The 53,325-nt window shown below is 56.9% G+C and carries 38 protein-coding genes and 1 tRNA gene (1 of these 39 running past the window's edge); 16 read left to right on the forward strand and 23 right to left on the reverse strand.

From position 1 onward, the window contains the following. From BUA44_RS09735 to BUA44_RS09755, 6 genes are all read right to left on the reverse strand, one after another. Positions 1-2,344 carry the 5' portion of a DUF3418 domain-containing protein gene (locus tag BUA44_RS09735; protein WP_072811420.1) on the reverse strand. It extends 1,721 nt beyond the left edge of the window, so only the first 2,344 of its 4,065 coding nucleotides appear in the window; its start codon is at positions 2,342-2,344; its stop codon lies beyond the left edge, outside the window. A 142-nt stretch (positions 2,345-2,486) separates the two neighbouring features. Then, positions 2,487-2,624 (reverse strand): hypothetical protein, encoded by a 138-nt coding sequence (locus BUA44_RS15700; protein WP_178348782.1) that lies wholly within the window; start codon positions 2,622-2,624, stop codon positions 2,487-2,489. A 68-nt stretch (positions 2,625-2,692) separates the two neighbouring features. Next, positions 2,693-3,607: a dTDP-4-dehydrorhamnose reductase gene (rfbD, locus tag BUA44_RS09740; RefSeq protein WP_072811424.1), complete on the reverse strand. Its 915-nt coding sequence runs from the start codon at positions 3,605-3,607 to the stop codon at positions 2,693-2,695. 36 nt (positions 3,608-3,643) lie between these two features. Further along, entirely contained in the window at positions 3,644-4,474 is an 831-nt protein-coding gene (locus BUA44_RS09745; RefSeq protein WP_072811427.1) for a Cof-type HAD-IIB family hydrolase, read from the reverse strand. A gap of 17 nt (positions 4,475-4,491) precedes the next feature. Further along, entirely contained in the window at positions 4,492-5,280 is a 789-nt protein-coding gene (locus BUA44_RS09750; protein WP_072811430.1) for a fibrobacter succinogenes major paralogous domain-containing protein, read from the reverse strand. A 138-nt stretch (positions 5,281-5,418) separates the two neighbouring features. After that, the gene (locus BUA44_RS09755; protein WP_072811434.1) at positions 5,419-7,788 is read right to left on the reverse strand and encodes a sodium-translocating pyrophosphatase; all 2,370 of its coding nucleotides are present in this window, start codon (positions 7,786-7,788) and stop codon (positions 5,419-5,421) included. A gap of 103 nt (positions 7,789-7,891) precedes the next feature. Between BUA44_RS09755 and BUA44_RS09760 the strand changes: the two genes are divergently transcribed. The 3 genes from BUA44_RS09760 (at position 7,892) to tsaA (ending at position 10,567) form a co-directional block, all read left to right on the forward strand. Beyond that, positions 7,892-8,674 (forward strand): hypothetical protein, encoded by a 783-nt coding sequence (locus BUA44_RS09760; RefSeq protein WP_072811436.1) that lies wholly within the window; start codon positions 7,892-7,894, stop codon positions 8,672-8,674. An 84-nt stretch (positions 8,675-8,758) separates the two neighbouring features. After that, positions 8,759-9,871 (forward strand): histidine phosphatase family protein, encoded by a 1,113-nt coding sequence (locus tag BUA44_RS09765; RefSeq protein WP_072811438.1) that lies wholly within the window; start codon positions 8,759-8,761, stop codon positions 9,869-9,871. Positions 9,872-9,883: 12 nt separating this feature from the next. After that, positions 9,884-10,567 carry a tRNA (N6-threonylcarbamoyladenosine(37)-N6)-methyltransferase TrmO gene (tsaA, locus tag BUA44_RS09770; RefSeq protein WP_072811440.1) on the forward strand — a complete coding sequence of 228 codons (684 nt, stop codon included), beginning with the start codon at positions 9,884-9,886 and terminating at the stop codon, positions 10,565-10,567. Positions 10,568-10,698: 131 nt separating this feature from the next. On the opposite strand, the gene BUA44_RS09775 is transcribed toward tsaA, so the two are convergent. Beyond that, positions 10,699-11,943, reverse strand: coding sequence for a sialate O-acetylesterase (locus tag BUA44_RS09775; RefSeq protein ID WP_072811443.1), 1,245 nt, complete (start codon positions 11,941-11,943; stop codon positions 10,699-10,701). Positions 11,944-12,120: 177 nt separating this feature from the next. Between BUA44_RS09775 and BUA44_RS09780 the strand changes: the two genes are divergently transcribed. After that, positions 12,121-12,627 (forward strand): lipocalin-like domain-containing protein, encoded by a 507-nt coding sequence (locus BUA44_RS09780; RefSeq protein ID WP_072811446.1) that lies wholly within the window; start codon positions 12,121-12,123, stop codon positions 12,625-12,627. 51 nt (positions 12,628-12,678) lie between these two features. Here the strand turns inward: BUA44_RS09780 and BUA44_RS09785 are convergent, their stop codons facing one another. The 15 genes from BUA44_RS09785 to BUA44_RS09855 all read right to left on the reverse strand — a co-directional run bounded on the left by BUA44_RS09785 (position 12,679) and on the right by BUA44_RS09855 (position 35,825). Beyond that, on the reverse strand, positions 12,679-14,667 hold the full coding sequence (locus BUA44_RS09785; protein ID WP_072811448.1) for a transglutaminase-like domain-containing protein: 1,989 nt from the start codon (positions 14,665-14,667) through the stop codon (positions 12,679-12,681). Continuing rightward, the gene (locus BUA44_RS09790) at positions 14,664-15,911 is read right to left on the reverse strand and encodes a DUF58 domain-containing protein (protein ID WP_083579566.1); all 1,248 of its coding nucleotides are present in this window, start codon (positions 15,909-15,911) and stop codon (positions 14,664-14,666) included. The genes BUA44_RS09785 and BUA44_RS09790 overlap by 4 nt, the downstream gene beginning before the upstream one ends. 14 nt (positions 15,912-15,925) lie before the next feature. Continuing rightward, a complete protein-coding gene (locus tag BUA44_RS09795; RefSeq protein ID WP_072811452.1) occupies positions 15,926-16,834 on the reverse strand; it encodes an AAA family ATPase in 909 nt (302 codons plus the stop codon). 44 nt (positions 16,835-16,878) lie between these two features. Next, positions 16,879-18,441, reverse strand: coding sequence for an NAD(+) synthase (gene nadE, locus BUA44_RS09800; protein WP_072811454.1), 1,563 nt, complete (start codon positions 18,439-18,441; stop codon positions 16,879-16,881). A 94-nt stretch (positions 18,442-18,535) separates the two neighbouring features. Beyond that, positions 18,536-19,717, reverse strand: a complete 1,182-nt coding sequence (locus BUA44_RS09805; protein WP_072811456.1) for a hypothetical protein — start codon at positions 19,715-19,717, stop codon at positions 18,536-18,538. A gap of 71 nt (positions 19,718-19,788) precedes the next feature. Continuing rightward, positions 19,789-20,655, reverse strand: a complete 867-nt coding sequence (locus tag BUA44_RS09810) for an NAD-dependent epimerase/dehydratase family protein (RefSeq protein ID WP_072811458.1) — start codon at positions 20,653-20,655, stop codon at positions 19,789-19,791. Further along, the gene (locus tag BUA44_RS09815; protein ID WP_255370520.1) at positions 20,655-22,094 is read right to left on the reverse strand and encodes a DnaA ATPase domain-containing protein; all 1,440 of its coding nucleotides are present in this window, start codon (positions 22,092-22,094) and stop codon (positions 20,655-20,657) included. The genes BUA44_RS09810 and BUA44_RS09815 overlap by 1 nt, the downstream gene beginning before the upstream one ends. A gap of 408 nt (positions 22,095-22,502) precedes the next feature. Beyond that, positions 22,503-24,017, reverse strand: a complete 1,515-nt coding sequence (locus BUA44_RS09820; RefSeq protein WP_072811460.1) for a hypothetical protein — start codon at positions 24,015-24,017, stop codon at positions 22,503-22,505. Further along, on the reverse strand, positions 24,014-26,806 hold the full coding sequence (locus tag BUA44_RS09825) for a TIGR02171 family lipoprotein (RefSeq protein WP_143151938.1): 2,793 nt from the start codon (positions 26,804-26,806) through the stop codon (positions 24,014-24,016). The genes BUA44_RS09820 and BUA44_RS09825 overlap by 4 nt, the downstream gene beginning before the upstream one ends. 3 nt (positions 26,807-26,809) lie before the next feature. After that, positions 26,810-29,611 (reverse strand): TIGR02171 family lipoprotein, encoded by a 2,802-nt coding sequence (locus BUA44_RS09830; RefSeq protein WP_072811464.1) that lies wholly within the window; start codon positions 29,609-29,611, stop codon positions 26,810-26,812. Positions 29,612-29,646: 35 nt separating this feature from the next. Further along, entirely contained in the window at positions 29,647-30,417 is a 771-nt protein-coding gene (locus tag BUA44_RS09835) for a transglutaminase family protein (protein ID WP_072811466.1), read from the reverse strand. A gap of 1 nt (position 30,418) precedes the next feature. After that, complete coding sequence (locus BUA44_RS09840; protein WP_255370521.1) at positions 30,419-32,410, reverse strand: alginate O-acetyltransferase AlgX-related protein; 1,992 nt, start codon at positions 32,408-32,410, stop codon at positions 30,419-30,421. Positions 32,411-32,427: 17 nt separating this feature from the next. Next, on the reverse strand, positions 32,428-32,880 hold the full coding sequence (locus tag BUA44_RS09845) for a hypothetical protein (RefSeq protein ID WP_072811468.1): 453 nt from the start codon (positions 32,878-32,880) through the stop codon (positions 32,428-32,430). 9 nt (positions 32,881-32,889) lie between these two features. Further along, positions 32,890-34,224 carry a U32 family peptidase C-terminal domain-containing protein gene (locus BUA44_RS09850; protein WP_072811470.1) on the reverse strand — a complete coding sequence of 445 codons (1,335 nt, stop codon included), beginning with the start codon at positions 34,222-34,224 and terminating at the stop codon, positions 32,890-32,892. A 5-nt stretch (positions 34,225-34,229) separates the two neighbouring features. Further along, complete coding sequence (locus BUA44_RS09855) at positions 34,230-35,825, reverse strand: hypothetical protein (protein WP_072811472.1); 1,596 nt, start codon at positions 35,823-35,825, stop codon at positions 34,230-34,232. Positions 35,826-36,042: 217 nt separating this feature from the next. Here BUA44_RS09855 and BUA44_RS09860 point away from each other — a divergent pair, with 217 nt between their 5' ends. The 4 genes from BUA44_RS09860 to rpsD all read left to right on the forward strand — a co-directional run bounded on the left by BUA44_RS09860 (position 36,043) and on the right by rpsD (position 44,025). Next, a complete protein-coding gene (locus BUA44_RS09860; RefSeq protein ID WP_255370522.1) occupies positions 36,043-38,193 on the forward strand; it encodes a carbohydrate-binding domain-containing protein in 2,151 nt (716 codons plus the stop codon). A gap of 291 nt (positions 38,194-38,484) precedes the next feature. Beyond that, positions 38,485-41,529: a glycoside hydrolase family 55 protein gene (locus BUA44_RS09865; RefSeq protein WP_178348783.1), complete on the forward strand. Its 3,045-nt coding sequence runs from the start codon at positions 38,485-38,487 to the stop codon at positions 41,527-41,529. Positions 41,530-41,541: 12 nt separating this feature from the next. Then, complete coding sequence (locus BUA44_RS09870) at positions 41,542-43,248, forward strand: hypothetical protein (protein ID WP_072811484.1); 1,707 nt, start codon at positions 41,542-41,544, stop codon at positions 43,246-43,248. Positions 43,249-43,419: 171 nt separating this feature from the next. After that, complete coding sequence (rpsD, locus tag BUA44_RS09875; protein WP_072811493.1) at positions 43,420-44,025, forward strand: 30S ribosomal protein S4; 606 nt, start codon at positions 43,420-43,422, stop codon at positions 44,023-44,025. 542 nt (positions 44,026-44,567) lie between these two features. On the opposite strand, the gene BUA44_RS09880 is transcribed toward rpsD, so the two are convergent. After that, positions 44,568-44,641 (reverse strand) — tRNA-Arg (locus BUA44_RS09880). Positions 44,642-44,731: 90 nt separating this feature from the next. Between BUA44_RS09880 and BUA44_RS09885 the strand changes: the two genes are divergently transcribed. From BUA44_RS09885 to BUA44_RS09920, 8 genes are all read left to right on the forward strand, one after another. After that, positions 44,732-47,020 (forward strand): penicillin-binding protein 1A, encoded by a 2,289-nt coding sequence (locus tag BUA44_RS09885; protein WP_083579568.1) that lies wholly within the window; start codon positions 44,732-44,734, stop codon positions 47,018-47,020. A gap of 150 nt (positions 47,021-47,170) precedes the next feature. After that, positions 47,171-48,238, forward strand: coding sequence for a dual-specificity RNA methyltransferase RlmN (gene rlmN, locus BUA44_RS09890; protein WP_072811500.1), 1,068 nt, complete (start codon positions 47,171-47,173; stop codon positions 48,236-48,238). Continuing rightward, positions 48,238-48,858: a methyltransferase gene (locus tag BUA44_RS09895; protein ID WP_072811501.1), complete on the forward strand. Its 621-nt coding sequence runs from the start codon at positions 48,238-48,240 to the stop codon at positions 48,856-48,858. Before rlmN ends, BUA44_RS09895 begins: the two co-directional genes overlap by 1 nt. Positions 48,859-49,020: 162 nt before the next feature. Beyond that, positions 49,021-49,518, forward strand: a complete 498-nt coding sequence (locus tag BUA44_RS09900) for a YchJ family protein (RefSeq protein ID WP_072811502.1) — start codon at positions 49,021-49,023, stop codon at positions 49,516-49,518. Between the two features lie 10 nt (positions 49,519-49,528). Then, positions 49,529-50,491, forward strand: a complete 963-nt coding sequence (gene argC / locus BUA44_RS09905; RefSeq protein ID WP_072811503.1) for an N-acetyl-gamma-glutamyl-phosphate reductase — start codon at positions 49,529-49,531, stop codon at positions 50,489-50,491. Continuing rightward, positions 50,491-51,543: a GTPase ObgE gene (gene obgE, locus BUA44_RS09910; protein ID WP_072811505.1), complete on the forward strand. Its 1,053-nt coding sequence runs from the start codon at positions 50,491-50,493 to the stop codon at positions 51,541-51,543. The genes argC and obgE overlap by 1 nt, the downstream gene beginning before the upstream one ends. 3 nt (positions 51,544-51,546) lie before the next feature. Next, positions 51,547-52,020, forward strand: a complete 474-nt coding sequence (gene smpB, locus BUA44_RS09915; RefSeq protein WP_072811507.1) for an SsrA-binding protein SmpB — start codon at positions 51,547-51,549, stop codon at positions 52,018-52,020. A 17-nt stretch (positions 52,021-52,037) separates the two neighbouring features. Then, positions 52,038-53,174 carry an N-acetylmuramoyl-L-alanine amidase family protein gene (locus BUA44_RS09920; RefSeq protein WP_072811509.1) on the forward strand — a complete coding sequence of 379 codons (1,137 nt, stop codon included), beginning with the start codon at positions 52,038-52,040 and terminating at the stop codon, positions 53,172-53,174. The last annotated feature ends 151 nt before the right edge of the window (positions 53,175-53,325 follow it).

Consider the following 53,325-nt stretch of genomic DNA (forward strand, 5'->3'; position numbering starts at 1 on the left):
CGTGGGCAATGCGCGTGTAGTAATCCACCAAGGCATCTTCGCTCGGGGCCAGCCCGAATTGACGCTTGCGGGCTTCCAGCGCATGCAAGTCCTCGACCACACGCTCGTTGTGCGTCATGAACGCGAACGGGCGCGCCATCTGACCAAGCACAACGGCCTCGCGCCAGAAAATCTCGGCACATTCATTAGGGTTCACGCGGGCATAATCCACGCGGTGGCCGCGGCTAATCACGAGCCCGCGGAAGCTCACCTCTTCCACCGCTTCCACGAAGCCGCGTTCCTGGTTCCACGTAGGCGCATACCAGCGGCGCGTGCAGAAGGGTTCCGCCACCTGCATAATCCATTCGGGCTTGATTTCAGCAGCCTTGTTGAGGAAGATGCGGCTCGTCTCGCGCACCTCGGCGCTAAAAAGCCATTCCACGCTCTTGCCGTAAAGGTCACTGCCCGGGAACACGTGCGTCTCGCGCCCGCTCACCAGGCGGTAACAACCGTTTTCCAAGTCGCGCAGGGCAATGCCGCCCAGGAATCCCGAAAGGAGCGCAATGTGCAGGTTGTCGCGATGGAAGCTGTCCAGCGGGCACACGCGATTCTCGAATTTCACGTCGAGGATGCGCCCGAACTGTTCGTACAAATCAATCCATTCGCGGCAACGCAAAAAGTGCAGGCTGTTCTTGTCGCAGAACTTGCGCAGCTTATTCCAGGTCTTGCCATCCCATTCGGCGCAGAAGGCATTCCACATGCAGATGAACGTGAGGAAATCGCTCTTGTGGCCCGCGAACCTGCGGTGCAGCTGGCGGATGCGGGTGCGTTCGGGTTCCTCGCTCGGCACCACCCGCGGATCCTGGATGGAAAGCGCCGAGCAGACAATCAGCGCGGGCTGCAATACGCCGGCATCCCGCGCCCGCAGGAGCACCGCCGAGAGAGCCACGTCCATCGGGAGGCGCGTCATCTCGCGGCCGAGCTTGGTTACATGCCCGCTGGCGTTGTCGGCGGTAAGCGCACCGAGTTCAAAAAGCGTCTTGTACGCGCCGCGGAACGCCGAATGCGGTGGCGACTGCAGGAACGGGAAATTCTCGAGTTCCAGCCCGAGGCTGCGCAATTGCAACACAACATTCGCGAGATTACTCCGCCGGATTTCCGGCTCCGTAAACTCGTCCCGCTTCTCGAAATCCTCGGGAGAATAGAGGCGGATGCAAACGCCGGGCTTCACGCGCCCCGCACGCCCGGTACGTTGCCGCGCAGACGCTTTCGAGATGTCCTCGACAGGCAATCCCTGGATACGCGACTGCGCGTTGTACCGCGAAATGCGGGCCGTACCCGTATCCACCACGTAGGCGATTCCCGGAATCGTGAGCGAAGTTTCCGCGATATTCGTCGCGAGCACCACGCGGGTCTTTTCCGTATGCTTAAAAATGCGTCGCTGTTCATCGGGGCTCATGCGCCCATAAAGCGGGAGGATATCGAACGTCGCGGAGTCCAGTTCGTGCGCAAGTTCGCCCGCCAAATCCTGGATGTCACGTTCCGTCGGTAAAAAACAGAGCAGGTGGTCGCGGTGGCGCGTTTCCAAGTCAAGAATCGCATCGCGCGCCTCGTCGAGCAAGCCCGAATCGCCCTTGCCGCTGGTGTCGCGCCCCGTATTGTCATCCCCGCGAAGGCGGGGATCTCCATTCCCACCACCGAAATAATACTCCACATCAACGGGGAACGTTCGTCCCTCGGCTTCCATCACGCAGCTGTTGTCGTAAAATTCCTCGAAGAGCTTGGCATCGAGCGTCGCGGAGGCCACAATCAGTTTGAATTCCGTGCGTTCATGCAGAACCGTCTTGAAAATGCCGAGCAAAATGTCAATATTCAGCGAGCGTTCGTGCGCCTCGTCAATCACGATGGCCGAATACTGCCTAAAGAGCCTGTCGCGGCGGAATTCCTGCAACAAAATGCCGTCCGTCATCACCTTGATGGGGGCGTCACTCTGGCCCTGTTCCCAAAAGCGGATCTTCGTGGAGACAAGCGTTTCGTCCTTGAGTTCTTCGCGCAGGCGGTCCGCAATGGAAATCGCCGCTAGCCGGCGGGGTTCTGTCACACCGATTTTGAAACCTCTCTTGTCATCCCCGCCTTCGCGGGGATCTCTTTCTCGAACAGCATCATTAAGATTCTCGCCTTCGCGAGAATGACGAACTGCAGCATACCACTCTAGCAAAAACTTCGGCAACTGCGTGGATTTACCAGAGCCCGTATCCGCTTTGACAATCACTACCTGGTGTTTTTCGAGCAAATCGAAAAACTCTTCCCGATGTTCGACAACGGGAAGTTCCGGGTAGGTAATTTTCAAGTTCTCGTAAGACATTCTAGCTATGAGTTATCCATTCAAGCAGATTCTCGCCTCCGCGAGAATGACGAAAAAAGGACTACTCTATCATTACTCATTATCAAGGATCCAGATCCTTCGACTACGTGCTACGCACTCCGCTCAGGATGACACATTAGTGTCATTCCTTAATGTGTCCGCACTTGTCGCAGGTAAGCTTGTAGCTGTTGTCGGGGTCGACAACCATCACGCCGTCGCATCCCGGCACTTCGCACGGGAGTTCTCCCGGCATCACTTCGCGGTAAGTTTCCTTATCCATTTTACAATTCCTCACTAGATTCTTCGACTTCACGCCTGCGGCGTTTCGCTCAGAATGACACAACAAACCTACGCTTCAATTTCCTTCAGGTAACGAGCGAGGGCATCTTGCCACGTGGGGAGCGGTTTGAATCCGGCTTCCACGAGTTTACTCTTGTCCAAGCGGCTGTTGAACGGGCGCGCCGCCTTGCTGAGGCCGTATTCGGCTGTAGTCACCGGAACAACCTTCGTCGCAAGCCCAGCCTGCCTGTAGATTTCGCAGGTAAAGTCGTACCAGCTGATGAACCCGCCCTCGTTCGTGGCATGGTAATAGCCGTACTTTTCGGTCTCGTTCATGTCGATAAGCAGGCGCGAAAGGTCGAGCGTGTAGGTAGGCGTGCCAATTTGGTCGTTCACCACGCGCACGGTATCGTGGGTCTTACCCACGTTGAGCATCGTCTTGATGAAGTTCTTGCCATTGAGACCGAACACCCAGGCGATACGCACAATAAAGTACTTCTCCAAGGTTCCGCTCACGGCAAGTTCGCCCTCGAGCTTTGTCTGGCCGTAAACGTTCAGGGGCTTGTAATCCTTGCAGTCGGGCTTCCAAGGTTCCGTTCCCTGGCCATCAAACACGTAGTCCGTGCTGATGTAGGTCATCTTGCAGCCGAGTTTCTTGCAGACATTCGCGATGTTCTGCGTACCGCCAGCGTTCACCGCACGGACCTTCGCCACGTTCGCATCGTCCTCGGCCATGTCCACAGCCGTCCATGCGGCACAGTGAATCACCGCATCCGGGTTCACTTCCGAAATTGCCTTCTCGACAGCCGCAGCATCCGTAATGTCGAGCTGCACGTAAGGCATCGTCGTCACGGCAGAACCGTCGGCAACTCCGCTATAGGCCGGAGCCATGTCAGAGCCCACGCCCGTATGGCCACGCTTCGCAAGTTCATTCATCACGTCGTGGCCCAGCTGGCCACCCACACCTGTCACAAAGAATTTCATAGTAAAACCTCTAGGGAGAATATAGAAAATCTATCCCTAGCCAAGCACGAACTTCTCGATAACCTCGGTGATTCCCGAATGGTTGTTGTCGTTAACCGTCACGTAGTCGGCAACGTCTTTAGCCACCTGCGAGGCGTTCGCCATCGCGACACCGGTACCTGCCGCCTCTATCATCGGGCAATCGTTTTCTTCGTCGCCCACCGCAATCGTATCGGCAACCGGCACCTTGTAGAAGTCGGCCATAAAGCGTACCGCGGCTCCCTTGTTGCTTAGCATGTGCGAAAACTCGAGCATCTCGGGCTTGCTGAACACGTCGAAGAGCTTGCCCTCGGTGGTCTTGCGCATCTCGGTGCGGAAATCCACGAGGCCAGAATGTTCGAAGGGCGTAATGATGTTCACCTTGATGGGCGGTTTCACCACGACGTTCACAAACTCGCCGTAATAATCGCGGATATCCTTTACGACAACGTAATCCATCTTCATCAGGCGGCAATACGTCTTGAGCTGTTCCGTCTCGTATTCCGAAACAACAAGGTCGCCCGAGTAGGTGTGTGCGTGCATCCCGCGGGCGTGAGCGGCATCCATGATGGCCTTGACCTCGTCGACGGGAATGTACCGCGTGAGAATCGGTTTCTTTTCGCCGCAATCGTAAATGAGCCCGCCGTTGAAACTCACGAGGAAAAATCCAGGTTCCAGGAACCCGTACTGCTCCGCCAATTGCTTCACGCTCGTGAGCGGCCGGCCCGTAGTCATCACGAACTTGTGGCCCGCATCGATCATCGCGCGGATAGAGCGCATATCGGTTTCCGAGATGCGCTTGTCGTCGGTCAGGAGCGTACCGTCAAGGTCCGTGAACAGGATTTTCATCGCGGGCAAATATAGAATTAGTCCTTCACGCAACGGACGGAGAACCCGATATCTTTATAGTGAAAATACGGATGCACATACTCATAAGCATAGCCCAAGTAAATCGAGTACGCATTTTTTTCAGCATATTCTATAGAAGTCCAGAAGTGCAACTCCTTACCCTTTGCTTGAAATTTTCCAAATTCGTGGGAACGACTTCCTGCAGGAATAGCCGTGAAGCCGAATTCATCCGTTCCGTTGCCACTCTCATACCACCCGGACGTAGACTTGAGTTTTGTGCAGGCGGTCGATATACCCCCGACTGCAGCGGCCAATGTTTCCCATTCCGCTTTGCTCGGCAAGTGCCATCCCTCGGGGCATATACCACGCACAGGGTCAGTCGGCGAGCATGTCGAGCCATAACCACAACCCTTGCCGCTCGAACTCCAGGTGCCTACGCTGTCCATGGCAGCCGCCCAAGTATATAAGCGACCGTAATCGGAGCAATTCTTTGCAGCATTATCGTAGCACCAGCTAGTTGAATCAGAGCGGTTGAAGCCAAAGTCATAGGGAACGTCAGTGTACGCATAGTTGAGGTTCTCCGCCATCCATACCTGGTCACCAATTTTCACTATCCTGTAGGTCTGGCCGTCACGGTCATCCTTAATGCAGTTCTTGTCTGTTTCGACATTACACTGATTCTTTTTATCTTCAGAACCCGACGATTTCGCCGAGCTGCTGGACTTGACTGAAGAAGACGAATCTCCCGAAGGCTTCGTCGCGAAATCGCTGTCATCGTCGCTACAGGCGACAAAGAAAAACGCCAAGAAAAGTGCAAATGCAAAATGTATGGATCCTCGCCTTCGCGAGGATGACAACAGTCCAGGATGACACCATAAATTTGTCATATTTCCTCCTATTATATTTCAAAAATATAATAAAGAGGAATTTAGAGTCAAGAGCAATCAGAAAAACATATCTCCAAAGCGGACGATGACGCCGGCAAACACGACGCTCACCATGGTCATGAGCTTGATGAGGATGTTGAGCGAGGGACCCGCGGTATCCTTGAACGGGTCGCCCACGGTATCGCCCACCACGGCAGCCTTGTGCGTATCGGAGCCCTTGCCGCCGTAGTTGCCCTTCTCGACAAACTTCTTCGCGTTATCCCAGGCGCCACCCGAGTTGTTAAGCATGGTGGCAAGCGCAAACCCGCTCGCAAGCCCGCCGGCCAACAGCCCGAACACGCCCGCTACACCCATGAATAGGCCCACCAGCACGGGCACGATCACCGCAAGAATAGACGGCACGATCATCTCGTGCTGGGCACCCGTCGTCGAGATATCCACGCAGCGCGCGTAGTTCGGCTCGGCGGTGCCCTCCATGATTCCCGGAATCTCGCGGAACTGGCGGCGTACCTCCTCCACCATAGCACTTGCAGCACGCCCCACCGCCTTGATGGTGAGCGCACAGAACACGAACGTCATCATCGCGCCGATAAACAGTCCGCCGAGCAGCATGGGGTTCATCAGGTTCAGGTTGTATATCTGCATGAAGTCCGCGTAATTTACCTTGCTCGCGACCATACCGAGCAGGTCGCCGTTCTCGGCAATCGCACGCGTGCCGCCATCCAGGAACTTGACGCCAGCGACACCCGAAAGCGCATTCGCAAGGTCGCTCGCGCCGTTCGCAAACGCGACGGAACCTACCTTCCACACGCCCTCCGCAGAGGTCGCGAGGTGCCCGAGCCAAATCTTCACTTCTTCCACATACGAGGCGAGCAAAGCCATTGCGGTAAGGGCGGCAGAACCAATCGCGAATCCCTTGCCCGTCGCGGCGGTAGTGTTCCCGAGCATATCGAGTTCGTCGGTACGGGCGCGCACTTCGGGGTCGAGGCCCGCCATCTCGGCGTTGCCGCCCGCGTTGTCGGCAATCGGCCCGAAGGCATCGGTCGCAAGCGTAATGCCGAGCGTGCTGAGCATACCCACCGCGGCAAAGCCCACGCCGTAGAGGCCCATCGCCATGTTGTCAAAACCACCGGAGCAGCCAAACGAGAAGATGATACCCACCACAATCGTTACCACCGGGAGCCCCGTGGAGAACATGCCCACAGATATGCCGTCGATAATCGTGGTCGCAGCCCCGAGCTTCGCCTGGCCCGCAATGCCACGCGTGGGCTTGTACGCATCGGAGGTGTAGTACTCGGTAAACTGCCCGATCAGGATTCCCGCGGCAAGGCCCGAAAGCACGGAGCCGAATATGCCCATCGAGATGAAGTCGAGTTTCACGAGCACGAGGAGCGCCACGAGGATAAGCACCGAGGAGCCGAGCGTACCCGTAAGGAGCGAACGCAACAGCGACTTCGTGTCGGCGGTTTCCTTCGTGCGCACCGCAAAAATCCCCACGAGGGAAAGGACAATCCCGATTGCCGCCACCACCATCGGGGCGATTACGAGCTTCATACCGCCCATCGGGAGGGCCGCCCCGAGGGCAGCCGTCGAGAGTATGGACCCGCAGTAAGATTCGTAGAGGTCGGCGCCCATCCCGGCGACATCCCCCACGTTGTCACCGACGTTATCCGCAATGGTCGCCGGGTTGCGCGGGTCATCCTCGGGGATGCCCGCCTCGACCTTGCCCACAAGGTCGGCGCCGACATCGGCCGCCTTCGTGTAAATGCCTCCACCCACGCGGGCGAACAGCGCCTGCAGGGAAGCGCCCATCCCGAAGGTGAGCATGGTTGTGGTGATTTCCACCATCTTCGCATGCGCCCATTCTGCGTTATTCACCATATCGGCGCTCCAGGCCCCGAGCGAGAGCTTTGTGGCCACATCGGCGCCGAAATTCCACACGTTGTTGTCGTAGATGTAGTTGAGCGCAAAGAACCAGGCCGAAATATCGAGCAGGCCGAAACCCACCACCACGAGCCCCATCACAGCACCGCTCCGGAAGGCGATGACAAGCCCGCGGTTCAGGCTGCTGATGGCGCCATTCGCCGTACGGGAACTCGCGTATGTCGCGGTCTTCATGCCCAAAAAGCCACAAAGCCCGCTGAAGAAGCCGCCCGTAAGGAAGGCCACCGGCACGAACGGGTTCTGGATGCCCATGACGGCAAGCACCACGAATACCACGAAAAGCACGGCAAATACGATGGAGACCGTCTTGTATTGCCGCCGCAGGTAGGCGAATGCACCCACGCGCACGAAATGCGCAATCGCCTTCATCTTGCGGGTGCCGTCGGGTTGCCGCTTCATGAAGCGGTAGAAGAATAACGCCATGGCGAGCGCAATCAACGCTGCAACCGGAACCAAATACCAATAGCATGGAATAGTAAGCATAGAGACCTCTTTTTTACTAGACCTGGCCGGCATCCGACGACCTTATAAAGAAATCTATACCCAAAAGAGCCGAAAAGGACTATTTTTTTTAAATTTTCCCTCCATGTTGGAAAGCCTCAACCTCCATTTCGCGTTCTACGACTGGCTGCTCGTGTTCATGGTGACCGCATTGGGCGTTTTCAGCGCCTACACCAAGGACCCGCAACTCAAGGCCGTAGCCGCCACCATCCCCATCCCCTGCGGGTTCGCCTACATAGCCGTCGGGCTCCCGATGGGGGCCGCAAACGCCATTTCGGGGTTTATGTGCTTTCTCTACGTGCATATCGTGCGAATCCTCCACTACAAGGTCAAAATCCCGATTATTCCCTCCATCGCGCTCGGACTCGCCTTCTTTGTCGCCCTCGGCACCTTCCTCATGCCTATCGTCCCCGATACCGAGGCCATGTTCCTCGGGGTATGCGCATTTGATTTCATCGTAGGAGTAATCTTCTTTCAAAAGCAGAAGTACAAGTCCGGCGTACGCTACAAGACCCCGCTCCCCGTGTACATCAAGGCCCCAGCCATCGCGGGTGTCGTCTCGGGCCTCATGGTCATCAAGCACCTCATGGGCGGTTTTTGCACGAGTTTTCCGATGATGAACTCCATCGTGAGCTACGAGAGCCGCTACTCCTTGGGCGACCAGTGCAGGCAGCTCCCGCTGTTCCTCATCGCGGGCCCCATCATGTTTATCGAGATGCGCTACCTCGAAATATACCTCCACCTGAACCACTGGATAGTGCTCCTGTGCGGGTACGCCCTGTTCGCGTGCATCTACTGGCCGCTGAACCAGGAACTCAAGCGCCGCAACGAGCGCGCCGACGCATCGTATTCGGGCGAAAAGAAGTGAAAATTGCCACAAAAGGGCGTTTTAGGGCACCTTTTGCCAAATTTTTACTTGTAAATCGGGGTAGAATAAATTAGATATAGAATTATGAAAAAATTAGCAGTTCTCCCCATTTCCCTGTTTGCTGCACTCGCCCTCACCGCCTGCGGTGACGACAGTTCCAGCGGTCCCGACAACACGCCCCCGAGTTCCGGCATCGAGCAGCCGGGTTCATCCGACGGTACCGACCCCACGTCCTCTGCAGGGCCGGAGGGAACTCTCCCCGGCACGTCTTCCGACGGCATTGAACTTTCTTCCTCCAGCATCGCACCGGTCGACCCGGGCACGACATCTAGCGGAAGCACCACGCCGACGGTAGAATTCACGACCGAAGCGGTCGCGCTTCCGGACATGGGCTGCGTCACCGAACCCGTAACCTTCGGTTCGGGCGTAAAGGTCACCTGCAACGGTGAATTTGCGGGCAACATCCTCGACGACAGCGACACCTCCCCGTTCGACCCGAACGCGGCCGCCTACACGAGCTTCGTCAGCATCAAGAAGGTGTTTGCCGCGCTACAGCCCACCGACAAGGCAGTGTTCATCCTGCGCCACGCCCACCGCACGGCCAGCACCGACGTGGACGGAGTCCTTACCGGACTCGGTTACGAACAGGCTATTTCTGTCGGCAAGCAGATTGCAAGCACCGAAGACGTGAAATACTGGCATTCCGAAATCCCGCGCACGCAGCAGACCTGCATGGCAATAGCCCAGGGTCGCGGGCAGACAACATTCTCGCACATGGCCCTCAAGGACCTGAACGGAGGCTGGTTCGAGAAGGATCACGCAAAGATTGAGGAATACAACGCGACTGTTTCAAGCAGCTACGACGTCGTTTCTCGCTGGGCGTACAACGAATACCCTGACCCGACCGTAAACTACGACGAAGGATTCTACGACCTCATGGAACGCGGCACCCAGTTCATGAACGAGATCATCATCGCCCAGGTCGCCGCACAGAGCCGCATCAGTGTCGTGGTCTCGCACGACCAGATGCTCTACCCGCTCACGATTTTCGCAACGAGCAGGCTCCTGGAAATGAAGCACCACGAAGACAAGAGCTGGCTCAACTTCCTCGCGGGCGTCGCCGTGATTATCCACGCCGACGGTTCCGTCAAGTACGTGCCGGTCATGGGGCTTGACGAAGGTACGGTGCAGTCGTAGGCCATTCCGGGCATGGACAGCCTGAACCTCAAGATAATCGCACGCATCAAGAGCGACTTTCCCGAAAAATTCGGGATACCCAGGCAGAGCGGGCTTGCACCCGCCCTGCATTCTGTTATACGGTTCGAACCCGAATTCAGGAACACGGACGCGCTCCGCGGGCTGGAGGGATTTAGCCACCTGTGGCTCCTCTGGATTTTTTCGGAGAACATGCGCGAAACCTGGAAGCCGACAGTGCGCCCGCCGCGCCTCGGCGGGAATACGCGACTCGGGGTGTTCGCCACCCGCAGTAGCTTCAGGCCGAACCCGATTGCGATGAGTTGCGTAAAAATCGAAGAAATCCGCCTTGAGGGAAACGACGGTCCCGAGATTGTCGTGAGCGGCGCCGACCTGATGGACGGAACCCCCATCGTAGACATCAAGCCCTACCTGCCCTACGCGGACTCTGTCCCGAATGCGGCGGGCGGCTTTGCAGAAAGCAGGCGCTACGACAACCTGCAGGTAGAAATCGCACCGGAGATTCTCGGGCACATTCCCGGAGACAAGCGGGATGCGCTCATCCAGGTTCTGGAACAGGACCCGCGGCCCCACTACCACGACGACCCCGAACGCATCTATGGGATTGCGTTCGCCGGAATGAACGTGAAATTCAAGGTAGCAGGCAAAGTGCTGACCGTAACCGGAATCGACAAATAAAAAGCCCCGAGGCTTGCGCCCCGGGACCTACTCGAACACTACCCTATCACTCCATTCCAAGCCAAACCCAAGGTTGCCTCCTAACCGGTTTTTCCTTGTTTGCGATTAGAGTTCGCGTTCCAGTATTCTAATTACTTTATCTGAACCTTCTGCACGGAGCGTTCGGAACCGACCTGCACGGAGAGCATGTAGCTGCCCTGCGGGAGCCTTGCGGTATCGAACCCGAGCGAACCGCCTGCAAAGCTGTCACTGAAGTCGAGGACGGCCTTGCCCTGCATGCTGAACACCTTAGCGACAATCGGACTCTTTTCCATCGCGACCGGGATTGTTACCTTGCCCGCATTCACGACAGCCTTGCCGATAAAGCGCGACTGGGCCTGCGGCACATCGATTGCCGTAGGATCGATCGTACCGATATAAGAAGAGGAGTACGACGGCCAGCCGTGATGGCGGCTAGAGCTGGACGATTCCACTACAGCCTCGCTCGAGGAACTCTCAACGACAGCTTCACTACTGCTTGATTCGGCTGCAGTCCCGACAGGCTTGACCTTGTCGCCCAGCACCTCGATCATCTTTTCGGCATAGCGCTTGCCGAAGTCGCGGTATTCCTGTGCGGTAAAGTGCACGTTCTGACCATCGCCCAGAGCCTGGTTGAAACCTTCGGAAGAGACTACGTAGAAGTTCTTGGACTGCTGCGGGAGCTTCGCGATGTTTTGGTTCGCACCGGCACTGCTACCGCTGCGCAAGACCTCACCCGCGAGGAACGGGATATCGTTACCGAGCCCCAGATCCTTGACGATGTTGTCGTAGACGCCTTTGACCTTGGAGGGCCACTGGCCGTCTCCGGCATCCGTTTCGCCCTGGTGGAAAATGATACCCTTGATAACGCCTTCTTCCTGGGCCTTCTTGGCCATCTCGATCAAGCGTCCGTAGGGGTTTCCTCCATATTCGTTAATGCGCTGGGTCATCCAGCTCTGCTGACTCTGGGCGTAGCTTGCGTATTGATCCTTGTCGAATAGCTTGATGCTGCATCCGGCGACAGCCACCACGATGACCCCCACCTTGATCTGGGGGTCCGTCTTTTCGACCATGGTACGACCAAAATAGTCCGTGGGGCCGAGTTTTGCACCCTGACAGTGCGCAAGCGGAGGCACGGCAGTAGACCATTTGCCCTTGGTCTTGCCCGAGCAGGAACCGTTATTGGCGGCCCAGAGAACCTGGAAACGTTCGTCGACAGTCTTATCCTGCTGCCCGACATCGCCCTGACCTTCCATGTTGGACTGGCCAAACGCGAGATAGATGTGGAAGTTCGGGTCCGGAGCAGCGTATACAGCCGTAGCGGCGCACGCTGCGAGCGCCAAAGTCTTAAGATTCATTTTTTTACTCCATAAACAACATAGGCCCATAACCCAAGCCTACAGGAGTTAAAATAAATACAAATCGGGGCCACTTGACGCCAAAACAGCAAATTCCGTTGTATAAAAGAGCAACACTAGTCCCATTTTGCCCCAAAATTTATATATATTCCTAAAAAACATTCCCGGAGGAATACTATGAAGAAAATTTTCCTGACAGCCATCGCCGCAGCGAGCCTCTGCTTCCTTTCTGCCTGTAGCGATGACGAAAGCGAACCGACCCTTGAAGAACTCTGCGCCGCAGGCCTGAACGAGGACTGCCTCGTAGGCACCTGGAACCTGAACGGCATCGAAACCATGGACGGCTCCCAGGTATGGCACAATTACGGGACAGCACCGAGCACGCTCGTCATTACCGACGACGGCAAGTTTGAATTCACGTTCACCACGAGCAACGTTTCTGAAATGGCATCAAGCGGATGTGGCGGAACCAAGACCTACGGCAGTTGGGAAATCCTCGGCGCAAGCCTCAAGATCAAAATCGGGCGTTCCGATTGCCTGATTACGGGACAATCCTACACGCTTACACCGACCCTCAGCGTAACCAACCTCAACTTGAACAAGGTTGTGTTCCACGAGAACGACATGACGGACGCACTCACGAAGGCGAACTCTACCGAGAACTTCGTCCGCGTGATGCAGTAATAAGGAAACTGATATTACCAGGAGAGTCCCGCTTGCGGCGGGACTTTTCGTTTATGGCTGGTTCCAGCGCTGCTCCTCGTACTCGTGGAGGAACTGAATCGCAGACTGCAGGCGTGCCTGCATCTTTCGGGATACGCGCGAATCCTCTTCGCCCGCAGGCATCTCGCTTTCGCAGCGGGCAAGGAACGCCCCGACAGTCTCGCCGGGATGGCGAACAAGCCCGATTCTTGCAAGCGACTTTTCCGCAGCCTCGAGCCCTTTAACCCAGTGCTGTACGGACTGCGCGTAACCCGCATTCGACTTGCGGCGACGGAGCACCCGCACGAACCTGAACGAAATGACCGCAAGTACGATGCATCCAAGAACAACATAGAGGGCTGCCATCGAAAGAATATTCTGCACGGCATCCTGCCAGGAATTCAGGGCAAGTCTCCATTCCCCATCGCGCAACACGTGGAAAACGCGGGCCGTCCGCGCCCGGACCCATTCAAACTTCATGTCAAGCCAGGAGGGGCGTTCCATCTTTACTACAAAAAGCGGCGGCGTCGGGTCGAAGGGAATCCACCTACCGTCGAACAGTTCTACCCATGCGTGCGAAGAATTGCGGCGGAACAGTGCGTAAGGGCGTCCCGGCTCGACTTCCGGGCGGGCAAAACCCGTCACGTAACGTGCAGGGATACCCGCACGACGCAGCAGCAATACAGACAACGTTGCATAATACTCGCAATAGCCCGAGCGGGTCGCCCAGAAGACTCTAAGCGGGTCGGAATGCGGGGCAATTTTGCCTTCGGCGACGGCCCTAGATTCGTCGACCTTCAAGGAATACGCAAAATGGTTCAGGAAATAGGAACGGATAGCGTCGGAATAGGCTACCGACTTCAAAAGACCCGGATACTCGGCAAGCGTATCGAGCCCCATTTCCATCGCAACCGTATCAAGGAAGCCTGCGAGGGGAGCAAAGACCTGCAGGTAGGCGCTATCGGGCACATCTCCATAACCGCTATGTGTGGAATTAGGGTCGGCGGAATCCGTCGGCATATAGTAGAACCAGTCTCCCCGCCGGGTTTCGCCCTGCTTGAATATGTTCGGCCTGAAATATTCCACGGAATCCGCATTCTTCGCGGCAACAGCAACGGCATGGTAAGGGGCGAAAATAAACCCGAAATTGTCGAGCGAGGATTGCACCCACACCGGGCGTGTGCTATCGGCAGACGACACGGAATCGCGGGTTTCGAACACGGCGTAATCCACCTTGTAGCGCGAAGCGTAGAGCATGCGGTCGTGGTGTGCCGGAAGTTTCCAGATGCCACCCACGTATTTTTCGTACACGGCTGCGCGCATATACTTCGGAGCGAGAGTATCCCACACGCGCAATACGACCTCGCGGTTGTACTTGCCCGCAAAGTTGGATTCGAACGACCCGAGCTTTACCACAGGGTCAAAACCCATCAGGTGGCGCTTGGCGTAGTAGTCCGCCATCCTTTCGGCACGGTTATGCCCGTGCGACTGCCAGTATTTTAGCCCCCCGAAAGATATTGCCGAGAGCCCCAGGAACAATAGCAAGAACAGCGCGTGCTTCCACCACTTGACTCCAGGACGTGCATAGGCATGCAGCAGGAGCAACAACGCAAAGACATTAAGCAGGACTCCATAGCGCGACGCCTGAAAACAACTGAGCAGCAAGACGGCAACACCGTTGAACAGCACGAAAACATCGTAACCGCCATTCCCGAGACTGCGTTTCTGCAAATACGCGAGCGAAAGCAGGTAGTAAGCGGGGATGAACACGAGCCACGGAGACATCCCGTATTCCATCTCGGGGCTAAGCACCCACCAGATGGCAAAGGGAACAATTAACCCGTAGGCGACAGACTTGCGGTAAACAGGAACGCGCAACGCATCGTAGCGAAAAAGGAGAACGATAAAAGCTGCGACAAAGATAATGCCAAGCCAGGGCAAGTCGGAAGATAAGCCCAGGTTCAGCGAAGCTGCGCAAAGGAGGATTGTCTTCGCCTTTTCGCGGAGGGAGAACCTTCTCATAGGGAGACCTCCCCCGCATCCAGGTTTTCTGCGGGAACCAACAAGGTGTCGTCGCGCGGTTCGGCCGGCTTGTCGCAAACCACGACCTGCTTGCTCACAAGCGGGTCGGCAGCCGCAAAGAGCCCCACGCGGAGCACGGGCCCCATCGGGCGCGCGGCGGGCGACCAGAGTTCCGGCTCGCGGGCATTTTTTTCGCGTGCATTTTTTTCGCGCGCATGTTTATCGCGAGCATCTCCACGCGAATAGATTTCCGCGCGGGGTATGCGCGCAAGCGTTTCGAGCAGCGCGCTTTCCGCGTGCGTGCCCGCAATCGAAATTTCATCGTCGCAAACAAAGAGACGCCCGAGAATCCCCCGGTCAACAAGCCACAGCCCTATTCCCGCAGCAAGCCTGATCATCGGTTCCAGCAGGGACTTTTCGCGCAGGTTCCGCGCCCGCGTATCGATTACAAGCACCACGCCCGCGCCGCGTTCGCCCTCGAACTCCTTGGTGAACGGTCGCCCGTAACGGGCGAACGCCCTGTAGTACAGGTCGCGCAGGGAATCGCCCTCGCGGTATTCGCGCACGCCCGCAAAATCGAGCCCGCGCATAAAGTTGCTCATCAGGAGCGGCACGAAGGCAAGCCCGCTCTGGCCCGCCGTCAAAAACGGGAAGGCAACAAGCTTCTTCGGGCGCGGGTAAACAAGCAGTTCCGCCTCGCCCACCCTGAACGGAAAGCAGAGCATGCCCTTGATTTCGGGAACGGTGAGCGAAACCTTCGGGATGCGGTAGGCCCCCCAGAACCTGGTGCGGATGCAGGCCCGCAGTTCGCCCGTCTCGCCTGCGGCAAGCCCGCGGATTTCCGGAGAGTTTTCGCCAGCGAGCGACGGGTCCATGCGGGAGCACGACGCCCACACGCAATCTATTGCGGTTCCGGCCTGGAGGTGCACGGAGACGTAGGCGTTTTCGCCCTCGGTGGCGTGCTCGATGCGGGAAATTGTACCCGAGACCTTTGTCTTTTTCGCCGTGAGGAAGAGCGACGGGACCAGCGAGAGGAAGAAGAGGAAAACGAAACCCGAGAACACCCAGGCGGCCCAGAAGCCGGCGAATGCACCCGCGAAAATCGAGAAGAGGAACAGGGCGGCGCAGGCGCGGCCCGGGTACGTGAAATACTCCCCCCACACGTAGTAGAGGCGCATCAGGAGTCCCGCACGCTTGGGCGCACGGGGTATCGCACCCAGGAACCAGCTCAAGAATCGGCGCATAGTTCCCCGCGGTTCTATTTCGGGATTTTCACTTCACGCACGATGGCTTCAAGAATCCGGTGACTCGCCCCCTCGCCCGCATCCTTCGGGAACACGCGGTGTTCCATGACCGGGTAGAAAACCTTCTGGATGTCGTCGGGGTTCACGAAGTCGCGACCCGCGACATAGGCCGAAGCCCGCGCCATCTTCACCAGGTTGAGGCCTGCGCGGGGGCTTGCGGCAAGCCTCACTCCCGCATCACTGCGGGTCGCCTGCACAAGCTGTACCGCATAGCGTTCGAGCGCCTCGTCGATATGCACCTTGCGCACATTCTCGCGAGCCACAAGAATCTCCTGCACGTTCGTAACCGGTTCCAGGCGCGAAAGCGGCGTGCCTTCGCGGTGCCCGTGCAGTATCTGCATTTCGGTCTCGAGAGTCGGGTACCCGATGGAGAGCCGCACCATGAAGCGGTCCATCTGCGCCTCGGGCAGCGGGAAAACCCCGTGGAACTCCACCGGGTTTTCCGTCGCAAGCACAAAGAAGAGTTCGGGCAGCCTGTGGGTCTCACCCTCCAAACTCACCTGGCGTTCTTCCATCGCTTCCAAGAGCGCACTCTGCGTGCGGGGGGATGCGCGGTTAATCTCGTCGGCCAACAGCACCTGCGTGAACACGGGACCCTTGCGGATTTCAAAATCTCCGGTATTCGCCCTGTACACGGCGCCCCCCGTAACGTCGGCCGGCAGCAGGTCGGGCGTGAACTGGATGCGGGCAAAGTCCGCCCCTATGGCCACGGCGAGCGCCTTCGCAAGCGTCGTCTTGCCCGTACCGGGAACATCCTCGATAAGCACGTGACCGTCGGCTAGGAGCGCCATCACGAGCATTTCAACACTTTCGTGCTTGCCAAGCAGCACGGAATCGAGGGCTTCCAACAAGCGCTTCACCATAACTTACCTGCCTATCTAACTTGAACTTTCCAAAAAATCCGGGCCTACACGCCCTGGCTCTCGCGATACTCGCCACCGAACGCCATCCCGCTCAGCGAAAGGATGGGCGGGAACTGGATGCGTTTTGCCACGGCAATGCCGCGGAATCGCCTGTGCCAAGCACGCATGTCTTCGAGCGCATCGGCCTTCGTCTTGAAAAGCTTCTTGAAGTACTTCGGGTCCGCCCCGATTTCCCTGCAGAGAGTTCCCTTCTCGAGCAGTTTCTCCGTATCCTCGAGACCATGGTTCTGGTCCACCCAGTAGGCGAACAGCCTGTCGTGATACGGATACTTGATCGGGTCGCCCTTGCCCTCGTCCACGTTCATCGCCTCGCTGAGTTCAGCACTCGCCGGGATATCGATGGAGGCCTTCGGGATAATTTCTTTCTTGCGGTTGATGTAGCGGGCCAGTTCGTACACCTGCGTCTTCCACAGGTCACCGAGCGCGCACATCACGCCGCAACTGTCGCCGTAAAGCGTGCAGTAGCCGGCAGTGGCCTCGCTCTTGTTGCCGTTGCAGGTGACACCGGCGCCAAGCACGGAGGCAACGGTCAAGAGCACCGATGCCGAACGCGTACGCGCCTGCAGGTTCTCATAGTTGAGGCCTTCCACCTTGATCTTCTTGTCGCTACGGACAAACTCGCACTTGTCAAGGCTATCGCAGACCGCATTCAGCATGTCTGAAATCGGGGCCACCATGTAGGGCGTTTTCAGGTTCTTCGCGAGGTCGCGGGCCGCATTCTTCGTCGTGTCGGAATTGAAGCGGGTCGGCATGTTCACGAGGTACACGTTCTCGGGCCCAATCGCTTCCGCATAAAGGACAGCAGAGACCGCGCTATCGATACCGCCGCTTGCACCGATGACCATGCGCGCGATATGGAACCGTGCCAGGTTTTCGCGAATCATATACACGAGCGCATCGTGAATCTGGGCAATCCTTTCGGCAGGCTTCGCGGACTTCGGCGCGGGCTTGCCGTTCAGCGGCAAAGCCTTCACCTTGCCGTTCCTGATTTCGACGAGCGCCTCGCCCGCCTTGAACTGCTCCATGCGGAAAGCGACCTTGCCGTTCGCGTCGTAGACGCGACTTGCGCCGTCGAGTGCGTAGATGTTCTTGCCAGAATTTTCGGTCCCCACCGCGTTCACGTAGATTACGGGCTTCCTGTTGTCCTTCGCGAACACACCGCAGACGGCATCCACCTCGCTTTCCTTTTCCAGCGTAAACTGCTGCAGGCCGGAATACACCTCGAAATCATGCTCCCAGCCGTCCATATTGCCGTTCACGTAGTGGTTGTACATGCACACGTCGAACTCCTCGCTGCAACCCACCAGAATTTCGATACCCTTCGAGAGTTTCTGCAAGGCATTTTCCGCATCGCAGCAAGCCTTCTGGAACGACCATTCCGTATTCCTCGAGCCGAGTCCCTCGTAATTCCCGGAAACGGCACAATCCGGGAACACTACCATTTCCGCACCCGCCTTCTTGGCGCGCGCGACAGCGGCCTTCATCGTCTTGAAATTTTCTTCCGGCTTTCCCGGAACCACGTTCATCTGCGCTATATAAACCTTCATGGCTAGCCTCTTGTATATTCAATCCAAATATAAAAAACGCTGCCAGCACAAGACCGGCAACGTCATAATCACTCGATGGCGCTCTGCCTCTTCACTATTCGTACTCCGGAGCAGTCCAGTCCTCGGGAATCGAGGGATCGTCGGGATCCGAATTGCCGTAGTTGAAGAACGAGCCGGCCTTCCATTTCGAGACGGAGCCCATCACGGCCGGAGTGCACTTGCCTCCCAGGCAGCCGGTCACCTTCATCAGCAGCTGGTTGCCGTAGACATCCCACGTTCCCTGCTTGAGCGCCTTGTTCTCGTTGCCCTTGAAGGCCTTCACCTCGAAGGTGCGGTCGGTGCGCAAGTCAAGAGACCAGGCGAGGCCGCCTTCGTCAGATTCCCATTCGCCCTCGAGATCGGCCGCAGGCACTTCGTTATACTTCAATTCGCTCAACGTGCACGAAAGTTCTTCCGCTGATATAGTCAACGTCTTATAATCCGAACTTACGGAAGCCGACACCAGCGCATATACGGCACTGCTATAGAATAGCGGGCGCATCAGGAGCTTGCCGCGGTGGATGTCGTAATAGCCGGCAGACCAGGATACAAGAGAATCGTTCGTTTTTTCGGCATTGCGGACAACATCGGTAGCCACATAGCGACCCTTATAGAAACTATAACCCGTAAAGGTATTCTCGCCGGTCTTGCAAAAGAGTTCCTTCGATGCAAGGCTGTCGCCGTTCCAGACAACCGAGGAATTCTTCTTGACGGAAGTCTCGCCAACATCCTTGTATTCCCCGCCATCCAGGGAATACTGCAGCTGGTCATCCTCGTTCACGATAAATCTCATGGAGTGGTCGGAATCCTTCTCCACCAGCTTTTCCATGGACTTAATCGCATCGTAATCTATCTTGATAGAAGTAATGGCACCCTGGCTAAAATTGAGCACGCCATCCTTGAAATCGGACGGGGCGGCAAGCCATGCCGTATCAGGAATCCAGAGAGAGAACAGGCCGTGCTTCTCGCCCGTCGCAAGGTAGATGTCGCGCCCGAACAGGCCCTTGAGGGTCATGTTCTTCTCGAGGTCGTCGAGGGTGGCCGCGCGTGCACCCTTGGGAATATCCTTCGAGACAGACGAAGAAGACTCGTCTTCAGTGACCGACGAAGATGATTCGGTCTTTTCGCCCGGGGAAGAAAGAATATCGTCTTCGGTATCGGACGGAGAACTGTCGCCACAGGCGAACAACGCTAACGACGCGGCGGCAACACCCGCCAACAGGAAAGAATGCTTCATATCATATCCTCTTTTACAGGGAATATACTTTCTTTTAGGGCAAAAATGCAAAAAAAAGCAAAAAAACAGGGCTAGAGAGCCTTTTCCGGGTTATAATCGAGGTCTTTTCGCGCGTTTTCGATGTCAGGAACTGCATCGTAGAGGAATCCGGCCAGCGCCTGCTCGGCAGAAACGCGCCGCCCGCCAATCCAGTTCCGGAGTACCGCAAGCCTTTTCGCAATCCACCAGGGCAGCGGAACCATCAGGTGGCGTTTTCCCGCGGTACGCAAGATGCGCGCCGCCATCCCGGCCATCGTCATGACCTCCGGACCCGCAAGCGCATACGTATTCCCGATAGCCTCGGGAGCAAGGCCCGCGGCAGCGATTCCCTTCACGAGGTCGACACTCCGGACGGGCTTCTTGCGCGCCGTACCGCCCCCCGGGAGCGGGTAGACCGGGAACCTGCAGACAAAGTCCGCATACATCCTGAATTCCACGCCCCCGCCGTCACCAATCACGAGGGTCGGCCGCACGATGGTCCAGTCGAGCCCGGATTCCCTTACCACAGATTCCCCCGCAAGCTTGCTTGCCCCGTAGGGAGTGAGCACCGGGTAGGTGACCGAAATGCTGGAGACATAAAGCAGGCGATGCACGCCCGAATCCTGGCAGGCAGAGACCACGTTGCGCGTTCCGCCCGCATTGATGCGCTCGAACGCGGATGCATCCCTCGAAAGGAGAATTGCCGCCAGGTGGAAAACGCAGTCCACGCCATCGAACGCGGGCCGGATGGAGGCGTAGTCGGCGACATCGCCATAAACAACTTCTACGCCTTCCGGGAGCAAATCCACGCCGGTATCGCCCGGGAGAGTCAGGACGCGCACACACACTCCGCGTGCCTGAAGTTCCCGGCAGAGCGCCTTCCCTACGACGCCTGCACCTCCCGTTACAAGTACCTTCATCAGGTTTCCAGCATGTAACGGAGGTCCTGTACCCTTCGCGCCAACGCGGCGTCGGATTCCATCATGGATACAAGGGACCTTATGGCGGCGATTACCGTGGAATAATCGCGATTAAAAATCTTCCCCACTTCGATTTCGGTTTCGCTTGTGAGTTCGCGGCAGAGGAACATGGCCACCTTGCGCGGGATGGAGGCTCCCCTGTCCTGGCGCTTCGACGTGAGCACCACCATGTCGACATTGAACGAAGCGGCGACCGTTTCGCTGATGTTCTTCAGCGTGAGTGTCGCACCGTCATTCTGCGGGGACACAAGCAACTGCTTCACGCAATACAGGCTCAGTTCCACGCCGTTCAGGCTGTGCATCGCATCGAGCCAGTTCAGCGTCCCTTCGATAAGGCGGAAGTTCGCACGCGGCGGGATGGAGAGGAACCTGCAGATTTCTTCGCGGTCGTCGCTTGCGAACGGCAAACGTTCCGACTTCTGGCGGATGACTCCCATACGCGTGTTCAGGTCGGGCTGGTCGACGCCCACCGCCACGCAGTTCTCGAGATGGTTCAGCAGGGCGGAGGTCAGCTCGGCCACGTCGGAATCGTTCGACGGGCGCGCACCTTCGGCAAGTCGCTTGAACGATGCAGGCTTGCGGTCGCTCGAGAGCAGCACCAGCTTGCCCTCGTTACGCATCTTGTTTATCGTCTTCGCGAGGAATTCCTGGCAGTAGACGCTCTTCTTGAGCAGCTGGATATCGTCGATGACGAGCACGTCGCATTTCGAATAAAGTTGCTGGAACCTTTCGGCCAGTTTGTCGCGGAGTTCCCAGTTCTTCGCCTTCGCCGCCTCGAACACCGAAACCGTATCGCGCAGAAAATCGTACGCCTGGCGATAGACGACACGGAACTCGGGCCTATCCTGCACGAGCTTCGCCGCCACCGCCTGCAAGAGGTGGGTCTTGCCGAGGCCCGATGCACCGAAAACCAGCAGCGGGTTCATTCCCTTGTCGCCCGGGTTCTCGGCCGCGGCGAGGCATGCCTTGTATGCCGTAGAATTGCACGAGCCCACGACAAAGTTATCGAACGTATAGCGCGCATACATCGGGGAACCGAGTGCACGGTTCTTGCGCGGGCGCGCAGGTGCCGCCGGACGCTTTACCGCAGGCTTTGCCGGCGTAAACTTCATCTCGGGAACAGGTGCGGACACAGCACGGAGGATCACGCGGTAATCGACAAACGCGCTACCCATGACGCTTGCAAACGCCTTGCGCAAAAGGGAACCATAGTGGCTATTTAGCCAGGTTTCACGGAACTTGTCAGGAACAGACAGGCAGACGATTCCTTCTTCCATACCTTCGTAACTCACGGTATCGAGTATGGCCATGCCGAAATCGTTGCACTGGGAACGCACGTAGTCGAGCACGGACTGCCAGGGCGACGCTGATAAATTCAATAAGGTAACAGTATTTTCCACAATAAACCAGTAAAAACGAGAGAGGCAACTATTGGGTTGGGTCAAAAAAAATAGATAACGGCCCCTGCCGAAAAGTTCCTCTTTCGTAAGGTTTTTATAAGCCCCCCGAAAAAAGCCCAAAAACGGCATTTTGCCCCCAAAAAAAATTTATTACCGCTTCAATCCCCATTTTTGGGGTGTTTAATCACGCAGGAATCAAACTATCATCCCTACCCAAAGCACAACATATCAACAGAAAAATTTTGAACTATCCCTTGACAAAGAAAATAATGAACAAATTAGCACTATTTTGCCAAAAATCGCCATTTTTTGTCAAATTTCGGCAATTTTAAAGGTACAAAATTTCGTAACTCGTTGATATTGTTGTCGTTATGTGAGTTTAAAATATTATTTTTTGCAGAAAACAATATAGAAGTCATCCACATGGCAGGCGTCCCATTCCGGGGATTCCCGGAGAACGCCCAGAAGTGCGCCCCAGCGGGCATAAAAACGCAGCGGAAACACGGCCCGGTCGACCCCCAGCGAGTCCGCGTCGCGCAGGAACGTTTCGGGCTCGCGGGCATAACTCAGGTAGCGCGCGAAAAACTCGGCAGATTTCAGGATAAACCGACCATCCATATATATGGAGTCGCGCGGATTCACGAAGGCCAGGTAACCGCCCGCACGGTCATCGTTGAAAAGGCGGCCACTATGCGGGTGTTGCGCCATCCAGGCGGCCGCATTCACGGGCACGCGCTGGTAGGCGACCATGTGTTTATCGTACGAAGTGAGCGACTTAGCCCAGAAGCCGAGCAGAATTGCAAGGATTACGATAGAAACTATTTGAGAGATCTTGGGACTAAAAGAATGTGGAATGTGGGATGTGGAATGTGAAATGCTTGGGGCGGGATGATGGATAAAGGCGGAAAGGAATACGGGGAAAAAGAGTACGAAGTTCCTTTCGGCAACAAGCGCAAGTACCGCAGTCACAAACAACGTTGTCCAAAGCACAAGCTTTTCGCGGCTACGGACTAGCCTCATGACGGCATATACCGCCCCGAAAGCAGCGAGCACGACCATCAAGGCACTTGCAAGCACGTTTTCGCGGGCAAGGAGGAGCGTTAGCGGGCTACGGTTCTCGGCGATTTCGCTCGCAAAGATTGCGGCAGAAGGAGTGAGGCCGAGCAGGCGGTCGAGAAGCCCGAACGGGTAGAGGAAAAGCCGCAGGCCGTCTTCGTGCAAGAAGGGCATCACGAACAGGAGCGCGACAAATGCGGCGGGCACAGCAACCGAGGCAACTTTCCGTGCGGGCAAGCGCGCAGGCCGGTTCCTGTACAACACATGTGCAAGGCACAGGAGCGCAAAGAGCGGGCCCAATATGTACAGCCCTTGGAACCTGCACCAGAGCCACTGCAATACGAGCAAGGCGATTGCGACAAGGCATGTCCTTGCGCATTCCGCGGCACGTCTATCGCCAGGTATCGCCTTTTCGCCCGCAACAAGCCGGGCAAGCTGCCACGGCACCGCGTTCCAGTAAACCCCAAGGAACAGCAGCGTAAATACGACCGGGCGCATTTCCATCTGGTACCGGAATACAAATAGCAACACTGCCGAGGCTGTAACCGCGAGCGGGTTACCGAATACGCGGGCATTCCTTCCCCGCCGCCCGACCGCGGGCACCAGGAACAGCGCAAAAACGCCACCCCACAGCAAAGCCTTGAAGGCGACAAGCAGCGGGGCACCTCCGGCGCAGTACACGGCATAAACCACCTGCTGAAAGTATTCGTGCACGTTCACCACAGGGCCACGCACCGGCGTCCACGCGGTTACCCACTCCCGCGCGCACGCCATGTGCCACCAGATATCGGTATCGGTCAGCGGGAAAACGGCAAACAGTACCGCAAGCAGGAGCAAAAGAATCATTCAAGCGTTCCCAGGAGAGAATCCAGGCGTGCAGTCAGCTGGCTAGCCCCCTTCTTGCAAAGATGGTCCATGTTGAACGCCATATCGGGGCCGTAGTCATGGTTCCCCATCTTGTGCTCATCCATAAGGATAAAGTTGGGGTACTCTTCCTGGTACGCGGCCAGGGCATCCACAATGTTCTGCGCCTCCGCGTGGGTCAAGCCGTACCTTCCGTACGCTTCCGTCGACCTGTATTCCGGATTCTGCGGGAACACGATTCCTATTACAGTCACGTTCTTCTCCCGTGCGCTCCTGATTATCTCCACCAGACGCAGCATGTTGGCGTTCAGCAAGGCAGGGTTCAGCGAGCACCAGTTCACATCGTAATCGGTAGTAGGTTCCGCCCAGTCCTCGCATTCGACAACATGATACCCGCGAGTCGGCATATACTGCTTGTTGTAAGGTTCCGGAGCATTTTCCGTCATCTCGAGCAACCCTTCCGGGTACCCGTCACTCCAGTAATCGTGATTCTCGTCGTACACGTATCCGGGGTAGTTCCTGTATTCCTTATAGAAGAAGTTGTCGTAGTCGTTGTCGTACGTCTTGAACCACATATCAATATCGAGCGAAATCACCAGGTACTTCACCTTCTTCATGTGGAGCAACACGTAGTTTTCGAACAGGTAGTCCGAAACGAAAAGCGAGTTCGGCACGTTGGAAAGGTTCACCGCGAAGGCATTCTTTATCTGGCCGGGATCGAGACCGGCCTGCGGGCGCGAGGAACCGAGAATCACGAGGTCAGCCGAGTCACGGAACTTCCAGAGGTTTTCCATTGCGACGCGTATGCTCGCTGCCGCGGCAGAGCCCTGCGCCACGTAATACACGCCCGCACTGTCCGGAGAAAGGCCCGCATCTTCATCAATCACGCTGGTAGACTTCACCCACACGCACGGGTGCCAGATTTCTTCGCCCTTCAATATCTCGGTAACTTTTCCGCTGGAAAGGTCGACCAGCGCGACCTTCTCGTGCGCACCATTGGTATTCACGAGCGTCGCCACGAGCAGGTTCGGCGTCGAGGAGGTTCGCCCAATGGCCCATTCCGTATGGTCGAACGAATAGCCCGAAGGAGCGGCCACACTCGCGACAAGTGCACCCGTGCTGTCCATCACCAGCAGGCGTTCGTGGACCGCATACGACTCACCAACAAATTCGCGGCCTGTCGCCGATGCAAAATCGAGGAACGCCGTACGTTTCGAACCGTCCTTCGAGAGGCTCGCATTGCACGTCTGCTCGCCATTGTACCACACCGTATCGCGGGCGTCGGTGTATGTGTTTGCACCCGCCTTCGCAATGCGCGCACGCAGGAGCCTTGCACCCGTAACAGCAAGCCGGCCGTCATCGCTTATGCCTCCATGATACGCGCCGTCAAAAAGTTTTTGCGGTTCGCCGAACTTGCCTCCCGAAAACTTCACCTGCCAGGTAGACTTCGCACGGAACGCAGTTTCATCCTTGTTGTTGCCCGCATCGCTCACGTACACGATTACCGTATCGCCGTTCTCGAGAACGCGCCAGCGCGGAATTGCTGCCGATTCCACATCGAGCTTCACAAGCCCCGTTCCCGAATCGTCGAGGTCGCGCACGTACAAAGCGGACTTTCCGGAAACACCCTCAAGGACCGTGCAGAATGCAACACGCATGCCATCGGGCGATATGTCGGGGTGGTAAACCTGCATGGTGTCCGCGATTTCGTGAACCAGGTAACCCGCGACAGAATAGTCGATATACGCGAGATTCCCCGTAACGTCGTTACGGAAAGCAAACTTCGTCTTGAAAGTTCTCGTAAGCGAGCGCACCGTATTCGCCATCACGAGCGACGAAAAGCCGCCACCTACCGTAGGTTTCTCCGTCCCTTCAAACCACGTGGCAGCCGGGATATTCCCGAAGGCGAGCCTGAACCCGACATAGTTCGTCCTCGAAGCGGATGTAGTCGTATAGACATCCCCGCGCGTGACAAGCCCGACCGTCGAGGGTTCCTGCCTGTACGAGCCACCCTTCAGCACCCGCTCCCCCAAGGGGCCGCCATCGGTAGCCCCCACATAGTTTACCACCAGCGTGTCCTTGAAATTTCCCAGCCAGTCGTTCACCCATTCCATCGCGTTCCCCGCCATATCGCAGAGGCCCGCAGCACTTTCGGGGAGGGAGCAGACGGCGTGAAGGGTATTGCCCGCATTGCGCGACGTCCATGCATTTTCGGTATTCCATCCAATCCCTGCAGCATACACCCATTCCGCTTCCGTCGGAAGCCTGAACGCATCAACCGTCGGGTCGAACTTCAGGTCAGACAATCCCGAACAGCCTTCCTCTCCAAAAGATGCAACCGCATAGGTATAGGCGGTATCGTAGCCTTGCCGTTTCGACATCTCGTTCGCGAACAGGACTGCATCGAAATAGCTCACATTCACTACCGGCAACGAGTCGCTTTCGCAATCCGGCAGATTAGCATAGGCGTCATAGTCCTTCAATACACTCCTGAAATCCCCGCAGGTCACCTCGTTCTTGCTGATATAGAACCTGTAATCGAGCACCACGTCCATCGAAGGCTTCTCGTTTGTTTTGGCCTTCTCGTCATCGGAACCGAGAGTCACCATCTTGTCCTTATCCGCGAAAACGACAAATTCCATCGAGCCGAACTTCTTTGTATCCGCAGAATCATCCGACACGGAATCCGCATTGGAACACGCCACCAGAGAAAGCAGGCTCGGCAAAACCAAACACAGCATCCACAACACAAGCAACTTATTTCTTTTCAACCGTTACTCCTTCCCCAACGTCTTTAGCAGTGAATCCAGGCGATGCGTCATCTGAACTGCGCCATCAAAGGCAAGATGGTCCGTATTGAGCGCCATACCGTCGGTGTAGTCATGCGCCCCCATCCTGTTTTCGTCCATCACGTAAAAATTCGGGTATTCCCCTGCAACCGCACGCACGGAATCCAGCAGAGCACGGGCTTCGCCCCGCAACAGGCCATAGCGCCCGAACGAACCCGTTTCACTATACCGGGGGTTCTGCGGGAAAACGATTCCCACCACGGCAACGCCCTTCTCGCTTGCGGCTGCAACAAACGAGCGCAGGCGCTCCATTTGCCACCCGACAATTCCGGGCATCGAGGAGAGCCAGGCGGAATCGATTTCTACAAGAGGTTCTCCCCAGGAGGCCGCACTGTTGTAGTGATAGCCGCGGCTCGCATAGAATACATTCCTGTTTTCCTCGCTTGCAGGGTACGACTCGTTCACGAAATCCACGAGCGATTCCGGCACGCCGGATTTCCAGAAGTCGTGATTCCTGTCGTAGGCGTAGCCGGGAGCCCCGGAAACGAGTTCATCCGTATATTCGTCCGCAATCTGCCACAGGTCAAAGTCCAGCGAGAACACGACCGCCTTCAAATTCCTCGCGTGATTGAGCGCGTAGTTGCGCGCCACGTAGAACGAGGCGTCCATCGAGTTCATCGGGTGGCCCATGTTGAGCGCAAACCCCGCAGTAAGCGAATCCGGAATCAGCCCGTCCTCGACACGCGAACTGCCCACAAAGATGTATTCGAGCCTCTCCACGTTGTTCCAGAAGAGTTCCATCTTCACGCGGAGCGCCTCGTGCGAGGCGTCGAGCCCCGGCACAAGATATGCGCCCGCGCTGTCCGGGTCCAGGAGAGCATCTTCAGAAGGAGAAACCCCTTGTTTCGCCCACAAGGCGGGGTGCCAGAGTTCATCGCCCTCGGCTAGTTCCACGATGGAAGAATCCGCGAGATTCACGACCGCAATCTTTTTGTGCGCACCGTCATTGTTTGCAAGTGTTGCAACGGCAAGCGCGACATTCCCGCTACCCGCCCATTCGCTATGGTCAAACGAATAGCCCGAAGGGGCGGCAACAGACTGCACCAGGTTGCCGGTAGAATCAAGCACCAGCATACGCTCGTGCACCCCGTAATCCTCGCCCACAAATTCACGCCCCGTCTTGCTTGCGAAATCCAGGAATAACGTGCGCTTGCTGCTATCCTTGGCAAGCGATGCATTGCAGGCCTGCTCGCCATTGTACCACACCGTATCGCGGGCATCCCCGAACACCGTCGAACCGGGTGAAGCGATTCGCGCTCGCAGGAGCCTTGCGCCGCTCACCGCGAGAGTCCCGTCATCGCTTATGCCACCATGATACGCGCCGTCAAAAAGTTTCTCGGGTTCGCCAAACTTGCCGCCCTTGAAAGACACCTGCCAGGTAGATGACGCCCGGAAGGTTGCTCCGTCCTTGTTGTTGCCCGCATCGCTCACGTAGACAATCACCGTATCGCCATTCCCGAGTACGCGCCAGCGCGGTATGGCCGCAGATTCAACACGAAGTTGCACAGGGCCCAGGCCAGAGCCGCCAAGAGAACGCACATACACAGAAGACTTCCCGGAAACGCCCTCAAGCCCCGTGCAATATGCGACAACCCTTCCATCGGGAGATATGTCCGGATGGTACGCGCCGTAGGTATCCTGCAATTCGACAACGGACTGGCCTCCCGTAGAATAGTCCACATATGAAAGGGAACCCGTAACGTCGTTGCGGAAAACAAGCTTGCTCCGGTATGTTCCCGTAAGTGCCCTGATTCTCGTGGAATTCGCCAGCGGAACAACTCGGCTTTCGGCTGCATAGCCATCGCGTCCGATCCAGGCGGGTTCGGGAATTGCTCCGAACGCCAGGCGGAACCCAACATAATCGGCACGGGTAGAAGACGTCACCGTATAGACATCGCCACGGGTGTATAGCGCAATCGAGGACGCAGCATTGCGGTAGCTGCCTCCCTTAACGACGCGCTGTCCAAGCGTTCCCCCGTCCGATGCGCCAACGAGGTTCCTGTACCTCGCCGAATTGTAGTTGCCAAGCCAGTCATTCACCCACTCCATCGCGTTCCCAGCCATGTCACAAAAACCGTCTATTGCAACCTTCCCGCATACGGCATGCAGGCTATAACCCGAATTTTCGGCAGTCCAGCCATCCTCGGCATTCCAGCCCTGGCGCGCGGCAAGCACCCATTCGGCTTCGGTCGGGAGTCTATATGCATCTATTTCCGTGTGGAACGCAAAGCCCTCCAGATTCGTGCAATGATTCCCCGCATCAAAGCTGGCCGAGGCGTAAGTATAGGCGGTATCGAGACCTTCGGCCTTGCTGCGGGCGTTAGCAAAAAGTACCGCATCGTAGAAAGTAATGTCGGTCGCAGGAATGTCACCGTTTTCGCAGGCCAGTTCGAGACCTGCCGCTCCTTTCATCAGCGCGTTAAATTCACCACAAGTCACTTCATGACGACCCATCGAATAGTCATAAGAGAATTCTGCAATGGAAACAGGACGGTCGATCGGGCGGGAACTTTCATCCGAGCCCAAAATTACCGATGCGCCAGCAGCCCTTACACGGAGCATGCCTTCGAGAGTATCAGAGGCTATTTCGACCAATGCGGAATCTGCCGGGTCGGAGGGCATTTCCGAATTCGAACACGCACCCATGATGCAACACAGGAAAGCGCTCGCCAGGGCAAACGCACTCCGTACACCAAAAATGGCCTCAATGTTAGACACGGGTCGCATATCCCTAAAATAGATTTTTTAAAGGCGTGAGCCCACTAGAACTTGTCGGGAAGGCGGCTCTTCGCTATTTTCTGGTTCTCGGAGATTCCCGGATACTCGGGGAAAAGGTCTCCAGCCAGCCGGTACCAGCGCAGCGCGCGGGTCGGTTCCGTTTCTAGATACAAATTTCCCATGTCGAATGCGGCCAGGCCCGTAAACTGCGCAGGCGTAAGCGGCTTGAATTCAAGGCCGGTCCATCGACCCGCCTTGTACTTCTCGCGGTATTCCTCATCCGTGTAGGTATAGCCACGCCGGTTGGGTTCCAGGTTCACCGTTTTTGACGCAGATTCCGCCTGCGCGCGGCCGTCATCCTTGCCGTAGCGCAAATAAACGTGCCCCGGCAGGAGAATTACCTCAAGCGGAATTCCACGGGCTTCGGCGACCATCATCGCAAGCCACGAAAGCCCCATGCAGCCGGAGCGTCGCGTTTCAAGTACCCGCAGCGGGAGTACCGCATCGTGGGCGATGGACGCCTCGCCCGCCCCCGCAAACTCAATGTTCCAAAATTCCCACAGGAGCGCCTTCAGCGATGCAAGCGTATCGCCTGTTACAGACAAACTACTGTCATAGAAGGCAAGACCCTCGTGCCAGTCGCGAACACTGTCAATACACGCGGGTGCACGGTTCTCGAACGTGCACGCCATCTCGGTATACCGCACGTTTTCAGGGCGGCCCGTCCACAGCACAAGCGTGAGCGAAACCGCCAGCAGCACGACTAGCAGAGGCCAGAAAAATCGGGAGAATATCGACGAGAGGCGTGCAAGCATCTTACCTTAGCGCGTCCCATTCCATCGGGGACTGCCAGAAATCGCGCGCGGTCATCATGTAGACGACAAGCCTCTTGCTCTGCATATCCTTCTTCATCTTCATCATGCGGTGGTAAACGCCCGGGCCTCCGCCCCAGCTGGTAAGCACCTGCACGTCGAGCCCCGTCGCATAGGCCAGCAGGGAACCCGGCCCGCCGCTCTTCTGGTCCACGGACTCGAACACGCCCGTAAAGGAATCCCCCATCAGGAGAATCGGCGCATTCTTGCCGCCCTTGTAGGGTTCGGCGCCCTTGAAAATCTTCATTGCAGGCAATGTATCTGCAGGGTACTTCGCCTTCTCCGCATCGGGCAGGTGCGCCACCAGGTCGCCTTCGCGCAAGGTCGTCGTCTCCTGCATGTTGAGCGAACCCGGCTTCGCTCCGGCATCGCCGTACCAGCTGTACTGCGTCACACGGGCGGCAAGCTGTTCCATGGCGGCAAGCATACCGGGGAGCGACCAGTGCGTATCGTAGCGCTGATAGCTAAAGTGCGGGGGCTCGTCGCCCGCCTTGGCCGCCATGAGCGCCGGGTAAATGTCAAGCACGTCAAGCCCGGCGGCAAGCATCTCGCGGGTAAATTCGCGGCCCGCGGGGTTCACGCAGAGGTCAGCAGGCGTCCCCGCCACAAGGCGCTCGGCGTAAATTTCTTCCTTCACGGGAACGGGAACCACGAGCAGTTGCACCCCGATGGAATCCAGGTAGTGTTTAAGTTCCAGCAGGCGCGGGAGCGGGTTGTGCAGGCTATCTTGCCCGGTTATCTTGTCTGCAAGCAGGTAGTTTGCATTGCGGCGGAACCAGAGGAAGGTCTCTGCGGGCGATGCTCCCGCAGTCGCCCAGGCGTTCTGTTCCTTCGGGAGTTTCGCAAGCGTATTCTCGAGCGCCGAGCGGAACTTCGCGGTTTCCGCGTTCGCGGGGCAAGAGCCTTCCAGCGAGGAGAGCGTCTGCAGGCGCGCATCCGAGGTCGTGTCAAGCATGCGGTTCACCGGCACCACCTCGCCCGCGGCGGCAAGCGAATCGGCCACCTGCTGGGCACGCAGAGCCTCGTCCGTAAGGCGGAAGGCAGGCACGTCAAAGGCAATCCACATGGGTTTCCCCATCGGGTTCCCGCGCATTACGGCAAAGGGCCTGCAGTCGGCCTTTGCCTCCCACGGGGCGCCCGCAGAATGCGGTTCCAAATCGGTATTGAGCGTCGGGTACCAGTACGAAGACAGCGTACGCGCCCAGTTCTGGGCATCTTCCGCATTCATCTCCGCCGTGAGGTAAAAGTTCAGCACCTCGGCAGTTTCGCCACGCGAAGCAAGCTTCAGTTTCCCGTAAAAAGCCGTACGTCCGGTCCACTGCGCAGGCATCACTTCGGCCCACCACTCGACAGAGCCATCGCTCATGGGCACGCCCCACAGGCGGGTCACCGTCTGGAAAGCCCTGAACACCTCGGGTTCATCCCACTTGACCGCCTCCACTGCGCCAATGACCTGCGCAAGGGAATCACTCCCCGTCTGCGTATAGAGCAACTTGGACAAGGGTTCCCACGCCACCGGCATACGCCCGTTCACGGCAGAAGGTTCATGTTCCTGTATCGAGTCAAGCATCGGGAACGGATAGTCCGTCAACTTTACGCCTGACATCTTGCCCTTATAGTTCTCAGGCTTTTCGTCCTTGCCCGCAAGGCGAATCGGGTTCGCAAAGTAGGCGGCAAAATCAAGGGCGGCCATCGTGGGCTTGCCGACAATACGCCATTGCCGGTCCTCGTCGACCACCCGCATCTCAAACATCGTCGAAGGTACAGTCGAATCTGCCGGCAAAGCCGTCACACCGGGTGCACCCGCACTCATTTCCGTCGATTCTGTCGCGGGTTTCGGGGTATCACCCGAAGCACAGGCAAGCAGGGCAAGCGAAAAAGATGCAAACACAACGCCCACTAAAGCGCCGTTCCTACGCAAAAAATTACGGGTCATAGGTTCTCCCGGTTACCTTATGTCTTGTTAGAATCTTCACCGTGGCCCGATTCCTTGGCCTTCAAGGATTCGATACGGCGTTCCAGAAGTTCCTGCACCTGCGGGAGGAGCGAGCCCTTCACGCGTTCAAGGTACAGGCACTGCAGCTGAATCATGCGATCACGGTGCCTACCCGCATGTTCCTGAATCCAGTTACTTACCGCCGCCTGGCGGTTTTCGAGTTGGCTTCGCAGCGTCTGCTGGATAAACGTTCTCTGGACTTCCATGTAGCGCTGCATGTTGAAAGGGAGGCGGTACGTGCGTATAAACTGCTTCAAAAGTTCCAGGAGCGAAAGCCCCTGCCCCTTGTGGGCATCGACAAACTTCTTCAAGTCATCCAGATGATCCTTGAAAAAAGGCACGATTGCCTTATCATCAATCTGGTAAAGCTCTAGTTCGTCCTGTTTCTTTGTCGCTTCGTCGACTGCCATACTTATAATTTACGTTTTCAGCGATTCCCGCGCTGTGATATTCTTTACAAAGAACCCAAAAACAGCCTTTTCTGTGTCCTTTAGCACATTTCCCTGTAAAAAAACACGCCCTTCCGTACCCGGGTTCAACCGGTCGGCGGCAGCGCCCCTGAAATCGAGCAGGCTATCCACCTCGCAGCGGCACATGCCCGAAGGGGTCATCAGTTCGAGCGTATCGTCCATGCAGAAGGGGTTCTTCACGTTCACGCGGCAGGAGTTTGTCGCGGGGTCGTAATCGAGCACCTGGGCAGCAACGCACCCGCCTTCGGCAGCCACATGGGTAGACTCGTAATTCTGCGGGAGCGGTCCACGCAAAAAGCCGGGCATGAACCCGCGGCCATCCACGAACTTTATCGCCCTGCGGGATTCCTGTGGCACAAGTTCCGGTGAAGCCTCGGCACCACCTTCCAGCGACCCGTGAACGGCATCGATTGCCATGCGGTAGGCGCGTACCACCTGCGAGAGGTAATAGACCGAGCGCGTACGTCCCTCTATCTTGAAGGAATCGAGCCCGCCCTTCACCAGCTCGGGGATAACATCCAGCGCACACAGGTCGCGACTGCTCATGAAGTAGGTTCCCCAGGTATCCTCGTCGAGCGCTACCGGAGGGAGTTCCGGGCGGTCCGTGCGTTGCAGGCTGAACTCTCCCTCGTGCTCGCGGTAATCCTCGACCTGCGGGCCGGAGTTGGCATACAGGCGGTAAGGCATGCGGCAACTGTTGTCGCAGGCACCCTGGTTCGCATCGCGGTGGGTCACCCAGTTGCTGAGCATGCAACGGCCCGACATGGCCATGCACACCGCCCCGTGAACGAACACTTCCAGTTCAAGGTCCGGCAACTTTTCCTTTATCTCTAAAATTTCAGACAAACGAAGTTCACGGCTCAATATGATGCGGCGCACCCCCAAGTCGTGCCAAAACTTTGCGGCCAGGTAGTTCGTGGTATTCGCCTGCACCGAGAGGTGTATTTCCACATCGGGGCGTTCCTTCCGGAGCCAGCCCACAAAACCGGGGTCAGCAACAATGAGGGCATCGGGCTTAAGTTCTATCGCCGCAAGCAGAGCCTTCTGGAACGATTCCACCTTCACGTTACGGGGAATCACGTTGCTCGTGAGGTAAAACTTCTTCCCGAGTTTACGCGCATACGCAATGCCTTCGGCGAGGTCGTCCAGGTTCTTGAACCCGTTCTCGCGGGCACGGAGAGAAAACGCGGGTTGCCCCGCATACACGGCATCCGCGCCGTATGCATAGGCATACTTCATACGGGTCAAGTCGCCCGCAGGCGCCAACAATTCAGGCTTTTTCATCCGCACTACCACTTGAATCCGGCACGCAGGTAAACCTTGCGGTCGTCAATGAAGGTGATTTCGCCCATGAAGCTCACGTATTGCCCCTCATAGCTTATCGCGGGCGTGAGCGAGTACTGCATCTTCGCACCATCGAGGAACTTCTTGTGAATCTTCATGTGGTTGTGGTGCGGGGTCGTATCGTTCACGGCACTTCCGTAATCCGTCCCCTTCCAGAACCAGGTATTGCGAACCGATGCAAATATATGCTTGTCGAGCCGTCCGTACACGGTCCAGTCGATGGTCTGGCTGTTGGGGCCACCCTGGTTTCCGAGCGGGTAACCGAGATGCGCCATCTGGGCGGTGTTCTTTATAAAGTGCGAGTAAACATAAGGTTCTACACGGGCGTATTCGGCAATCGTACCGGCCTCAATCCTGTGCCCCTTGAGATAGAAGTCATGGCCCGCCTGCAAACCGGCCATCCAAGCCCACTTCGCCTCGATGTTATCGTTTTTCACGAGGCTAATCGGGGATTCCATGTCGTCCAGGAAGAATTCCGTGTAAAGGCGCACGGTATTAAAGAGCCTGTAGTTAAAGTCCATCGCCAAGGCACCGTTGTTACTGCTCTCGGAATAGTTGCCTTTCTCCATAAAGAGCGGTACAGTCGGCACAAAGAGCCAGGGTTTCAGGTTATCGTAAAGAATCGTAAGTTCGCTGATGCCAAACGTGGCGTTCCCGACAGCAAGTTCATAGCGGTGACCGAATATATTGCGGGTTTCATCCTTGTTCTTGTCACTCATGCTGCCATAAATACGCAGGTCGCCGTAAAAACTGAATACATGGAGAGGTCCGAGCTGCAAATCCACAGAAAACATATTGTACGGGAGCGCGAACTGGTTCAACGTCAGGTTGTTGTAATAGCCCGGGCCCCAGTGCAGCACGTCGCGGGCAAGGTCCACGCGAATCCAGTCGTAATTGAACGCGAAGTGCGTACGGTAGCGAGCGTAACTCGTGTACTCCATGCCGGAATTGTTTTCTTCTTTCTGGAATTCTAGGAATTCGCGGTCCCACGATTTCGGGTACGAGGCAGAATGCCCTTCGTCATAGATGCGCGCATCGAGCACGAATTCTAGAGAATCCGCGTAGCCGCGCAGGTAGACACCTCCATCGATTCCCGGCCAGATGGTATCGCCGAGAGTTTCTCCCCCGCGGTAGTCAATACCGCCAACGACGCTTGTCGCAATCGCAATCGACGGGAGTTTCGTCTGGAGTTCGTTCTTTACGCGCACGCACGCCGTATCACCGTCGTGGCACGTCATATCGATTCCGTGCCCCGATATGGCGCCGCCCCGCATGTTGTCGTAATACAGGAGCGCCTTGCCTTCCGTTTCGGCAAAGTGCCGGATAAACGAGGTATCGCGCTGCGGGTAGGCAAAGAACTGCCTGCCCTCCCCGACGGTCTGCCGGTGGTATTCAAAAAGCATCGGCGCCATTTCGAGCGTGCGCAGGTTACGGGAGTGTTCCGTACCGATTACGGGCGAACCCGCAACCGCTTGCGTAGAAAGCAACGTCGTGGCTACAAGAGCCGTAAAGGCGTATGTGCGTGATTTTACAAGAATCATAACCGCAATTTAGTTTTTTTAAACTGTACGCAGAATGTTGTCAAAAACGCAACAGGTATTTTTTGACCCGATTCGTTCCGAACGGAACAAAAGCCCCCGATAACTTTTTCGTATTTCAAAAAATATTGCAAAAATTACCCCAAATTTGAATTGCAACAAGGTAACTTTTTAAGAAGACAAGCCCATCCCGGGTTGTTTGGAAAAAGGGATGTTTAACATGAAAACAAATATTAAAAAAGGACTCACAATTTCTAGTCTGATTGCGTTCGGGCTCCTCGCAGGCTGCTCCGACGACAGTTCCAGCGTTCAGTCTCCCGCAACGGGCGATTCCGGAACAGATTCGGCAGAAGCTACTGCAAATATCTGCAACGCAGACGGATACACCGGCTTCTACGCCGCCGACGGCGCGACCATCATGTGCCTCGACGCAAACGGCAGTCTCGCCTTCTGGATTAACCCGGACGGCACTATCGGTACTCCCGTAGAGGAAGCGCCAACAAGTTCCGCCGAAGCAGATATTCCGCAAGATCCGGGTACGACACCGTTGCCTCCCGAAGATGCACCCGTCATTCCGTCTTCCGCATCTACCACATGCGATGCAGGCACGGCCACCTTCCTTTATAAACTCGCGAATGTTTCTTACTACCGCGACACCGATGGAGCAACGTTCTTCTTCGACAGCGATTGCAACAAGCAATTCCTGACAGAAATCGTCGTGTCGTCTTCGTCCGAAACTCCGGCAGAGAAGGCCAGTTCCAGCAGTACCACAGGCGACAACCCGTACAAGCCCACGTCTTCGGCAGGCACCGAAACGAGCAGTGCAAGCGTTGTCCCGGTTGTCGAGCCCTCCAACGGGAACACACCCGTGATTACCTACGCCGCTAGCGGTGCAAGCGTAGCAAACAACAACAATTGCGTCGAGGTGAACGGCGGCGAGGTCGTAATTACCTGCGCGGGCGACTACGACTTCAGCGGTTCCTACACGGGTAACGACGCTCAAATCCGCGTATACTCCCCCAAGAGCGACAGCGGCGTATACCTGAACCTGCGCGGGCTCACGCTGACGAACAATGCCGATGCCGTCATCTACGTGCAGATGGCAAGCAAGGCGTTCGTCGTCGCGAAGGCCGGCACCGAGAACACGCTCTCCGACGCAAGCACCCGCACCAAGGCATTCACCTACGTGAACGCGAACGGCGAAACGAAGGTGGATACGACCGGCGCCTGCATCTACGCGAAGGACGACCTTACCATCAAGGGCGAAGGTTCGCTGACCGTGAAGGGCAACTACAACAACGGCATCCACACGAGCAACGACCTGCGCTTCCGCGGCGAAACCACCGTAAACGTGACCGCGAAGAACAACGGCCTGAAGGGCAAGGGACTTGTTGACATCGAAAAAGGCACCATTACCGTCAAGGCGACTAGTGGCGACGGCATCAAGAGTGACGAATACGCAGTGAACGGCAACGACACGGTTATTGTCCAGGGCAAGGGCATCGTAAGCATCACCGGAGGCACGATTGACATCACCGCAGGCGATGACGGCATCCAGGCATTCAACAACATCATCTTTGATGCCGGGACCGTGAAGGTCAACGCCTCCAACGACGGCATTCATAGCGAGCAGAACGTGCAAATGAACGGAGGAATCATCTCGGTCTCCGCAGGCGACGACGGCATCCATGCAGATTCCGCACTGCACCTCGCAGGTTCTACCGTGAACGTCGAGAAAGCCGTGGAAGGCATGGAAGCCTTCTACATCTTTGCAGAAGGCGGCATCACCGCGACATACGGCACTGACGACGGCTGGAATGCGGCAGGCGGTTCTGCCGACCCGGGCACCTCCAGCGGTTCCCAGTGGGGCGGCTTCGGCGGTGGCGGCATGCAGAGCAGCAGCAAGGGCTACATCGTCATCACCGGCGGCTACCACTACATAAGCGCCTCGGGCAACGACATCGACGTGCTCGACGCGAACGGCACGGCAAAGCAGAGCGGTGGTGTAGTCATCGTAGAAATACCTGCAAGCAGCGGCGGCATGGGTGGCGGCAGCAGGCCCGGCCAGAGCGGCAGCTCCGGATCTTGTTCCACCAATATGGCAGGCGGCCTCATCGATACCGACAACGGGTTCACCATTACGGGCGGTGTGTTCCTCGGGTTCGGTAGCCAGACCGAAGAATACCCGAACTGCACAGCCACATCGTACACCGCAGGTACGGCCTACGGTAGCGCAAGCGCGGCATTCGCCCCGAAGGGTTCGGGCAGCATGATCCTCTATGGCGGTTCCGTGACCTCCGTAGCGCAAGTAAATACCAGCGGCATGCAGACGGTCGAATTCCCCAACGGGCTCAAGTACTACTACAAGTAGCGAAAGTGATTTAAATCACACCCGCAAAACTGGCGAAGCTTTTTTTGAGTAAAAGCCTTCGCTAGCCACCCCAAAATTACTATACTTGTAATACTCCAAACCAACCCCAAGGCCAGGCAATGCTCTGCACTGCCTGGCTCCTTTTTTAGGCTCAAATCAGGCCAAAAGCCTATATATTCATGTCATTTTGGTGACCATTCGTCCACACCCCATCAAAAAAAGGTAATTTAATAGTGTATGGTACCCCAGAACGAGGTCTCAATGTATTCTTATCGCATTTTTTTGAGCTTTTTGTGCTGTCTCGCACTTTCTGCGTACGCCCAGGTGGAATTCCCGATGGGTTCAGACGTTGTCAATGTGAAGGAAGAACCGTATAACGCGAAGGGCGACGGCAAGACCGACGATACCGAGGCCATCCAGAAGGCTTTGAGCGACCATCCCGACGGCGACTTCATCATTTACCTGCCCCATGGCATCTACAAGATTTCATCCGCACTTACCTGGCCCACCGCCGACAAGCCCGAAAAGGACTACCGCCGCACTATCCTCCAGGGCGAAAGCATGGGCGGCACCATCATCTCGCTCCAGGACGACGTTCCCGGATTCGAGAACCCCGACTTTCCGCAGGCAGTCATCTACACGGGCGACGGCCCCAACGCACGCCAGCGCAACTCCATCCGCGACCTTACCCTCCGTACAGGAAAAAAGAACCCGGGCGCCATCGGTATCCGCTTCAACGCCTCGGTGCAGGGCACCATCAACAACGTGAAAGTCGCATCGGGCGACAGCGCAGGCGTTATCGGCATAGACCTCGGTTTTACCGAAAATATCGGTCCCCTGCTCCTCAAGAACGTAGAAGTGGACGGGTTTGACGTGGGTGTCTATACCGCGGGCAAATCGAACAGCATGACGTTTGAGCACGTGACGCTCGGTGGCCAGAAAAAATTCGGTCTCGACAATGACAACCAGATGCTTGCCATCCGCGGACTGCGTTTCAAGGGTTCGACCACGGCGGTCTACAGCCACGGGCCCGACGCCTCCATGGTATTCGTGGACGGCACCCTCGAATACGACCCCGGCAAGAAAGCGGCAAAAGGAGTTACCGCCATCGTGAACGAAGGCGAACTCTTTGCACGCGCGGTCGTCGTAAGCAAGTTCAAATCCAAGATCAAAAGTACCAAGAAGGCCTACAACGAATCCTTCAGCAACACTGAGATTGTCGAGTTTTCCACGCAAGAAAACCACCAGCTCTGCCACAGCCCCAAGCAGGCCATGAAACTCGCCGTCACCGAGACACCCAACAAGGCAGAACAGAAGTCCATGTACTGGACATCCATCACCGGCGAATACGGCGGCAAGGCAAGCGACGGTTCCGACGATTCCAAGGCAATCCAGGACGCCATTGACGACGGTGCCGAAACGATATTCTTCCCGCCGGGAGGCCGCTGGACCATCAACCGCGACATCTACCTGCGCAACCGCATCCACAGGCTTATCGGTACCGAAGGCAAAATCGACGGCAAGGGAAAGTTCATCATCGAAGACGGCGCATTCGTCGATATCACCATCGAGAGGTTCTCCACGTTCGCAAGCGGCATTACCAACCGCTCCAAGCGTACCGTGGTGCTCAAGAATATGTACGTGAAATCCTACGAATCCGACGACTTCGCCACAGGCGACATCTTCCTGGAAGACGTTTCCGTCGGCACGATTCGCACGAATTTCCAGCGTCTGTGGGGCCGACAGGTCACCATGGTCGGTGACACGAAGGGCCCGAAGATTTCGAACAACGGCGGAAGCATCTGGATTCTGGGCCTTACCGCCCGGGACGGCAACACGGTCCTCCACAACTTCAACAAGGGCTTTGCAGAACTCCTGGGCGTCAACGTCATCGCAAGCGACAAGGCGAAGAACAGCCCGATGTTCATCAACGACAACTCGAGCATGTCCATTGCAGGCCTCAAGGAAACGCTTACCCGCGGGAACCCCTACTCGAAAATCGTAGAGGAATCCCGCCAGGGCTCTAAGGTCTACGCGCTCAAGAACACAGACCTGCCCCACAACGAGACGGGCGGCGTGATGATGGCGCTCTACACGGGATATGCTCCCAAGCAGGGCCAGAATGAGCCGCCTAAACCTTCGATGGACAAGGAGCACATCCTGGTGCAGCCGGGCAAGCTCCACCTGCAAGGAAACGTGGAAGACGACGGTCGCGGCGACGGCCTGTGCCGCGTGCCCGTGGCATGGCGCAAGGGCGCGGGCCCCGGAAAGGTATCCTTCTCGGACTCCACCGAGTACGAGACCGACGTGACGTTCACCGCCAGCGGGCGATACAACTTGCTGTTCAACGCCAATGACGGCTACCAGGACAGGACAGATACAGGCAAGGTCTACGTGTTCGACAAGCGATACACGACGCTAGACCATTCCGGCGACAATATCCCGAGCGGGCGCGGCGCCGATGCATGGATTTCGCAGTTCGACAACTACACGCCGCACAGCACCGACGAACACCTGCGCGTGGCGAACGACCAGAACGATGCCGGAAAAATTTACCTCAAGTACGACCTGTCCGCGCTCCCGGGCCCGCTGTTCGATGCGGCCCTCAAGCTGGAATTCGACGCAGATTCCATCAAGAAGCCCGTACAACTGAACATCTTCGGCCTCAAGGAAACGAGCAAGGAGATGAATTTCGGCGAAGACAAGCTGGGTGTCGACTGGAAGAGCGACGAACTCACCTGGGAAAACGCGCCCGCGAACCTCCAGCAGGCGGGCGGGCAGTTCAACATCCGCAAGAACTCCGGTGGCGGCATCGACACCAAGTACGCGGACTTTATCGGCATTATTACGATTAACCCGAAGGCACCCCTCGGCGCGTTCCTGCGTACGCCCGCCCTTACGGAATTCTTCAAGAGGAAGCACGCATCGGGACTCTACACGCTTATCCTTACCGCCGTGGAACCCGGAGAAACGTTCATCAAGTCGAGGAACGCGGGCAAGAACATGGCTCCCGCGCTCTACGTGGGCTACTACGACAATTCCCGCTCCGTAGGTGGCGAGGCGATGGATGGCGGTTACACCCTCACGAAGGTGAACATCGACATCGTGAACCTAGAATGCAACTTTGACCTCACCGTGGGCTACCCGCAGTTCGTGCAGATTGAAATCCTGAACGAATCGGGCAAGCGCATGCTCACCGTAGCCGCACGTGAACTCGCCGGCGAAAAGAAGACCAACTTCAAGTTCAAGGCGAAGGCCTTCCCCACCGGCAAGTACACCCTCAAGATTATCGGAGAAGCCTTCACCGCCGAACAGAAGTTCTTTATCCTCAACTAGGACCGCGCCACTATGACTATGAAAACGACAATCCTCGCTCTCGTACCGCTTGCGCTCCTTTTCGCCTGCAGCGAATCCACGCACACGAACTCGTCGTCCATTACCGACGATAACGGCAGCTACGCCGAGGACTCATTCAATTCAAGCTCATCCATCAGCGAACGACTCGACATCGAATACCTCGACACGATTGCTGCCGGCGATACGCTCAACTTCTACATGGAAATGGCCGACTGGGATACAGTCAAGGTCAAGAGGGATACGACCAAGGAAGATTCCAAGGATTCCTCCTACGTAAAGAAGGTCTGCCACGACGACGTCGTGTGTGTTGATAGCGCGAATTCCACCGTATCGCTGTTCCTCGGGAACTTCCCGAAGGGAACCCGCGTAAGCGTACTCGCCGCAACGAGCGGCATGGAAGGCGATACAATCCGTGTGAGAAGCGAGAAGGGCGAAAAGGCCAAGACGCTTCACCCCGTCTGGAACGAAAGCAAGAAGGATTCCCTGTACAGTGACTACATGTTGCCGGGCTCGGGCGCCGACATGCTCCAGAACCAGTTCGTACTGTTCAGCGACGACTTCTATTACCTCGACCTGAAGGCAAAGTTCGACACGACGGCGCACCTGCGCGTCAAGGTGGACGTGGATACCGCCTACTACAACTACACGGGCGATTCCTCGCAAGTGGATATCGACCTGCGCGATACCGTCCGCGGGATTTTCGTTATCGGCAGCGCCCCGAAGAACATCGAGATTGCGTTCAACGTCGAGACCGGCTTTAGCGTGAACCTCTCGGTGCAGGGAGAAGGCATCAACAAGTACGAACTCACCGACAAGGACGGCAAGACATACTCCCCCGCCGCCGACTCGCTCGATACGCTGCTCGTGACCAACGATTCCTCGCAGTGGACGCTCAAGCTTACGCCGAGCAACGTGGTGAGTTTCCTCTCCGGCCCGTTTGCCACGTTCGAGGCGGCCACCCGCTTCCGCAGGCTGAACCAGGGCGAATACCTCGCGAAACCCGACTCCATCGTTTACCCCGGCGATACGCTCACGATTGTACGCCCCGCGAACGACTCCACCAAGTACTACCTGCGCCAGGACCACTACGTGTGGCTCGCCGACCTCAAGAAGGGCGACTCGCTCATCGTTTACCACGAAATGGAAGGCTACTGCAAGTACGGCGAATGCAAGGGCACGCCGAGAGCGTACTACGCCCTGCTCAACGCCGATGGGGATTCTGTCGGCACCATAAACAGCCTCGAGCACAGTTTCAAGGCAAAGAGTGACGGCCCCGTGTACCTGCGCTACCTGCAGCTCAATTCCAAGGCGCTCACGGACTCGAACCTCACCCTGAGGACGTTCATCCAGAGGCCGGGCTCGCTCGATTCCCTCAAGTTCTACAACGAGGAGAAAGAGAACACCTACACCTCCATGCGCGTCAAGGCGGGCGACACCGTGAAACTCGCCGACTTCGCGTTCCAGACCGTCCCCTACAAGACGAGCTACAACGTCAAGTGGTACGTGCCCTGCGAGGACCTCACTACCCTCGGGACGGCCTCCTACATCATCCAGCAGGAAAACTGCAAGAGCGAACAGGAGATTTCCTCGTTCTACCTGATAGCGCAGCCAGATGCGGCCGACAAGGACGCCCGACTCATCGCCCAGAGCATGGCAGACCCCCTCATGAGGGACACCCTGACCGTAAACGTCCGCTAAAAAGGCGAATTTTGGGTAAATTTTGGGCAATTTCGGGGCAAAAACGCGCCCGAATCGCCCCAAAACCTTGCATCCGACAACAGATTTGCTATATTTGCCCTCACTTGCAAGTCGCGCCAAGCTCTGCCAATTTGCAAGTTTAACCAAAGAGCTTCCTCAAAGAGGTATAATATGTCCTCCTTCCGTGGACCCAAAGGCAAGGTCGCCCGTTCCCTGGGCATTGCCGTTTCTCAGAAGACTCAGAAGGCGCTCGACCGCCGCAACTTCGCTCCCGGCCAGCATGGCCAGAACCGCAAGAAGTCCGCTTCTGTGTACAAGCAGCAGTTGGTCGAAAAGCAGCGTCTCCGTTTCACCTACAACATCTCCGAAGCTCAGCTCGCCAAGGCATACAAGGAAGCTAACCGTCGTGAAGGTTCTGCTGGTGACAACCTGATGATTCTTCTCGAAACCCGTCTTGACGCTCTCGTCTACCGCATGGGTTTTGCTCGCACGATTTTTGCCGCCCGCCAGTACGTGACCCACGGTCACTTCACTGTGAACGGCGTCCGCAGCTTCTCTCCGGCCCGCCTCATCAAGGCCGGCGACGTGATTGCTATCCGCGAGCAGTCTAAGGAACACGTCCAGATCAAGGAAGCCGCTGCTAACGCTCCGGCCGCTCCGGAATATCTGGAAGTCGACACGAACAAGATCGAAGGCAAGCTCGTGAAGCTCCCGCTCCGCGAACAGATCCCGGTCAAGCTCGAAGAACAGCTCGTCGTGGAATACTACTCCAGGTAGTAGCAATCTCAGACGCAAGTTTGAAAAGCACACCGCATCTGCGGTGTGTTTTTTTGTTGCTCACGACGGCTCCAGAACCGAGCCCTAGATTATGGATAAAACAAAAAAGATGCCTCGCTAATCGCGAAGCATCTTTTTCTGCGGGTGCCAGGACTCGAACCTGGAGCGGGGTTACAACCGCTCGTTCGTCGTTCCTGATGCAGAACCTCCGGTTACTCACTCGCTCTCGCATTCACGCCCGGCTTCCGCCCGGGCGCGACCTGCTCGCAAAGGCTCCCGCTTCTCGTCCCGTCGCAGGTATAATCAAAAGACCCCTCTCTTACCGAGAGGGGCCTTTTCTGCGGGTGCCAGGACTCGAACCTGGAGCGGGGTTACGACCGCTCGTTCGTCGTTCCTAGTGCAGAACCTCCGGTTACTCACTCGCTCTCGCAACTACGCCTGGTTAATACCAGGCGTTTATTGCTCACGACGGCTCCAGAACCGAGCCCTAGATTATGGATAAAACAAAAAAGATGCCTCGCTAATCGCGAAGCATCTTTTTCTGCGGGTGCCAGGACTCGAACCTGGAGCCTTTTGGTTCGTAGCCAAACGCTCTATCCAGTTGGGCTACATCCGCTTGAGTGACCCCAAATATAGCATTATCGGTTGAATTGTCAAGGGATTTTTCTAAATTTGTTTCATAATTTCTTCTTTTTTTGAAACTACGATGGAAAAAGTCAAGCCCATACTCAAGTTCTGCCTTTCTTACCTCAAGAAACTGTTCACGAACAAGAAATTCGTCATTGCCCTTGCAATCCTATGCCTCCCGGTGATTGCCGGGTTCGTCACTGTCATCGTAGTCTACAACCACTACCTGCCGGAACTCCCGTCCCTCTCGCAGCTCGAACAGATCAACCCGAAACTCGTGACAAACATCTACGACATGAACGGGAAGATTGCACACAAGTACTTCGTGGAACGCCGCGAATGGGTCAGTTTCGACTCCATCCCCGAAAACGCGATTCACGCCGTCATGGCGACCGAGGACCGCGCCTTCTACAACCACTGGGGCATGAACGTCTGGGCCATCCCGTCGGCAATCATCGAGAGCGCCCTCAGCGGCAAGCAGCTCCGCGGCGCCTCCACCCTCACCCAGCAGTTGACCAAGCTCCTGTTCCTCACGCCGGAACGTTCCATCGCCCGTAAAATCAAGGAGGCGATGACCGCCATCCGCATCGAACAGACCTACACCAAGCAGGAAATCCTCGAGTTCTACATGAACGAGGTGTACCTGGGAGGCGGCAACTACGGTTTCCAGGCGGCAGGCAAATACTACTTCGGGCATGCGCTCGACAGTCTCTCCATTCCGGAATACGCAGTCCTCGCCGGTATGCTCAAGGCACCCGAATCGTACCGCCCCGACCGCCACCCCAAGGCATCGCTCGAGCGCCGCAACACCGTCCTTTACGCGATGTACGACGCGGGCTACATCAGCAAGGAAGACTACCACAAGTACGTAGCGACCCCCATCGTGCTCGCCGAAAAGGAACCCGAGAAGGGTTCGGGCCTCTACTACTACGAAGAAATCCGCAAGTACATGGAAAAGAAGTACGGGCAGAACTCGCTCTACGCCGACGGCGTCTCCATCTACAGCACCATCGATCCCGAAATCCAGGAAGTGGCCGACAGCGTAGCGAAGGCGCTCGTCGCCAAGTACCGCACCGAGTTCAAGAAGAAGGCCATCAAGAACCTGAAGCTCGCCGACAAGTACAGCATGGAACCGGACAGCGTGTTCGCCCACTTCGACAGCGTCTACACCCTGTTCAAGAAGGAATACCTGAGCAAGGACACCTCCTCGAACATCAAGAAGTGGCGCTACCCGCCCGAAGTCCGCTACCACGACGTGGAAATGGCGATGGTCATCATCGAGAACGAGACGGGCGCAATCCGCGCGATGGTCGGTGGCAGCGACTTCAACGAATCCCGCTTCAACCGCGCCGTGCAGTCGCTCCGCCAGCCGGGTTCGAGCTTCAAGCCCATCGTCTATTCCACCGCAATGGATAACGGCGCCAGCCCCTGCGACTCGGTGAACGACGCCCCCATCACCATGACCGACGAGACCGCGGCGACCGGCATGTGGCGCCCGCACAACTCCGAAAAGAACTTCGAGGGCATGATGACGCTCCGCAAGGCGCTCTACCGCTCGAAAAACATCCCCGCAGTCCTTACCGCATCGAAGTACGGCCTGAGCAACGTGGTGAACTACGCCCGCGCGTTCGGCATCCGCAAGGCACCGCTCGTCGCAGTCCCGAGCCTCGCCCTCGGTTCCGTGGGCGCGACGCTTCTCGAAATGACATCGGCCTACACGGTGTTCCCGAACCTCGGTACGCGAATCGAGCCCTACATGATCGAATCCATCGAAGACAAGAACGGCGAGATTATCGAGAAGAACTCGAAGGTCGAAAGCGTGGTGATGAAGCCCTCTTCCGCATACCTGATGGTGGATATCCTCAAGGACGTGAACATCCGCGGTACGGGCTACAAGATTTCGGCCAGCGGGTTCAACCACCCGAGCGGCGGCAAGACCGGAACCACAAACGACTACACCGACGCCTGGTACATCGGCTTTACCAAGCACTACACCATGGGCGTGTGGGTCGGCTTTGACCAGGCAGTTTCCATGGGCGTGGGCAAGACCGGCGGCAACTACGCGCTCCCCGCATGGCTTGCGGTGATGAGCAAGATTCACAAGGGACTCCCGCAAAAATCGTTCCCCGTACCCCCTGGCGTTATCGGCAAGGGCGTCTGCAACATTACAGGCAAACTAGCAGGCGAGTTCTGCTCCGAAAAGACTTACTGCCTCTACACCACGAACAACTACCCCGACGAAGTCTGCGATGGCGACCACTACAAGGTAAAAACCAAGTCCGCCGACGACGCGACGCTGTTCAGCAACAAGGGCGCCAGGGAAACATCGCCGACGACAACACAGAAAAAGACACGCAAGATGTTCTAGGCATATTTGCTGTTTTTTTGATGTAAAAAAACGTACCGTATCAGGCAGGGCTCACTCGACAAAGTGGGCCCTATTCCTTTATTTTAAAGGGATTTCGGCCATTTTGACCCTTAACAAAAAACTGTTTTTTTTCTATCTTTACGCGGAACTATGGAATGGCCGCACAACATAAAGTCACTGACCACGGACGAGCTCAAGGCTTGGCTCAGGGACGTGAACGAGAAGCAGTACCGTGCCGACCAGATCCAGAAATGGCTCTTCTGCCAGCAGGTCCGCAGCTTCGACGAGATGGTGAACGTGCCCCCAGCACTCCGCGACAAACTCGCCGGACAGTTCTCCATGCTCGCCCTCAAGGAAGACCAGCACCTGGTCTCTACTGACGGAACGGTCAAGTGGCTCTTCGAGACCCATGACGGCCACCACATCGAGACGGTCATGATTCCCGCGAACGGGCGCTTTTCCGTATGCGTTTCCACGCAGATCGGCTGCGCCCAGAACTGCGCCTTCTGCCGCACCGCAAAGATGGGCTTCACCAGGAACCTCGAGGCGGGCGAAATTCTCGAGGAAATCCTCCACGTGAACTGGTACCTGAAGGACAACGGCATCCTCGATGCAGACGGCAAGATAGCCCAGGTGACAAACATCATCTTTATGGGCATGGGCGAACCGCTCAACAACCTGGAACAGGTCCACCGCGTGTGTTGCACGCTGCATAACCAGAGCCTGTTCAACATGGGCGCCAAGCGCATGACCGTGAGCACCTCGGGCGTCGTTCCCAAGATCAAGGAACTCGTGGACAGGAACACGCCCTGCTGCCTCGCCGTAAGCCTCAACAGCACGAACAACGAGTACCGTTCGTCGGTAATGCCGGTCAACAAGGTATGGCCCATCGAAAAGTTGCTCGAGGCGGTTGACGAATACATCAGAAGAACCGATAATTATGTGACATTCGAATTCGTACTGATACAGGGAATCACCTGCACCCCGAAGGCCGCGAAGGAACTTATCCGCATCTGCGCGCCCCGCCGCGTGAAGGTGAACGCCATCGTGCTGAACGACGGGGACGACCCGACGCTGCACGCGCCGACACCCGAGGAGGTGGAGGATTTCCTTGCCGCAGTACGTGCTGCCGAAATTCAAATAACGATCCGCAACCCGCGGGGTCGGGACATCCTGGCCGCCTGCGGGCAACTTGCGTACAAAAAGGAAGGTAAATAATGTTAACGCAGAACCTCCCAGAATTCTGGGACAATCTCTATGCCAACGGCAAGGATTACTGGAATTTCAAGAAGGCGACTCCTGCCCTGCTCGAATTTTTTAAGCACCCCTCCTGCCCCGCCACCGGCTCCGTGCTGATTCCCGGCGCAGGTTTCGGCTACGATGCAGAAGCCTGGGCCAAGCGTGGCCACGACGTCCTCGCCGTCGATTTCGCCGCCACCGCGGTGGATGAACTCGACCACCTGAGCCGCGCCCACAAGAACCTGCGTTCGCTCGACCTCGACCTGTTCACGCTTTCGCCGAAGGATGCGAACCGTGGCGGCCAGCAGTTCGACATCGTGTACGACTACGGCACGTTCTCCGCAATCCATCCGGGCCGCCGCGACGAATTCTTCGAAGTGTGCTACCGCATGATGAAGGATGACGGCGTCCTTATCCTGTTTCTCTACCCGCTCATGAACGGCAAGACCCTGCAGGGCCCTCCGCACCCGACGAGCGAAGGCGAGCTCATGGCACGTCTCGGCGGCGTTTTCGACGTTGTCGAACGCATCAAGCCGGTAAACAGCCTCCCCGAACGCGAGGGCAAGGAAGAAATCTGGCTGCTCAAGAAGTGCCTGTAATCTAGAACGGCTCTACAAGCATACAGACGAGAGAAAATTTCTCTCGTCTTTTTTGTATACAAGCGCAACTAAACAGAGTGTATTCTCTTTCAAATTTTTCTATTTTTTCATCAAATTTTTTACGCGGCCAAGCCGCTTCAACGAAGACACAAGGATTGAATTATGACTAAAGATTTATGCCCCTGCGGATCTGGTAAAGAGTACGGCGAATGCTGCGAACCCATTATCAAGGGTACAGCTCTCGCCCAGAGCCCCGAAGCCCTGATGCGTTCCCGCTACACCGCATACGCCAAGCACGAAATCGCATGGCTGAAGGATTCCCTCGAGCCCACCCAGCGCGGCGACTTTGACGAACCTAGCGTAGAGGCCTGGAGCCGTGAATCCGAATGGCTCGGCATCGAAATCAAGCAGACCAAGACCGAAGAAGAAAAGAACATCGGCTGGGTCGAATTCAACGCCCGCTTCAAGCAGGGCAACGTGACCCGCAACCACCACGAACTCGGCGAGTTCCACAAGGTAGGTGGCGCATGGTTCTTCTACGACGGCCGTGCCGTGAAGCAGGAAACCGTGCACAAGGAAGGCCCGGATGTCGGCCGTAACGACCCGTGCCCGTGCGGATCTGGCAAGAAGTACAAGAAGTGCTGCGGCGCTGGTAAGTAAGGAATAAGAGATGTTCAAAGTTTTCGTAGATGGTGAAGCAGGGACCACAGGCCTGCAGATTTATGAGAGACTCGCAAAGCGTAACGACATCGAAGTGTTGCGCATTGCCCCCGAACTCCGCAAGGACATTAACGAGCGCAAGAGGCTCATCAACGAGTCCGACGTGACGTTCCTGTGCCTGCCCGATGCTGCGGCCGTCGAAAGTGCAGCCCTCTGCGAAAATCCGAACACCCGCGTGATTGACGCCTCCACAGCGCACCGCGTGAACCCCGCGTGGACCTACGGGATGCCGGAACTGAGCCCCGCACAGCGAGAAGCCATCGCGAAAGCCAAGCGCATCGCGAACCCCGGCTGCCACGCCTCGGGCTTTATCCTGGGCGTACACCCGCTGGTTGCCGCAGGAATCCTCCCGAAGAGCGCGAACCTCGCCGCCTACAGCATCACCGGTTATTCCGGCGGCGGCAAGAAGCTCATCGCCGAATACGAAGAAACCGCAGCCCTGTCGCATGCTGCCGGCGAATCGAAGGCCATCATGGCGCCCGCCCCGTACGCGCTCGCGCTCGCCCACAAGCACCTCCCCGAGATGAAGAAGTACTGCGAACTCGAAAACACGCCGTTCTTCAACCCGGTGCTCGGCCCCTACTACAAGGGCATGGCGGTCACGGTCGCCATTTTCGCGAACGAACTCACCAAGAAGGTCGGCCCCGAAGGCCTCACCGAAATCCTCGCCAAGCATTACGAAGGTTCCCGCTTTGTGAAGGTGATGCCCTATGAGGCAGCCCCCGTGCTGTTCAACGGCCGCCTTGACGCCACCGTCTGTAACGACACGAACAACGCCCGCATCCAGGTTTTCGGCAACGAGAACGTGATGCAGGTGACGACGATTATCGACAACCTGGGCAAGGGCGCCAGCGGCGCCGCCATCCAGAACATGAATATCGCCCTCGGGCTTGACGAAGGGATTAGCCTTTAATGTTCCTAGACGAAAAATCTATTGAAGTTCGCTCCGGCAAGGGCGGTGACGGCATCTGCAGTTTCCATCGCGAAAAGTTCGTGCCGCTCGGAGGCCCTGACGGCGGCGACGGCGGTCGCGGCGGTCACGTGATCCTGCAGGTGAACGAGCAGTACTCCACGCTCCTCGACATGGGCAACGCACGCGTGTACAAGGCGGAGAGCGGCCAGCCGGGTGGAGCGAAGCGCTGCACCGGGCGTAGCGCCGAAGACCTCATCGTCGATGTCCCGCGCGGCACAATCGTGAAGGATTCCGACGGACGCATCCTCGCAGACCTCACGCAACCGGGCCAGAAGTGGATTGCGGCACGCGGCGGCAAGGGCGGCATGGGCAACCAGCATTTTGCGACCCCGAAGGTGCAGGCGCCCCGCAAATGCACGCCCGGCGAAAAGGGCGAAAGGCGCGAACTCTTCCTGGAACTGAAACTCATGGCCGACGTGGGCCTGGTCGGGTTCCCGAACGCGGGCAAGTCGAGCCTCGTGAACAAAATTTCGAGCGGACGCCCGAAAGTCGGCGACTATCCGTTTACCACCCTCGAACCGGTGCTCGGCATCGTGCAGACGAACGGCCACAGTTTCGTGGTCGCCGACATTCCCGGCCTGCTGGAAGGCGCCAGCGAGGGCAAGGGCCTCGGTCACCAGTTCCTCAAGCACATCGAGCGCACGCACACGCTGCTGTTCGTGATTGACGGTTTTGCCGAGAACGCCTACGAGCAGTTCACCGTGCTCAAGAGCGAACTCAAGGCATTCCACCCGAAGCTCGCCGAAAAGCCGTTCGTGATTGCACTCAACAAGGACGACCTCGGAATCGAGAATGCCATCAAGGAATTCAAGAAGCACCGCCAGAAGGTCATCGTGACCTCTGCCATGACGGGCGACGGCTGCAAGGAACTCGTGCAGGCTCTCGACGAGGCTGTCCCGCACGTGCAGAAGAAGAAGGTCGGCTGGGAATCGAAGGCTCTCGAAAGCAGCAAGGCCAGCGGCAAGAAGAGCGGCTGGAGCAAGAAGGCTTAGCGCATGGCAAAAAAGGAACAACAGAGCACGCCGGTCATCATGAACCGCAAGGCGAACCATCTCTATTTCGTCGACGAGACGTTCGAGGTGGGTATCATGCTCATTGGCTCCGAGGTCAAGTCCATCCGCGACGGCAAGTGCACCATCGGTGAAGCCTGGGTGGATGTCGACGACAAGAAAGACGAAATCTGGCTCATTGGCGCCCGCATCGACGAATACCTTTTCGCGAACAGGTTCAATCACTTTCCCGCCCGCAAGCGCAAGCTGCTCGCCCACGCGCACGAAATACAGAAAATGCGCAAGGCGAAGGAACTGAAGGGTTGCACCATCGTCCCGCTGAAACTATACTTTAAGAACAGACGGGCAAAACTCGAAATTGGAATATGCAGAGGCAAGGATCAACGCGACAAGCGACAGGATATAATCAACCGCGAAGCGAAGCTGGAAATGGACCGCGCCGCAAAGGCACACCGCTAGTTTTCGCCCTGTTGCTGATGGTCGGCTGGGTACTGTCCTTCGCCGATGTCACCGCGGTCGATGCCGAATCCGTATCCCAAAAGATTGGCGCCTCGTTCCACTGGTTCCCCGTCCAGAAATCGTTCATTCTCGTTACCCCAAAAGATACCGCGAAATTTGCGGTCGGCATCCCCTACGCCTCGGTGAACGGCAGTACCATAGACCTCGCGGCAAGCCCGGTTCTCGAAGATGGCCACCTGTGGATTGCCGAAGAAGACGTGGGTAAGCTGTTCCCGCCCAAGAGCGAGGCTACTGCCGCGAAGGCTGAACCCGCAGCAAAGGCTGAACCCGCAGCAAAAACCGAACCCGCGAAGGCCAAGCCCGCAGCAGCGCCCGCAAAGGCAGACCAAAAAGCGGTTACCGCCACCAAGCCCAAGAACGAGACCGCGGGCACACGCGAAGTGAAAACCATCGTAATCGACCCGGGCCACGGCGGCAAGGACTCCGGAGCGCTCGGCAAGAACGCGCAAGAAAAGGACATCGTGCTCGCCGTCGGAAAACTCCTGAAGAAGGATCTCGAGAAGGCGGGATTCAACGTGAAGATGACTCGCGACAAGGACGTGTTCATCGAGCTCGGGCAACGCGCGAACCTCGCAAACCAGTGGGACGGCGACCTGTTCATAAGCCTGCACTGCAACGCCATCGACGCGACCCCCGAACGCAAGAAGCAAATCAAGGGCTACCACGTGTACGTACTGCGCGCCCCCGAAAGCGAAGAAGACAAGGCGATTGCCCGCCGCGAAAACAAGGTGGCCACGCTCTACGGCGAAAAGAACGCGAAAGAGGAACTCTCCCCCATCGAATGGTTCAAGCTGGAAGCGCGCCTCGAAAAATACAAGCAGAACAGCTACATGTTCACCGAGGAGATGCTCAAAGCTTTTGACGGCGGCAAAATCAAGCGCCAGGCCGGCGGTGTCGGCGGTGCAGGGTTCATGGTGCTCGTGGGCGCGCTGATGCCTGCAGTGCTGTTCGAAATCGGGTTCATCAGCAACCTCGAGGACGAGGCCTACATGATGAGCAAGGCCGGCCAGCAAGATATCGCCGAACGCATTTCGAAGGCCGTGAGCACCTACAAGGCAGCAGTCCACAGCTACCGCGAAACGCTCGGGCGATAAGCCTCCCCCAAAATAATCCGGCTTTGCTATTCCGTTATTTCGTCAAGTTGTTTTTCGGCCTATATGACATTTGGGTACCTAAATTTCTCGTAACCCTTTGATTTATAAGGCGTTGTAGCAAATTTTTCTTTTATGGGAAAAATTTGCTTTT

Origin of the sequence: Fibrobacter sp. UWR3, from assembly GCF_900143055.1 — a bacterium.
In the GTDB taxonomy this organism is placed as follows: domain Bacteria; phylum Fibrobacterota; class Fibrobacteria; order Fibrobacterales; family Fibrobacteraceae; genus Fibrobacter.

What these genes read in the sequence shown, in the direction of transcription:
- BUA44_RS09760 (WP_072811436.1), top strand. Translation starts at nt 7,892, where the DNA reads ATGTTGGAAAGCCTCAACCTCCATTTCGCGTTCTACGACTGGCTGCTC.
- BUA44_RS09765 (WP_072811438.1), top strand. Translation starts at nt 8,759, where the DNA reads ATGAAAAAATTAGCAGTTCTCCCCATTTCCCTGTTTGCTGCACTCGCC.
- BUA44_RS09745 (WP_072811427.1), bottom strand. Translation starts at nt 4,474, where the DNA reads ATGAAAATCCTGTTCACGGACCTTGACGGTACGCTCCTGACCGACGAC.
- BUA44_RS09855 (WP_072811472.1), bottom strand. Translation starts at nt 35,825, where the DNA reads ATGATTCTTGTAAAATCACGCACATACGCCTTTACGGCTCTTGTAGCC.
- BUA44_RS09820 (WP_072811460.1), bottom strand. Translation starts at nt 24,017, where the DNA reads ATGATTCTTTTGCTCCTGCTTGCGGTACTGTTTGCCGTTTTCCCGCTG.
- tsaA (WP_072811440.1), top strand. Translation starts at nt 9,884, where the DNA reads ATGGACAGCCTGAACCTCAAGATAATCGCACGCATCAAGAGCGACTTT.
- BUA44_RS09920 (WP_072811509.1), top strand. Translation starts at nt 52,038, where the DNA reads ATGGTCGGCTGGGTACTGTCCTTCGCCGATGTCACCGCGGTCGATGCC.
- BUA44_RS09840 (WP_255370521.1), bottom strand. Translation starts at nt 32,410, where the DNA reads ATGACCCGTAATTTTTTGCGTAGGAACGGCGCTTTAGTGGGCGTTGTG.
- BUA44_RS09780 (WP_072811446.1), top strand. Translation starts at nt 12,121, where the DNA reads ATGAAGAAAATTTTCCTGACAGCCATCGCCGCAGCGAGCCTCTGCTTC.
- BUA44_RS09870 (WP_072811484.1), top strand. Translation starts at nt 41,542, where the DNA reads ATGACTATGAAAACGACAATCCTCGCTCTCGTACCGCTTGCGCTCCTT.
- BUA44_RS09795 (WP_072811452.1), bottom strand. Translation starts at nt 16,834, where the DNA reads ATGGTGAAGCGCTTGTTGGAAGCCCTCGATTCCGTGCTGCTTGGCAAG.
- rpsD (WP_072811493.1), top strand. Translation starts at nt 43,420, where the DNA reads ATGTCCTCCTTCCGTGGACCCAAAGGCAAGGTCGCCCGTTCCCTGGGC.
- BUA44_RS09845 (WP_072811468.1), bottom strand. Translation starts at nt 32,880, where the DNA reads ATGGCAGTCGACGAAGCGACAAAGAAACAGGACGAACTAGAGCTTTAC.
- smpB (WP_072811507.1), top strand. Translation starts at nt 51,547, where the DNA reads ATGGCAAAAAAGGAACAACAGAGCACGCCGGTCATCATGAACCGCAAG.
- BUA44_RS09895 (WP_072811501.1), top strand. Translation starts at nt 48,238, where the DNA reads ATGTTAACGCAGAACCTCCCAGAATTCTGGGACAATCTCTATGCCAAC.
- BUA44_RS09830 (WP_072811464.1), bottom strand. Translation starts at nt 29,611, where the DNA reads ATGCGACCCGTGTCTAACATTGAGGCCATTTTTGGTGTACGGAGTGCG.
- obgE (WP_072811505.1), top strand. Translation starts at nt 50,491, where the DNA reads ATGTTCCTAGACGAAAAATCTATTGAAGTTCGCTCCGGCAAGGGCGGT.
- BUA44_RS15700 (WP_178348782.1), bottom strand. Translation starts at nt 2,624, where the DNA reads ATGGATAAGGAAACTTACCGCGAAGTGATGCCGGGAGAACTCCCGTGC.
- rlmN (WP_072811500.1), top strand. Translation starts at nt 47,171, where the DNA reads ATGGAATGGCCGCACAACATAAAGTCACTGACCACGGACGAGCTCAAG.
- BUA44_RS09900 (WP_072811502.1), top strand. Translation starts at nt 49,021, where the DNA reads ATGACTAAAGATTTATGCCCCTGCGGATCTGGTAAAGAGTACGGCGAA.
- BUA44_RS09805 (WP_072811456.1), bottom strand. Translation starts at nt 19,717, where the DNA reads ATGAAGCATTCTTTCCTGTTGGCGGGTGTTGCCGCCGCGTCGTTAGCG.
- argC (WP_072811503.1), top strand. Translation starts at nt 49,529, where the DNA reads ATGTTCAAAGTTTTCGTAGATGGTGAAGCAGGGACCACAGGCCTGCAG.
- BUA44_RS09860 (WP_255370522.1), top strand. Translation starts at nt 36,043, where the DNA reads ATGAAAACAAATATTAAAAAAGGACTCACAATTTCTAGTCTGATTGCG.
- BUA44_RS09850 (WP_072811470.1), bottom strand. Translation starts at nt 34,224, where the DNA reads ATGAAAAAGCCTGAATTGTTGGCGCCTGCGGGCGACTTGACCCGTATG.
- BUA44_RS09755 (WP_072811434.1), bottom strand. Translation starts at nt 7,788, where the DNA reads ATGCTTACTATTCCATGCTATTGGTATTTGGTTCCGGTTGCAGCGTTG.
- nadE (WP_072811454.1), bottom strand. Translation starts at nt 18,441, where the DNA reads ATGAAGGTTTATATAGCGCAGATGAACGTGGTTCCGGGAAAGCCGGAA.
- BUA44_RS09790 (WP_083579566.1), bottom strand. Translation starts at nt 15,911, where the DNA reads ATGCGCCGATTCTTGAGCTGGTTCCTGGGTGCGATACCCCGTGCGCCC.
- BUA44_RS09775 (WP_072811443.1), bottom strand. Translation starts at nt 11,943, where the DNA reads ATGAATCTTAAGACTTTGGCGCTCGCAGCGTGCGCCGCTACGGCTGTA.
- BUA44_RS09885 (WP_083579568.1), top strand. Translation starts at nt 44,732, where the DNA reads ATGGAAAAAGTCAAGCCCATACTCAAGTTCTGCCTTTCTTACCTCAAG.
- rfbD (WP_072811424.1), bottom strand. Translation starts at nt 3,607, where the DNA reads ATGAAATTCTTTGTGACAGGTGTGGGTGGCCAGCTGGGCCACGACGTG.
- BUA44_RS09835 (WP_072811466.1), bottom strand. Translation starts at nt 30,417, where the DNA reads ATGCTTGCACGCCTCTCGTCGATATTCTCCCGATTTTTCTGGCCTCTG.
- BUA44_RS09810 (WP_072811458.1), bottom strand. Translation starts at nt 20,655, where the DNA reads ATGAAGGTACTTGTAACGGGAGGTGCAGGCGTCGTAGGGAAGGCGCTC.
- BUA44_RS09785 (WP_072811448.1), bottom strand. Translation starts at nt 14,667, where the DNA reads ATGAGAAGGTTCTCCCTCCGCGAAAAGGCGAAGACAATCCTCCTTTGC.